This window comes from Cupriavidus sp. 01L45, from assembly GCF_056399885.1.
The window spans coordinates 57,672-115,142 of sequence record NZ_JBFTSG010000006.1 but is presented as its reverse complement, the minus strand read 5'-3'; the positions used below and the strand labels follow the sequence as shown (position 1 = coordinate 115,142).

At 67.3% G+C, this 57,471-nt stretch carries 51 protein-coding genes (1 of these 51 cut by a window edge); 25 read left to right on the top strand and 26 right to left on the bottom strand.

Annotated elements, in window-relative coordinates:
- The first annotated feature begins 169 nt into the window (after window positions 1–169).
- Window positions 170–805, top strand: coding sequence for a GNAT family N-acetyltransferase (locus tag AC1DT6_RS05965; protein ID WP_441637250.1), 636 nt, complete (start codon window positions 170–172; stop codon window positions 803–805).
- A gap of 48 nt (window positions 806–853) precedes the next feature.
- Here AC1DT6_RS05965 and AC1DT6_RS05960 read toward each other — a convergent pair whose 3' ends face one another.
- The 5 genes from AC1DT6_RS05960 to AC1DT6_RS05940 form a co-directional block, all read right to left on the bottom strand.
- Window positions 854–1,534, bottom strand: coding sequence for an FMN-dependent NADH-azoreductase (locus tag AC1DT6_RS05960; RefSeq protein ID WP_441637252.1), 681 nt, complete (start codon window positions 1,532–1,534; stop codon window positions 854–856).
- A 28-nt stretch (window positions 1,535–1,562) separates the two neighbouring features.
- On the bottom strand, window positions 1,563–2,030 hold the full coding sequence (locus AC1DT6_RS05955; protein WP_441637254.1) for a GNAT family N-acetyltransferase: 468 nt from the start codon (window positions 2,028–2,030) through the stop codon (window positions 1,563–1,565).
- On the bottom strand, window positions 2,027–2,506 hold the full coding sequence (locus AC1DT6_RS05950) for a carboxymuconolactone decarboxylase family protein (protein WP_441637256.1): 480 nt from the start codon (window positions 2,504–2,506) through the stop codon (window positions 2,027–2,029). The genes AC1DT6_RS05955 and AC1DT6_RS05950 overlap by 4 nt, the downstream gene beginning before the upstream one ends.
- 349 nt (window positions 2,507–2,855) lie before the next feature.
- On the bottom strand, window positions 2,856–4,124 hold the full coding sequence (locus AC1DT6_RS05945; RefSeq protein WP_441637258.1) for a M20/M25/M40 family metallo-hydrolase: 1,269 nt from the start codon (window positions 4,122–4,124) through the stop codon (window positions 2,856–2,858).
- Window positions 4,125–4,191: 67 nt separating this feature from the next.
- Entirely contained in the window at window positions 4,192–5,457 is a 1,266-nt protein-coding gene (locus AC1DT6_RS05940) for an allantoate amidohydrolase (protein WP_441637260.1), read from the bottom strand.
- Window positions 5,458–5,932: 475 nt separating this feature from the next.
- Between AC1DT6_RS05940 and AC1DT6_RS05935 the strand changes: the two genes are divergently transcribed.
- The 6 genes from AC1DT6_RS05935 (at window position 5,933) to AC1DT6_RS05910 (ending at window position 12,823) form a co-directional block, all read left to right on the top strand.
- Window positions 5,933–7,294: a C4-dicarboxylate transporter DctA gene (locus AC1DT6_RS05935; protein ID WP_441637264.1), complete on the top strand. Its 1,362-nt coding sequence runs from the start codon at window positions 5,933–5,935 to the stop codon at window positions 7,292–7,294.
- Window positions 7,295–7,337: 43 nt separating this feature from the next.
- Window positions 7,338–8,027 (top strand): GntR family transcriptional regulator, encoded by a 690-nt coding sequence (locus tag AC1DT6_RS05930; RefSeq protein WP_477114555.1) that lies wholly within the window; start codon window positions 7,338–7,340, stop codon window positions 8,025–8,027.
- Between the two features lie 528 nt (window positions 8,028–8,555).
- Complete coding sequence (locus AC1DT6_RS05925) at window positions 8,556–9,377, top strand: SDR family oxidoreductase (RefSeq protein ID WP_441637284.1); 822 nt, start codon at window positions 8,556–8,558, stop codon at window positions 9,375–9,377.
- 92 nt (window positions 9,378–9,469) lie between these two features.
- Window positions 9,470–10,246, top strand: a complete 777-nt coding sequence (locus tag AC1DT6_RS05920) for an enoyl-CoA hydratase-related protein (RefSeq protein WP_045239312.1) — start codon at window positions 9,470–9,472, stop codon at window positions 10,244–10,246.
- An 85-nt stretch (window positions 10,247–10,331) separates the two neighbouring features.
- Entirely contained in the window at window positions 10,332–12,011 is a 1,680-nt protein-coding gene (locus AC1DT6_RS05915) for a long-chain-fatty-acid--CoA ligase (protein WP_441637282.1), read from the top strand.
- On the top strand, window positions 12,008–12,823 hold the full coding sequence (locus AC1DT6_RS05910; RefSeq protein WP_441637280.1) for a crotonase/enoyl-CoA hydratase family protein: 816 nt from the start codon (window positions 12,008–12,010) through the stop codon (window positions 12,821–12,823). Before AC1DT6_RS05915 ends, AC1DT6_RS05910 begins: the two co-directional genes overlap by 4 nt.
- Before the next feature lie 13 nt (window positions 12,824–12,836).
- On the opposite strand, the gene AC1DT6_RS05905 is transcribed toward AC1DT6_RS05910, so the two are convergent.
- The 3 genes from AC1DT6_RS05905 to AC1DT6_RS05895 all read right to left on the bottom strand — a co-directional run bounded on the left by AC1DT6_RS05905 (window position 12,837) and on the right by AC1DT6_RS05895 (window position 15,180).
- Window positions 12,837–13,220, bottom strand: coding sequence for a DUF2784 domain-containing protein (locus AC1DT6_RS05905; RefSeq protein ID WP_441637278.1), 384 nt, complete (start codon window positions 13,218–13,220; stop codon window positions 12,837–12,839).
- On the bottom strand, window positions 13,217–14,134 hold the full coding sequence (locus AC1DT6_RS05900; protein WP_477114554.1) for a LysR family transcriptional regulator: 918 nt from the start codon (window positions 14,132–14,134) through the stop codon (window positions 13,217–13,219). The genes AC1DT6_RS05905 and AC1DT6_RS05900 overlap by 4 nt, the downstream gene beginning before the upstream one ends.
- A gap of 107 nt (window positions 14,135–14,241) precedes the next feature.
- Complete coding sequence (locus tag AC1DT6_RS05895) at window positions 14,242–15,180, bottom strand: LysR family transcriptional regulator (RefSeq protein WP_441637276.1); 939 nt, start codon at window positions 15,178–15,180, stop codon at window positions 14,242–14,244.
- Between the two features lie 341 nt (window positions 15,181–15,521).
- On the opposite strand from AC1DT6_RS05895, the gene AC1DT6_RS05890 reads away from it, so the two are divergent.
- Window positions 15,522–16,832 (top strand): MFS transporter, encoded by a 1,311-nt coding sequence (locus AC1DT6_RS05890; RefSeq protein ID WP_441636838.1) that lies wholly within the window; start codon window positions 15,522–15,524, stop codon window positions 16,830–16,832.
- A 41-nt stretch (window positions 16,833–16,873) separates the two neighbouring features.
- Window positions 16,874–18,085 carry a M20 aminoacylase family protein gene (locus AC1DT6_RS05885; protein ID WP_441636840.1) on the top strand — a complete coding sequence of 404 codons (1,212 nt, stop codon included), beginning with the start codon at window positions 16,874–16,876 and terminating at the stop codon, window positions 18,083–18,085.
- On the opposite strand, the gene AC1DT6_RS05880 is transcribed toward AC1DT6_RS05885, so the two are convergent.
- The gene (locus AC1DT6_RS05880) at window positions 18,070–19,020 is read right to left on the bottom strand and encodes a hypothetical protein (protein WP_441636842.1); all 951 of its coding nucleotides are present in this window, start codon (window positions 19,018–19,020) and stop codon (window positions 18,070–18,072) included. The genes AC1DT6_RS05885 and AC1DT6_RS05880 overlap by 16 nt on opposite strands.
- 358 nt (window positions 19,021–19,378) lie before the next feature.
- On the opposite strand from AC1DT6_RS05880, the gene gcl reads away from it, so the two are divergent.
- From gcl to AC1DT6_RS05840, 8 genes are all read left to right on the top strand, one after another.
- Entirely contained in the window at window positions 19,379–21,154 is a 1,776-nt protein-coding gene (gcl, locus tag AC1DT6_RS05875) for a glyoxylate carboligase (protein ID WP_441636844.1), read from the top strand.
- 130 nt (window positions 21,155–21,284) lie between these two features.
- Window positions 21,285–22,067, top strand: a complete 783-nt coding sequence (gene hyi / locus AC1DT6_RS05870) for a hydroxypyruvate isomerase (protein WP_441636846.1) — start codon at window positions 21,285–21,287, stop codon at window positions 22,065–22,067.
- A 52-nt stretch (window positions 22,068–22,119) separates the two neighbouring features.
- A complete protein-coding gene (gene glxR / locus AC1DT6_RS05865; protein WP_441636848.1) occupies window positions 22,120–23,046 on the top strand; it encodes a 2-hydroxy-3-oxopropionate reductase in 927 nt (308 codons plus the stop codon).
- Between the two features lie 89 nt (window positions 23,047–23,135).
- On the top strand, window positions 23,136–24,449 hold the full coding sequence (locus AC1DT6_RS05860; protein ID WP_477114553.1) for a glycerate kinase type-2 family protein: 1,314 nt from the start codon (window positions 23,136–23,138) through the stop codon (window positions 24,447–24,449).
- A gap of 62 nt (window positions 24,450–24,511) precedes the next feature.
- Window positions 24,512–25,990 (top strand): pyruvate kinase, encoded by a 1,479-nt coding sequence (gene pyk / locus AC1DT6_RS05855; protein ID WP_035873150.1) that lies wholly within the window; start codon window positions 24,512–24,514, stop codon window positions 25,988–25,990.
- Between the two features lie 101 nt (window positions 25,991–26,091).
- A complete protein-coding gene (ypfJ, locus tag AC1DT6_RS05850; protein ID WP_441636852.1) occupies window positions 26,092–26,985 on the top strand; it encodes a KPN_02809 family neutral zinc metallopeptidase in 894 nt (297 codons plus the stop codon).
- Window positions 26,986–27,108: 123 nt separating this feature from the next.
- Complete coding sequence (locus AC1DT6_RS05845; protein WP_477102468.1) at window positions 27,109–27,864, top strand: TetR/AcrR family transcriptional regulator; 756 nt, start codon at window positions 27,109–27,111, stop codon at window positions 27,862–27,864.
- A gap of 143 nt (window positions 27,865–28,007) precedes the next feature.
- On the top strand, window positions 28,008–31,106 hold the full coding sequence (locus tag AC1DT6_RS05840) for an efflux RND transporter permease subunit (protein ID WP_441637174.1): 3,099 nt from the start codon (window positions 28,008–28,010) through the stop codon (window positions 31,104–31,106).
- 234 nt (window positions 31,107–31,340) lie between these two features.
- On the opposite strand, the gene AC1DT6_RS05835 is transcribed toward AC1DT6_RS05840, so the two are convergent.
- The 8 genes from AC1DT6_RS05835 to AC1DT6_RS05800 all read right to left on the bottom strand — a co-directional run bounded on the left by AC1DT6_RS05835 (window position 31,341) and on the right by AC1DT6_RS05800 (window position 37,161).
- A complete protein-coding gene (locus AC1DT6_RS05835; protein WP_441637176.1) occupies window positions 31,341–31,691 on the bottom strand; it encodes a hypothetical protein in 351 nt (116 codons plus the stop codon).
- A gap of 419 nt (window positions 31,692–32,110) precedes the next feature.
- Window positions 32,111–32,530 carry a nucleoside diphosphate kinase regulator gene (gene rnk / locus AC1DT6_RS05830; RefSeq protein WP_441637178.1) on the bottom strand — a complete coding sequence of 140 codons (420 nt, stop codon included), beginning with the start codon at window positions 32,528–32,530 and terminating at the stop codon, window positions 32,111–32,113.
- Window positions 32,531–33,049: 519 nt separating this feature from the next.
- A complete protein-coding gene (locus AC1DT6_RS05825; protein ID WP_045242294.1) occupies window positions 33,050–33,490 on the bottom strand; it encodes a Cd(II)/Pb(II)-responsive transcriptional regulator in 441 nt (146 codons plus the stop codon).
- Between the two features lie 117 nt (window positions 33,491–33,607).
- Entirely contained in the window at window positions 33,608–33,985 is a 378-nt protein-coding gene (gene speD, locus AC1DT6_RS05820; RefSeq protein ID WP_441637180.1) for an adenosylmethionine decarboxylase, read from the bottom strand.
- Between the two features lie 10 nt (window positions 33,986–33,995).
- On the bottom strand, window positions 33,996–34,166 hold the full coding sequence (locus AC1DT6_RS05815) for a hypothetical protein (protein ID WP_441637182.1): 171 nt from the start codon (window positions 34,164–34,166) through the stop codon (window positions 33,996–33,998).
- Window positions 34,167–34,172: 6 nt separating this feature from the next.
- A complete protein-coding gene (locus AC1DT6_RS05810) occupies window positions 34,173–35,684 on the bottom strand; it encodes a DUF4178 domain-containing protein (protein ID WP_477114552.1) in 1,512 nt (503 codons plus the stop codon).
- Window positions 35,685–35,697: 13 nt separating this feature from the next.
- Complete coding sequence (locus AC1DT6_RS05805; protein WP_276290777.1) at window positions 35,698–36,729, bottom strand: SPFH domain-containing protein; 1,032 nt, start codon at window positions 36,727–36,729, stop codon at window positions 35,698–35,700.
- A gap of 45 nt (window positions 36,730–36,774) precedes the next feature.
- Window positions 36,775–37,161: a DUF350 domain-containing protein gene (locus AC1DT6_RS05800; protein WP_441634485.1), complete on the bottom strand. Its 387-nt coding sequence runs from the start codon at window positions 37,159–37,161 to the stop codon at window positions 36,775–36,777.
- Between the two features lie 219 nt (window positions 37,162–37,380).
- Between AC1DT6_RS05800 and AC1DT6_RS05795 the strand changes: the two genes are divergently transcribed.
- The 4 genes from AC1DT6_RS05795 to htpX all read left to right on the top strand — a co-directional run bounded on the left by AC1DT6_RS05795 (window position 37,381) and on the right by htpX (window position 42,200).
- Window positions 37,381–38,892: a polyamine aminopropyltransferase gene (locus AC1DT6_RS05795; RefSeq protein WP_441634487.1), complete on the top strand. Its 1,512-nt coding sequence runs from the start codon at window positions 37,381–37,383 to the stop codon at window positions 38,890–38,892.
- Window positions 38,893–38,919: 27 nt separating this feature from the next.
- Entirely contained in the window at window positions 38,920–40,644 is a 1,725-nt protein-coding gene (locus AC1DT6_RS05790) for an NAD(P)-binding protein (protein ID WP_441634489.1), read from the top strand.
- Between the two features lie 71 nt (window positions 40,645–40,715).
- Complete coding sequence (locus tag AC1DT6_RS05785) at window positions 40,716–41,171, top strand: hypothetical protein (protein WP_477102466.1); 456 nt, start codon at window positions 40,716–40,718, stop codon at window positions 41,169–41,171.
- A 150-nt stretch (window positions 41,172–41,321) separates the two neighbouring features.
- The gene (gene htpX, locus AC1DT6_RS05780) at window positions 41,322–42,200 is read left to right on the top strand and encodes a protease HtpX (RefSeq protein WP_045242287.1); all 879 of its coding nucleotides are present in this window, start codon (window positions 41,322–41,324) and stop codon (window positions 42,198–42,200) included.
- A gap of 53 nt (window positions 42,201–42,253) precedes the next feature.
- Here htpX and AC1DT6_RS05775 read toward each other — a convergent pair whose 3' ends face one another.
- The 3 genes from AC1DT6_RS05775 to AC1DT6_RS05765 all read right to left on the bottom strand — a co-directional run bounded on the left by AC1DT6_RS05775 (window position 42,254) and on the right by AC1DT6_RS05765 (window position 47,973).
- Window positions 42,254–43,288 carry a GlxA family transcriptional regulator gene (locus AC1DT6_RS05775; protein WP_441634494.1) on the bottom strand — a complete coding sequence of 345 codons (1,035 nt, stop codon included), beginning with the start codon at window positions 43,286–43,288 and terminating at the stop codon, window positions 42,254–42,256.
- Window positions 43,289–43,350: 62 nt separating this feature from the next.
- A complete protein-coding gene (locus AC1DT6_RS05770) occupies window positions 43,351–44,568 on the bottom strand; it encodes an MFS transporter (RefSeq protein WP_441634496.1) in 1,218 nt (405 codons plus the stop codon).
- Window positions 44,569–44,691: 123 nt separating this feature from the next.
- Complete coding sequence (locus AC1DT6_RS05765) at window positions 44,692–47,973, bottom strand: bifunctional cytochrome P450/NADPH--P450 reductase (protein WP_477102465.1); 3,282 nt, start codon at window positions 47,971–47,973, stop codon at window positions 44,692–44,694.
- Window positions 47,974–48,210: 237 nt separating this feature from the next.
- On the opposite strand from AC1DT6_RS05765, the gene AC1DT6_RS05760 reads away from it, so the two are divergent.
- Both AC1DT6_RS05760 and AC1DT6_RS05755 read left to right on the top strand, forming a co-directional pair.
- Window positions 48,211–48,894: a TetR family transcriptional regulator gene (locus tag AC1DT6_RS05760; RefSeq protein ID WP_441634500.1), complete on the top strand. Its 684-nt coding sequence runs from the start codon at window positions 48,211–48,213 to the stop codon at window positions 48,892–48,894.
- A gap of 48 nt (window positions 48,895–48,942) precedes the next feature.
- Window positions 48,943–49,869 carry an alpha/beta hydrolase fold domain-containing protein gene (locus tag AC1DT6_RS05755; RefSeq protein ID WP_477114551.1) on the top strand — a complete coding sequence of 309 codons (927 nt, stop codon included), beginning with the start codon at window positions 48,943–48,945 and terminating at the stop codon, window positions 49,867–49,869.
- Between the two features lie 72 nt (window positions 49,870–49,941).
- Here the strand turns inward: AC1DT6_RS05755 and arfB are convergent, their stop codons facing one another.
- From arfB to AC1DT6_RS05730, 5 genes are all read right to left on the bottom strand, one after another.
- Window positions 49,942–50,346: an alternative ribosome rescue aminoacyl-tRNA hydrolase ArfB gene (arfB, locus tag AC1DT6_RS05750; RefSeq protein ID WP_441634504.1), complete on the bottom strand. Its 405-nt coding sequence runs from the start codon at window positions 50,344–50,346 to the stop codon at window positions 49,942–49,944.
- 188 nt (window positions 50,347–50,534) lie between these two features.
- The gene (locus AC1DT6_RS05745) at window positions 50,535–51,752 is read right to left on the bottom strand and encodes a hypothetical protein (RefSeq protein WP_477114550.1); all 1,218 of its coding nucleotides are present in this window, start codon (window positions 51,750–51,752) and stop codon (window positions 50,535–50,537) included.
- 56 nt (window positions 51,753–51,808) lie between these two features.
- On the bottom strand, window positions 51,809–53,230 hold the full coding sequence (locus AC1DT6_RS05740; protein WP_441634508.1) for a DUF2252 domain-containing protein: 1,422 nt from the start codon (window positions 53,228–53,230) through the stop codon (window positions 51,809–51,811).
- A gap of 109 nt (window positions 53,231–53,339) precedes the next feature.
- The gene (locus AC1DT6_RS05735) at window positions 53,340–53,564 is read right to left on the bottom strand and encodes a hypothetical protein (protein WP_045242279.1); all 225 of its coding nucleotides are present in this window, start codon (window positions 53,562–53,564) and stop codon (window positions 53,340–53,342) included.
- A 9-nt stretch (window positions 53,565–53,573) separates the two neighbouring features.
- Entirely contained in the window at window positions 53,574–53,963 is a 390-nt protein-coding gene (locus tag AC1DT6_RS05730; protein ID WP_441634510.1) for a hypothetical protein, read from the bottom strand.
- A 533-nt stretch (window positions 53,964–54,496) separates the two neighbouring features.
- Between AC1DT6_RS05730 and AC1DT6_RS05725 the strand changes: the two genes are divergently transcribed.
- Entirely contained in the window at window positions 54,497–55,810 is a 1,314-nt protein-coding gene (locus AC1DT6_RS05725) for a dicarboxylate/amino acid:cation symporter (RefSeq protein WP_477114549.1), read from the top strand.
- 92 nt (window positions 55,811–55,902) lie between these two features.
- The gene (locus tag AC1DT6_RS05720; protein WP_441634526.1) at window positions 55,903–56,775 is read left to right on the top strand and encodes an amino acid ABC transporter substrate-binding protein; all 873 of its coding nucleotides are present in this window, start codon (window positions 55,903–55,905) and stop codon (window positions 56,773–56,775) included.
- Window positions 56,776–57,461: 686 nt separating this feature from the next.
- Here AC1DT6_RS05720 and aspT read toward each other — a convergent pair.
- Window positions 57,462–57,471: the final stretch of an aspartate-alanine antiporter gene (aspT, locus tag AC1DT6_RS05715; protein ID WP_477114548.1), read on the bottom strand. 1,679 nt of this gene lie beyond the right edge of the window; only the last 10 of its 1,689 coding nucleotides appear in the window; its start codon lies beyond the right edge, outside the window; its stop codon occupies window positions 57,462–57,464.

Sequence of the window (57,471 nt, the reverse complement as noted above, 5' to 3'; positions counted from 1 at the left end):
CAGCGAAGCTTCCTTTATAGCATCGGCGCACGGTAAGGTAGCGGCGTCGGGCCGCTCTGGTTGGCTCCGATAAACACCGATAACGCGGCTTCCCTCCACGTTCGGCCATCAACCCGGATCCGATCTGCCTTCCGGCTCACCTGCCCAGACCGCGCGCCGCGCCAGCACCATGAAAGCCCCTCTCGCCACACTCAGCGCTGCTTCCGCCACGCCGTTGGCCGTGGCCAACGCCACCGCTGCCGTCCAGGCCTGCGCCAGCCCTTCGATCCGCGACGCCACCGCCGCGGACATCCCCGCCATCCAGGCGATCTATGCCCACCATGTGCGCCACGGACGCGCTTCGTTCGAGGAAGTCGAGCCGGGCGTGGACGATATGCGGCTGCGCCACGCGGAGGTGAAACGCCAGGGGCTGCCCTACCTGGTGGCCGAGCGCGGCGGCGAAGTGCTGGGCTATGCCTATGCTTCCGCCTACCGGACACGCAGCGCCTACCGTTTCGCCATCGAGGATTCGGTCTACATCGACGAGCGCTTCCGTGGCCAGGGCCTGGGGCTGGCGTTGCTTGCCGCGCTGGTATCGCGCTGCGAAAGCGGCCCGTGGCGGCAGATGGTGGCAGTGGTGGCCTGCACCGCCAGCGGCGAGGGCGCGGGCTCGCTGGCATTGCACGAGCGGGTGGGTTTCCGCACCATCGGCCGGCTGCAGTCGGTTGGCTTCAAGCATGGCCAGTGGATCGATACGGTGCTGATGCAGCGCTCGCTGGGCGATGGCGATGAGACGCTGCCGGTGGAGCGCGCGGCCAGACGGTAGGCACGGCACCGGCTATGCGCCGGAGGATACTCGGGCCGCAGACGCGGCTCAGCCGGTTCGGGGCGCTCGCCGATCGCTGCCGTCCGGACGGGCCGCTCCGCCACCGGCGCCATTCAGCTGCTGCGCGAGGTGTCCGGCCCACGCATCGACGCGCGCCATGCCGCGTGCGACGTGTTCGCCGCCGCGTCGCATCTGGTCCAGCCGCAGCGCTTCGAAACGGGTCAGGCCGATGCAGGCCAGCACGTACTGCAGGTAAGGCGTGAGGAAATCGCGCTGGGCCGCGGGGCCTTCATCGAGCGGCCCGCCACAGGTAATGAGCAGCCATACCGGCCGGTCGGCGAGCAGCCCGGCCTTGCCAGCCGGCGTGCTACGAAACGTGCGGTTGATCCGCACCACATGATCGATCCACGCCTTGAGCGCGGATGGCACGGTGAAGTTGTGCATCGGCGTGGAGATCAACACGAACTCGGCGGCCTCCAGTTCCGCGATCAGCGTCTCCGAGTGCGCGAGCGCCGCAAGCTCGGCGGCGCCGCGGTCCTCCGCCGGCATCAGGCTGGCCTCGACGAGCGCCGCCGGCGGATGCGGCGGCGGTTCGCTGCCAAGGTCGCGCTCGCTTACCGTCAGCGCGGGATGGCACTGCCTGATTTGCGCCAGCACCCGCGAGGCGGCCTGCCGGCTCAGCGAGGACTCGCCGCGTGCGCTGGCGCTGATATGCAGGAGCTTGGTCATGGTTCTCCGGTCACCGGGATTGGCCGTGTCAGGCAAGCGCGATATTGAAGCGCAACGCGGAGGCCAGCAGGCCGTTGCGGTAATAGAAGCGGTGACCGAGCACATTGGTCAGCGGCGTATCCAGCACCAGCTTGGCGCAGCCCAGCGCGCGCGCCTCGTCCTTGAGCCGGTTCATCAGCAGGTGGCCGTACCCGCCGCTGCGCGCGGACTCGTCGGTGACGAGGTCGTCCACGTAGAAATGCACGCCGTGCACGAGGTTGTCCTGCAAGCGGAAGCCGGCCAAGGCCACCGGCCGCCCGCCCTGCCACAGCGCTAGCAGGCGATAGCCTGCCGCCACCTGGCGGCGCCAGCGTGCCACAAATTCTTCGGGCGACGCAAGGTGCGGGCGGAGTTGATGCATCAGCGGGAAACACGCCAGCACCCCGGCTTCATTGTCCACGTAGCGGATCGGCTCGCGATCGCCAGCCTGCGTGGCGTCTTGCGCGGGGGCGTTCATGCGGCGCTCCGGGGCTGCGCCGGTGCCGGCGGCGAGAAGCGCAAGCCCACCGCGATCCGGTTCCAGGCGTTGATGTTGGCGATGGCCGCGCTCAGGTGAGCGAGTTCGCCCGCGGGGAATTGCCCGGCCACCTGGACGTAGACAGCGTCGGAAGCACTTTCCGCGCTCAGCTTCGTCAACGCTTCCGTCCAGGCCAGCGCGGCCTGCTCGCGGGCGCTGAAGATCCCGGCATCGCGCCATGCCGCCACCAGGTCCAGCTTGCGCTGGTCAGCGCCCAGCCCCCGCGCCGCATTGAGGTGGAATTGCACGCAGAACGCACAGCCGTTGATCTGCGAGGCGCGCAGCTTGATGAGTTCGGTCAGGGACTTGTCCAGGCCGGCGTCGTCCACGGCCTTGGACAAGGCGCGCAGGGCGGCGGCTACGGCAGGGGCGGTGTTGGTGAAATCGGTGTACTCCATGCGGGCGTGGGTCGGCATGCGCATCTCTCCTTGGGACGTTGCGAGGATTCAATGTATATCAGAGCACGAACATAATATAAGAGCACTGATATCAAGCGCAAGTGGTCGGCACGGCGGGTGATGCGGAGGTTTTGCTGGGGAATGCGGAGGCGTTACCGGCTCAAGCGGATGGCAGGAGCGGAGGGAGAAGAAAGTCGCGGCCGATCTTCTGAATTAGCAATGCCGCTAATGAATTTAAAATTGATTGTACAGGGCAAAGTTATTCTTCTTGAGAATAATTTGCCTGCAAAGGGTTGCGGGGATGCGGCATGGCAAGCGCCTGCCCGCATCCCCGACCCCTCCCGCGGGCGGGAGGGGAAGCCAGCCATCAGCCAATCAGGTCCGACAGCGCCAGCGCCACCACCTTGGTGGCACGGTTCAGGTCGTTCAGCCGCAGGTTCTCATCCGAGTTGTGGCCGCGCGCTTCCATCAGCGTGCGCGGGCCGGCGCCGTACAGCACGGTGGGGATACCGTACTTGGTGTAGTGGCGCGCATCGGTGTAAAGCGGCACGCCCTGCACCGGGATCTCCACGCCGAACACTTCCTCGGCACGGCCCTTGAGGGCGCCGATCAGTTTCTCCACGCCCGGCAGTTCCGACAGCGGCTCGGCCAGGATGATGCGCTCGACCTTGACCTCGATGCCCGGACGGTCCCTGGCGGCCTTCTCGACCACGGCGCGGAGTTCGCCTTCGGCGTCAAAGCCGATTTCCTCGGGGATCATGCGGCGGTCGACGCGGAAGGTCACCAGGTCGGGCACCACGTTGGTGTTGATGCCGCCCTTGATCAGGCCGACGTTCAGCGTGGCGGTGTCGATACCCAGCGTCTTCGACTTGCGCGTGGCGAGTTCGGCGCGCAGGCCATAGATGGCTTGCAGGATGTGGGTGGCAGCCTCGATGGCGTCCACGCCGGTGTGCGGCATTGCAGCGTGGCCCTGCTTGCCCTTCACCGTGACTTCCACGTGCAGGCAGCCGTTGTGGGCCGAGGTGATGCCGTAGGAGAAGCCCGCCGAGATGGCGTAGTCGGGCTTGCTCAGGCCCTGGTCGAGCAGGAACTTGGGACCGATGTCGCCGCCGGTTTCCTCGTCGTAGGTGAACTGCAGTTCCAGCGTGCCGTTGAGCTTGGCGCCTTGCTTCTCGGCTTCCATCAGCGCCAGCACGGCGTAGGTGTAAGTGGCGAAGTCCGACTTGGACACGGCCACGCCACGGCCGTACATGACCGGGCCGTGCTCGCTGTCGGCGATCTCGCCGCCGTACGGGTCTTTGGTCCAGCCCAGGCCGGGGGGCACCACGTCGCCGTGCGCGTTCATGGCGATGGTGGGACCGCCCTTGCCGAAGGTCTTGCGCACCAGCAGGTTGGTGGCGCTGATCATGCCGGCGGCCTTGACCAGTTCGTCAGGCACCTTGTGCGCTTCCACCTTGAAGCCCAGGCCTTCGAGCAGCACCTTGGCGCGCTTGCCGTGCGCATCGCAGTCGCCCGGCGGGTTGTCGGACGGCACCTTGACCAGTTCGGCCAGGAAGGCTTCCTGCGCGGGGCGCTGGGCGTCGATGAAGTTGGTGAGCGTGGTCTGCAGCGGGTTCACGTTGTCTCGTGCGGTCATGTTTTATCTCTGAATCAAAATCTGAAGGTTTCTCAGGATCGGGGACGCTGGCGCCTGGCCGCGCCGCTTATTGCTGCCGTGCGGAAGACTTGTCGAAATGCTCGACAAAATCGCTGAACACGGCGGCAGCACTGGCGGCGTCTTCAGCAGTCATGATCTCGGTGGGGTGGTGGCTGATGCCGCCGTTGCCGCAGCGCACAAACAGCATCGCCACGTCGGCGATGGCGGCGATGGCCATGGCGTCATGCCCGGCGCCCGAGGGCAGGTGCCGCACCGGCAGTCCCTGGCGGGCAATGGCATCCGCCCATTGCGTCTGCAGCCAGGGCGCGCACGGCACGCTCACGGCTTCATGGGTCTTGCGGACCGTCACACGCACATTGCGGCGGGCGCACACGCGTTCGATCTCCGCCAGCACGTCGTTGACGGCAGCCTGGCGCACGGCGTCTTCGCCGGCGCGGATGTCGATGGAGATCACCGCGCGGCCTGGCACCACATTGGCGGCGCCGTTGGGCACGTTGAACTGGCCGATGGTGCCCACCAGGCCCGGCAGGCCACCGCAGCGGCGCTCGATATACAGGCCGATCTCCGCGCCGGCCATGGCCGCATCGCGGCGCATGTCCATCGGCACGGTGCCGGCGTGGCCGGCCAGCCCTTCGAATTCGACGATGAAACGGGTGGCGCCGGAGATCGCGGTCACCACGCCCAGCGGCAACCCTTCATTAAGCAGTACCGGGCCTTGCTCGATATGGACTTCCACGAAGGCCAGCACCTGCTCGCGCCGATGCGCGGCGGCAGGCAGGCCGGCAGGGTCGAAACCGGCCGCGCGCATCACTTCGCGCATGGTCTTGCCGGAGTCGTCCACATTGTCGAGCACGTTGGTGTCGAAGGTGCCGGCGATGGCGCGGCTGCCCAGCAGCGTGGCCTTGAAGCGCACGCCCTCCTCCTCGGCAAAGCCAACCACTTCGATGGCGAACGGAAAACGCTTGCCCTGGCGGTTCCACTCGGCCACGCAGGCGACCGGCAGGATCACGCCGAGGTTGCCGTCGTAGCGGCCGCCGTCGCGCACGGTGTCGAAGTGCGAACCGGTAAGCAGCGCCGGTGCGCCGGGCGCCGTGCCTTCATAGCGGCCGATCACGTTGCCGGCGGCATCGCGGCGCACCGTCATGCCGGCTTCGCGCATCCACTCGGCCAGCTGCGCGGCGGCGCCGTGGTGGGCCTCGGTGAGATAAGTGCGGGTGAGCATGCCGGGCTGCTCGGTATGGACGGCCAGGGTATCTGCCCAGGCCATGATGCGCGCCGCGGTTTCGGTAGCGGGCGTGAGGGTTGCTGCCATGCGTGTCTCCTGCTGGAAGTGCGCGAATGCGATGGCGCCGGATCATGCAAGCGCCGCGCCAGCGGTGCCTTGGTTGCCGGGCCGGCGTCGCCGGACCGTCCCGGTGCGCCTTGACTCTCGTCCGAGAGCTCTATTCTGTGCGATTCATGGTAGCACAGTGAATTCAAAAATTGCATACAAAAATGATATGCACTATATTGGCTTCCACGTTCCGACAATTCGCTGCGGACAATCCGATCCGGACAGCGAGTTGCGTGGATTCCGCTCCAACAGGAGGGCCAATCCACGAAGCGCCGCAGCCCTCACCCGGCCACGCGCCCGGCACGTCAGACCGGCCGTCCCGCCACGCGGGCAACCGGCAATTCCTGCAGCAATGACAGGACGCGCCAGCCAAAGTCTAGGACGCGTCCGCATGGAGACAACGATGCACCCAGCAGTCCAGCCGCGGTCCGCTTCCGCCCGCCCGCAGTCCGCTATTACCCGTTTCACCCGCTCCCTGTTTGGCCAGGTGCTGATCGCCCTGGTGCTGGGCACTGCACTCGGCCTGTTCTTCCCCGAGTTCGCCGCCAAGCTCAAGCCGCTTGGCGACGCCTTTATCAAGCTGATCAAGATGCTGATCGGGCCAATCGTCTTCTGCGTGGTGGTGGCCGGCATCTGCGGCGCCGGCGAACTGAAGAAGGTGGGCCGGGTCGGCATCAAGGCGGTGCTGTATTTCGAGGTGGTCACCACCATCGCGCTGGCGCTGGGCATCGCGCTGGCTTATATCTTCCATCCCGGCACCGGTATGAACGTGAACCCGGCCTCGCTCGACGCATCGGCGATGTCGGCCTACGTGGACTCCGCCGAAAAGGTCAAGAGCGCCGGCATGGTGGACTTCCTGCTCAAGCTGATTCCGAGCACGGTGATGGGCGCGTTCGCCAGCGGCGACGTGCTGCAGGTGCTGCTGGTGTCGATCCTGTTCGGCTGCGCGCTGTCGCTGGTGGGCGAGCGCGGCCGGCCGCTGGTGTCGATGATCGACACCTTCTCGCACACCTTGTTCAAGATGATGGGCTTCATCATCAAGCTGGCGCCGCTGGGCGTGCTGGGCGCGGTGGCCTTTACCGTGGGCAAGTATGGCATCGGCTCGCTCAAGCAACTCGGCTACCTGGTAGTGGTGTTCTACGGCGCGGTGATGTTGTTCGTGCTGGTGGTGCTGGGCACGGTGATGCGCCTGTGCGGCTTCTCGGTGATCAAGCTGATCCGCTACCTGCGCGCCGAACTGCTGGTGGTGCTGGGCACCGCGTCGTCGGACAGCGTGCTGCCGCAGATCATGAAGAAGCTCGAATTCATGGGCATCAAGAAATCGGTGGTGGGGCTGGTGATCCCCACCGGATACTCCTTTAACCTCGACGCCTTCTCCATCTACCTGACGCTGGCCGCGGTCTTCATCGCCCAGGCCACCAATACGCCGCTGGCGCTGGGCGACCTGCTGGGCATTCTGGCGGTGGCGCTGGTCACGTCCAAGGGCGCGCACGGCATTCCCGGCTCGGCCATCGTGATCCTGGCGGCCACGCTGTCGGCGCACCCGGCGATTCCCGCCATCGGCCTGGTGCTGGTGTTGTCGGTGGACTGGTTCATCGGCATCGCCCGCGCCGTGGGCAACCTGATCGGCAACTGCGTGGCGACCGTGGTGGTAGCCGCCTGGGAGAAGGACATCGACCGGGCTCGCGCCCACGACGTGCTCAACGGCAAGATCGACGCCACCGACCTCGACGCGGGCCTTGCGCCGGCGCCGCACGAAGGCGCCCTGGCCACCCCCGGGGCATCCCCGCTGCCCGGCGCGGCCGCGGGGCGCTAGAATCTCGGCATTCCTCACTGAGACGCAGCGCAAGTGCGCAACCATGCCCGAGCATATCGATCCTGCCATGACCGCCGAAGCGATCGCCGAAGACATTGTCGCGGCCATCGTTTCGCACCGCCTGCCGCCCGGCACCAAGCTGCGCGAGGAGGCCCTGGCGAGCGTCTACCGCGTCAGCCGCACCAAGGTGCGCGCCGCGCTGCTGATGCTGTCCAAGGACAAGCTCATCCAGATCGTGCCGGACAAAGGCGCCTTCGTGGCCAAGCCCAGCGCCGAGGAGGCGCGCGAAGTGTTCGCGGTGCGCCGCATCCTGGAGGCCGCGCKGGCGCGCGCCACTAATTCACGCGCCAGCGCGGCCGACTATAAGCGCATCGACCGGCACCTCGCCGCCGAGAAAAAGGCGCTGGGCGGCGTCGATGCCCAGTTGCGCACCCGCCTGCTGAGCGATTTCCACATCATGCTGGCGGAAGTGGTTGGCAATGGCGTACTGACCGGCATGCTGCAGGAACTGTCGATGCGCAGTGCCGTGATCACCATGCTCTACCAGTCCCGCCGCGATGCCGCCTGCTCTTCCGATGAACATCGCGAGTTTATCGAGGCGGCTCGCGCCGGCGACACCGAACGCGCCGTGACGCTGATGGTGGAGCACCTGGGCCACGTCGAGGCAGCACTGCATTTCGACCAGGTGCCGGCCGCCCACGGCAAGGACCTGGTGACGGCGCTGCTGGCCTGAGGCCATCCCGAGGCCATCGTTTGCCGCGCCCGTGGCAAGCGCTTGACCTGGGTCAAGGCGGGCACCGCGCCTTTGCACCATCATGGACCCCGTCATGAAGATGCGGGGGCGCGCTTCATGACATATGGCCCGTCCCTTGCGACGGCAGCCCGCACGCCGGCCTGGGTGCGGGCTTTTTCTTTTGCGCGGCGCTTTTCCGCGCGCCTGCCCGCCTGCCGCCCCCGCCCTGCTCCCACCCACCTTGTTGCGTGCCACGCGCGCCTTCATTGCCACATCCGTACGTGATCGAATCGCGGCATCGGAGTAGGATGTCGGAGGCCCAAGTCAGAGGCCGCTTAAAAGACAGGAAGACAGGAGACAGACATGACCCGTTCCATGCCGCTTTCCGCAGTCCCGGCCCGGCCGCTCCACGCCGCCGGGCGCACTTCGCCCTCGTCCGGCCCGCGCGGCCGCGACTGACCTTCCAGCCCGACTCGCTTGCCGGGCCATCCGCTTTCATCATCCAACCCAACCCAGGGAGGGAAACCCATGTCCAACGCGTTCCGAGACGACGTCCTGGCCGGCAAGGTCGTGTTTATCGCCGGCGCCTCGTCCGGCATCAACCTGGGCATCGCCCAGCACTTCGCGAAAGCCGGCGCGCGGCTGGCGCTGGTCAGCCGCGACCCCGAGCGCATCGCGGCGGCGGCGGCCACCATCAACGATGCCGGCGGCAGCGCGCTCGGCATGGCGGCCGATGTGCGCGACTACGCCGCGGTGGAAGCGGCGCTGGCACGCGCGCGCGATGAACTCGGGCCGATCGATATCGTGATTTCGGGCGCGGCCGGCAACTTTGTCGCGCCGGCGCTGGGCATGTCGGCCAACGGCTTCAAGACCGTGGTGGATATCGACCTGATCGGCACCTTCAATGTCTTCCGCGCCTGCTTTGCCTTCCTCAACGCCCCCGGCGCTTCGCTGATCGCCATCACCGCGCCGCAGGCGGTCAACGCCATGATGTTCCAGGCCCATGTGTGCGCCGCCAAGGCCGGCATCAATATGCTGGTGAAATGCCTGGCGATGGAATGGGGCCCGGCGGGCGTGCGCGTCAACGGCATCTCGCCCGGCCCCATCGCCGGGACCGAAGGCATGGCGCGGCTCGCGCCCACGCCGGAGATGGAGGCGCGCTTCAAGGCGCGCCTGGCGCTGCGCGACTACGGCGACAAGAGCGATATCGCCAACACCGCGCTGTTCCTGTCCACCGACAACGCGCGCTATATCACGGGCACCATCGTGGACTGCGACGGCGGCAGCAAGCTGGGCGACGCTTCGGCCGATGCGCTGCAACCGCCCAAGGCGCCCGGCAAGGCTGCCTGAACCCGCGCGCCGGTCCGCAGCGGCACCGGCGCATTAGCGCATTAGCGCATCAAGACACCTGCATCAAGACACATCAATCAAGGAGACAACCAATGACATCGCCCGTGCTCTATCACGCCGCCGAAGGCGTGGCCACCATCACCCTGAACCGCCCCGACGTGCTCAACGCGCTCAATGCGGAGCTGATGGCAGAGCTGCGCGCCGCGGTCGAGCGTGCCGCGCAGGACGAAGCTGTACGCGCGGTCGTGCTCACCGCCAATGGCCGTGGCTTTTGCGCAGGCGCGGATCTCGCCGGGCGCCAGGCCGAACTCAAGGACTCCGGCACGCTGCTGCGCGAGCGCTATCACCCGATCATCCTGGCGCTGCGCAATATGCCCAAGCCTGTCATCACCTCGGTCAACGGCGTGGCGGCCGGCGCCGGCATGAGCCTGGCGCTGGCCGGCGACGTGGTACTGGCCGGCCGCTCCGCGTCGTTCCTGCAGGCGTTCTCGAAGATCGGCCTGGTGCCCGATGCGGGAAGCACCTACTTCCTGCCGCGCTACGCGGGCGAGATGCGCGCGCGCGCGCTGGCCATCCTGGCCGAGAAGATCGACGCCGAGGAAGCCCACCGCATCGGCCTGGTGTGGAAGGTGCATGAAGACGAAGCCCTGCCCGCCGAGACCGCGAAGCTGGCGGCCCACCTCGCGCAGATGCCTACCTTTGCCTATGGCCTGATCAAGGAAGCACTTAACGCCAGCCTGGAGAGCGACCTGCCCACGCAGCTCGAACGCGAAGCCACGATGCAATCGCGCGCGTCGAAGAGCGAGGACTTCAAGGAGGGCGTGGCGGCGTTCCTGGAGAAGCGCAAGCCGGCATTCAAGGGGCGCTGAAACTCTCGCACGCCGGACGGTGATGCCACCGCCGTTATGTTGACTACGCATCGCACCACAATGCCGAAACCAGGAGACGCGCATCATGCTAGGCCTCATGCAAGACCGTCCGTTGCTGATTTCTTCCCTGATCGAGTACGCCGCGCTGTACCACCCGCTGCAGGAGATCGTGTCGCGCACGATCGAGGGCGGCACGGTGCGCACCGACTATGCCGAGGTACACAACCGCGCCAGGCGCATCGCCAGCTCGCTCGCCGGACTCGGCGTCGCACAGGGCGATCGCGTCGGCACGTTGGCGTGGAATACGCACCGTCACCTGGAGCTGTACTTTGGGGTATCCGGCGCGGGCGTGGTGCTGCATACCGTCAACCCGCGCCTGTTCCCCGAGCAGATCGACTACATCATCAACCACGCTGAAGACCGCGTGCTCTTCTTCGATCCGTGCTTCGCGCCGCTGGTGATGCAGCTTGCGCCGCGCCTGACGTCGGTCACGCACTACGTGGCGATGACCGACCGCGCCGGCACCGACGCGCTCGGCCTTGCCGGCAGACTGCCGAGCCTGCTGTGCTATGAAGACCTGATCGACGCCGGCAACGAGAATTACGCATGGCCGCAGTTCGACGAGCGCACCGCGTCGTCCCTTTGCTATACCTCGGGCACCACCGGCAACCCCAAGGGCGTGCTGTATTCGCACCGCTCCACCGTGCTGCACAGCCTCAAGGCCTGTGCTTCCGACACCTTCGGCGTAGGCGTGGACAGCGCCATCCTGCTGGTTGTGCCGCTGTTCCATGCCAACGCCTGGGGCATGCCCTACGCCTGTGCCATGACCGGGGCCAAGATGGTGCTGCCTGCCCAGCATCTGGACGGCGAAAGCGTCTACCGCATGCTGCGCGACGAGCGCGTGACCTTCTCCACCGCGGTGCCCACCGTGTGGCTGATGCTGTTCCAGTATCTCGACGCGCACCCGGAGATCGACCCGCGCTCGCTCGGGCTGAAGCTCGCCGGCGTGGGCGGCTCGGCCGCGCCCGCAGCGATGATCGAGCGCTTCGAGCAGCAGTTCGGCGCGCGCTTCATCCAGGGCTGGGGCATGACGGAAACCAGCCCGATCGGCGTGATCAGCACCCTGCTGCCCAAGCACCGGGAACTCGGCGCGCAGGAGCAGTTGAAGGTCAAGCTCAAGCAGGGCCGCGCGCTGTGGGGCGTGGACCTGCGCATCGAGGACGACCAGGGCAACGCACTGCCGCACGACGGCCACGCTTTCGGCCGGCTGAAGGTGCGCGGGCCGTGGATCGCCTCGGCCTACTTCAAGGCCGAAAATGACGCGCTCGATGCCGATGGCTGGTTCGACACCGGCGACGTTGCCAATATCGATGCCGACGGCTATGTGCAACTGGTGGACCGCGCCAAGGACGTGATCAAGTCCGGCGGCGAATGGATTTCTTCCATCGATCTGGAGAACGCCACCATGGGTCATCCCGCCGTGGCCGAGGCGGCGGTGGTTGGCGTGCCGCATCCCAAGTGGCAGGAGCGGCCGCTGCTGGTGGTGGTGCGCCGCCCCGGCACCGAAGTCAGTGCCGCCGAACTGCTCGATTTCCTCGCCGCCAGGGTAGCGAAGTGGTGGGTGCCCGACGATGTCGCCTTTGTCGATTCCCTGCCCCACACGGCCACCGGCAAGCTGCTCAAGGTGAAGCTGCGGGAGCAATTCAAAGACTATGTCCTGCCCACGGCGCAGGAACCCATTCAAGCAAGGAGTAACGCAACATGAGCACCAGCAGCGAACGCATCATCCTGACCATCGAAGACGGCGTGGCCGAGGTCAGGCTCAACCGCCCCGACAAGATGAACGCGCTCGATCCCGCCATGTTCGACGCGCTGATCGAAACCGGCCAGCGGCTCGCGCGCGAGCCCGGCCTGCGCGCGGTGGTGCTGTCCGGCGAAGGCCGTGCCTTTTGCGCGGGTCTCGATATGCAAAGCATGGCCGGACTGGGTGGCGGCAGCGACGCCGTCGCCGCCGGCCGTCTTGCGGCGCGCACCCATGGCATCTCCAACCGGCCGCAGTTCGCGTGCATGGTGTGGCGCGAATTGCCGGTACCCGTGATTGCCGCGGTCCACGGCGTCGCGTTCGGCGGCGGCCTGCAGGTGGCGCTCGGCGCTGACTTGCGTTACGTCGGCGCGGACACGCGCATGTCGGTGATGGAAATCAAGTGGGGCCTGGTGCCCGACATGGCCGGCATGCTGCTGATGCGCGGACTGGTACGCCCGGACCGCCTGCGCGAACTGATCTATAGCGGACGCATCGTCAACGCAGAAGAAGCCTGCGCGCTGGGCCTTGCCACGGCCGTGGTGGACGATCCGCGCGCGACGGCGCTGGCCACGGCGCGCGACATCGCCAACCGCAGCCCGGACGCGATCCGCGCCGCCAAGCGCCTGATGCAGGTGAGCGAAGACGGCGATGGCGCCGCCATCCTGCTGGCCGAATCGGTGGAACAGGACCGCCTCATCGGCGGCGCCAACCAGCGGGAGGCGGTGAGCGCCAATATGGAGAAGCGGGCGCCGGTGTTCAAGACCGCGCCGTAGTCGCCGCGCGGGCTCACGCGCGAGCGTTGGCGCGCCGGCGCCGCACGCGGCGGTAGAGCGCGAAGTAGACAGCCATGTTCAGCGCAAGCACCAGGGCGCCGAGCACGATCTGGATTTCGCGCGTGAGACCGTCGGGGTAGATCAGTTGCAGAACGTAGTGCTGGATGAAGTCGCCCCCGTAGGCTTGCAGGCCGGCGCGCTGGCGCAGCGCGTTTTCCAGCGGCGTGAGCGGGCAGATCCACCCGCTCCACTCCACCACCACGCCCCATGCCGCCGCCGGCAAGTGCAGCCATGCCAGGCGCGGCCAGCGCAGCACCAGCACGCCGCCCAGCATCGCGAAGACGATAAAGGCAAGGTGCAGCAGGACGACCGCGTCCGCCAGCCACGCCGCCATCATCGCCCCTGCCGCCCCGTCCAGTAGCCCGGCACCGCGAACGCCGCCTTCAGGTGCTCGATAAAGAAACGGATCTTGGCCGGCACCGGACGCTGCTGCGGGTACACCGCAAGGATGTCGTAGTCGGGCAGCGCGTACTCGTCCAACACGGTGATCAGTTCGCCGCTCTCCAGTTGCGAGAGGATTTCCCACGTGGAACGCCAGCCCAGTCCCAGTCCCTCTCCGGTCCAGCGGTGCAGCAGTTCGCCGTCGTTGCAATMGAGGTTCCCGTTCACGCGCACCGTCACGGTCTTGCCGTCCTGCTGGAAATACCAGCCGCGCTGCTGGCCGCCCTGCAGGTTGAACGCCAGGCAGTTGTGCTGGGCCAGGTCGTCCAGCGTCTGCGGCACGCCGTAGCGCGCGAAGTAGGCGGGCGTGCCGCACACCACGCGCTTGTTGGTGGCCAGCTTGATGGCGACGAAATTCGGATCGATGGCGCCGCCGATGCGGATGCCCACGTCGTAACCCTCGCGCACCAGGTCCACCACGCGATCGGTCAGGTTGAAGGAGATCTGCACCTCCGGATTCGCCGCCAGGAACGCCGGCGCGTGCGGCGCCACGTGCTTGCGACCGAACGCCGCCGGGGCCGACACGATCAGGTGCCCGGTTGCCTTGTGCTTGCCTTCCGCGATCAGCATCTCGGCACGGTCGAGATCGGCCAGCGCCTTTTTGCACTGCTCCATGAAGGCCGCGCCCTGCTCCGTCACCACGATGCGCCGCGTCGAGCGGTGCAGCAGCTTCACGCCGATGCGCGCCTCCAGCGCATTGATGCGGCGCCCGATCATCACCGGCGTCACGCCCTGCGTCAGGGCGGCGGCGGCCATGCTGCCGTGCTCGACGACCGCGATAAAGGCTTCGATTTGCTTTAGCTTGTCCATGCTGTGTGTCTCCTGAGCGTCATTGTGGCGCATGGGAGGCCGCCACGCATGCGCGCGGTGCTATGGGCGCAATTCGCCGGGGCGCATGGGACCTGCGGCAACCGCGCTCAGGGGCGCCCGCGCACCGCCGGCCGCCCCCGCGGCATCCCTTGCGCCCGATGCCGTACCTCCTTGCTGAACTCCGCGCACGCATGCGTCATCAGGTCTTCGGACCGGTACACCAGGAACACCCGGAACTCCGGCAGTTCGTCGCTGATCGGCAGGCGCACCAGCGACGCGGGATCCAGCCGCAGCGGCCCGGTGCCGTCGAACACGAAGTCCGACCACATGCTGATCAGGTCGGTGCGCGTGGCGAGTTGCAGGCCGAGCAGGTTGGAAGCGCTCTGCACGATGCGCTTGGGCATGTCCAGCCGATGYAGGCGCATCAGGCTGGCCAGCGGGCTGCCGGGGTCGTCGAGCGGGTCGAGGACGAGCCAGTCGGCGTCGAGCAGCGGCCGCAGCCGGCGTACCCGCCGCAGCGGATGGCCGGCACGCACCGCCAGCGACATGCCGGTGGAGAACAGCGGCTCCCACTGGAAGGCGCCGGTGCCGGGGCCGCTGTTGGTGGAGATCAGGCCAAGGTCGAGCCGGCCTTCGCGCAGGCCTTCGAGGATCTGCTGCGGGCGCAGCTCGAAGCCGCGCAGCGCGACATTGGGAAAGCGTTTGCGGAAGGCGGCCATGGCATCGGGCAGCGGCCCGCTGGAGGCCACGGCGGTCAGGCCGATATTGAGCTGCGCGTCGGCGTGGCCGCGGATCGCTTCGATGTCTTCCAGCGCGTGGCGCAGCTCCTGCTCGACCAGGCTGGCGCGCTTGACCAGCGCCACGCCGTAGGCGGTCAGGCTGACGCCGCGCACGGAACGCGACATCAGCGTGACGCCGAGTTCGCGTTCCAGTTCGGCGATGGCCTTGGACAGCGCCGGCTGCGACACATGCAGGCTGCGCGAGGCTTCGTGGATGCTGCCGTGCTGGGCTACCGCCAGCAGGATGCGCAGTTGCTGCAGCTTCATCTTTCCCTTTCCCTGTTTTCCTGTTTTTTTTCGGTGCCCCGCGCCGGTGCGCCACGCCCCGCGGCCGTGCGCGTGGGGCGCTCCAGGCACGCGCGCGCGTACCCGGCGCTGCGCCGCGATGCCGCGTGGCACAAGGCTTCTCCGTACTTCTACCGATAGCGGCGCAACCCTGGTTATGACGGCGATGCCATTTGGTTATCAGGATGAAAATATATGATTTTTGGCTTGCCGTGTTTGCCTGAATACTTCATCGCCAGGGATTCCACATTCCCTACGCTGGACGCAGGCAACCGCCGGCCTCCACGGCCCGATCCCCCAACCCAGTTCGTGGAGACACCGACATGAACGATGCCACCCTGCCTGGCGCGCCTTCTCTGGCGCCTGCCCAGGCAATATCCGCCAGCCCGGCCCGCCAGAGCCAGTTCCGCCTGATCGCCGCCTGCTCGATCGGCAATGCGCTGGAAATGTACGACTTCACCGTCTACAGCTTCTTCGCCCTGCTGATCGGCAAGCTGTTCTTTCCGTCCGGCAGCGCCTACGGCTCGCTGCTGCTGGCGGTGGCGACGTTCGGCATCGGCTTCGTGATGCGGCCGCTGGGCGGCTTCGTGATCGGCAACTACGCGGACCGCCACGGACGCAAGGCCGCCATGACGCTGACCATCGGCCTGATGGTACTCGGCACGCTGTGCCTTGCCTTCGCCCCGACCTACGCTTTCGCCGGGCTGTTCGGCCCGCTGATGATCGTGGCCGGCCGCCTGCTGCAGGGCTTTTCGCTGGGCGGCGAGATCGGCGCTTCCACCGCCATGCTGATGGAATCCGGCGGCGTCAAGGGCCGCGGCTTTCGCGTCAGCTGGCAACTTGGCAGCCAGGGCATCGCGGCGACGCTGGGCGCGCTCACGGCCGCCATTCTTTATGGCGTGCTGCCGCAGGCGTCGCTGGAGAGCTGGGGCTGGCGCGTGCCCTTCGTGCTGGGCCTGCTGATCGCGCCGGTGGGGCTGTATATCCGTGCGCACCTGGACGAGACGCACACGGCCCAGCCGCACGCCCCAAGCCCGCTCGGCACGCTGTTCCGCGAGCATGGCGGCACCGTGGTCAAGGGCATCCTGACCATCATCGGCGGCACGGTCGCCACCTATCTGGTGGTGTATTTCATGCCCACCTACATGATCCGGGAACTGCATCTGCCGCCGTCGCTGTCGCTGCTCTCGGGCTGCGTGACGGGTGTGGTGTGCCTGGTGATGTCGCTGCTGGCCGGCACCCTGGCCGACCGCCTGCCGCGCCGCAAGCCGCTGGTGCTGGGCTCGATGGTCTTTACGCTGGTGTGCCTCTATCCGGCGTTCTGGCTGATGACCCATTACCCGAGCGTGCCGCTGGTGCTGTCGCTGTCCGCGCTGCTGACCGCCAGCGTCTACCTGGGCTCCACGCCGATGCTGCTGATGATGATGGAACTCCTGCCGGCCAAGGTGCGCGCCAGCGGCCTGTCGGTGATCTATGCGGTGGGCGTGACGGTGTTTGGCGGCTCCTGCCAGTTCATCGTCACCTGGATGCTGGCCAAGACTGGCAACCCGATGGCGCCGGCCTTCTACATGATGGCCTGCGGCGCGGTGACCATCCTCGCGGTGCTGACGATCCGCGAAACCCGAGAAGACTAAAGCCTTTCCTCCCCTGCCGCTTCGTAGCCAAGGAATACAGAATGACCCGCGAACCCACCCTGACTCCCTTCCAGTTGCTGCCGCACCTGCTGCCGCAGATCCAGATCGACGCCGACACCTTTATCGGCATCCGCCGCCAGATCCACGCCCGGCCCGAACTCGGCTTCGAGGTGGGCGCCACCAGCAAGCTCGTTGCCACCTTGCTGGAAAGCTGGGGCTACGAGGTGCATACCGGCATCGGCAAGAGCGGCGTTGTCGGGCAGCTCAAGGTGGGCAACGGCAAGCGCCGCCTGGGCATCCGCGCCGACATGGACGCGCTGCCGATCGTCGAGGCCACGGGCCTGCCTTATGCCAGCAAGAACCAGGGCAAGATGCACGCCTGCGGCCACGACGGCCACACCGCCATCCTGCTGGCCGCCGCCAAGGCGCTGGCCGACAGCCGCGACTTCGATGGCACGCTCAACCTGATCTTCCAGCCCGACGAGGAAAACCTGTGCGGCGCGCGCGCCATGATCGAGGACGGCTTGTTCGAGCGCTTCCCGTGCGATGCGGTCTTCGCCCTGCACAATATGCCCGGCGTGCCGGCCGGCAGCTTCCGGGTGCTGCCGGGCCCGGTGAGCCTGTCGTCCGACGTGGCGGACGTGACCATCAAGGGCGTGGGCGGGCACGGCGCCATGCCCCACCGCGCGCGGGATCCGATCGCCGCGTCGGCGGCCATTGTCACCGCGCTGCAGACCGTGGTGGCGCGCAACGTGGCGCCGGACGATACCGCGGTGCTGTCGGTGGGCTTTATCCGCGGCGGCGCGACCCATAACGTGATTCCGGAATCGGTCACGCTGGGCCTGAACGTGCGCGCCGCGCGCCCGGAAACGCGCGCGCTGGTGGAGCAGCGCATCCGCGAGATCGTCAGCCTCACCGCGCAGGCGCATGGCGTGGAAGCGCTCATCGACTACCGCCAGCTGACGCCGCCGATGGTCAACACGGAGAGCGAAACCAAGCTGGCGCAGCAGGTTTGCAGCGACCTTGTCGGCGCCGACAAGGTCGTGACGCAAGCGCCCAAGGGCCTGAATGGCAGCGAGGACTTCGCGTGGATGCTGAACGAGGTGCCGGGCTGCTACCTGATCCTCGGCAACGGCGAAGGCGAGTTCGGCGGTTGCATGGTGCATAACCCCGGCTACGACTTCAACGACCAGGTGCTGCCGCTGGGCGCGGCCTGCTGGGTCCGCCTGGCGCAGACTTACCTGACCGCGTGAGATAGCGTGGGCGGACCCGCTGCTGCGCTGTCCGCCTCCGCCTCCACCGCCTCCACCGCCTCGATCGCCTCCCGCTGTTCCGCGGACGAAGCCGAGCCTGGATCCCCTGGTGTCCACGCGTCGCGGACCTCCGGTGGAACAGGCGCCGGCGACGGTACCGCGGGGGCTGGCGCTGTAACGGGTACGGTTGCCGCCGTGGCAGCCGCCGGCGCACCGGCGCCCTGCACGGGCGCCCGCCCCAGCTGCGAACTGATCTCGGCCGCTTCGGCCAGCACGTAGGCAAGCCGCCGCAGCGGCCGGCTGACCTGCAGTTGCAGGAAAAGCGTCAGCGCCGCGCCGGGCACGAAGGCTATGCCGTACAGCGACAGCAGCGGCAACAGGCTGCCGCCCTTGTGCGGCAGTTCGACCAGCCCGGTGACCAGCGCCAGCGCGAACGGGCTCACCGCCAGCAGCAGCCCGATCGTCTTCGTTATCCCTTCCCACATCCGCAATTGCGCATGCACGCGCCGGGCCCGCGCGCGCAGCCCCTGGGCCGGTATCCGCGCCAGTGCGCGCAGCAGCGCGCTCTCCGCCTCATCGTGCCGGTCGACCTGGTCGGCCAGCTGGCCCAGCGGATCGCGCAACCTGCGCGCGAGCGCGGGCAGGTGCGTCAGCAGCAGCGCCGCCAGTCCCGCCACGCTGCCCCCCAGCAGGCAATAGACCAGCCGCGCCTGCCACGGCGCCGGCGTCTGCCTGATCTGATACCTGGTGTACAGCACCGCGCCGGTCGCCAGCAGCGCGGCCAGCGAACAAGCCCAGAACAGCCCCAGCAGGCCGCGCTGCAGCCGCTCCAGGTTCATGGCGGCCGCGGGCGAACCGGCGGTATCGGATACGGCGGGCGGCTTCCGCTTGAGCGCGTCGAGCAGCTCTCGGGTGGGAGGGAGCCTGGTCAGCATGGCGATTCGGTTGGCAATGGAGGGTTCCACGCGGTGCGAGAGCACTGGCGCGATACCCGCACATTGTCGCCATTTGGCGTGCCAAACGGGGGGGCGCCGGGGGCGTGGGCAGGCCTTTTACCGCAAATTCCCACGTATCGTTGCCGTCACACAACGTATGGCAATGGCGCGGGCCCGGCACCGTCCGGCAATGGTGGTTTCAGTGCCCCGCGGCCGCATTCGATATCACAGGTATCGAATCAACTGATCTCCCTTCCCTTTATCCCAACCCGCTTGCGGGAATAGCATGGGCTCCAACAGTGATTCGCAGCAATTCACAGCTTTTCACAAAACATCGCATCAACGATTGGAGACAGACATGCCGAAGATGAGAGCAGTCGACGCGGCCATTGCCGTGCTGGAAAAAGAAGGTATCACCACCGCGTTCGGCGTGCCCGGCGCCGCCATCAACCCGTTCTACTCGGCCATGCGCCGTGCCGGCACCATCGACCATTTCCTGGCCCGCCACGTGGAAGGCGCCTCGCATATGGCCGAGGGCTACACCCGCGCGGAGGCCGGCAATATCGGCGTGTGTATCGGCACCTCGGGTCCCGCCGGCACCGACATGATCACCGGCCTGTACTCGGCCTGGGCTGACTCCATTCCCATTCTCTGCATCACCGGCCAGGCGCCGCGCGCCCGCTTGTACAAGGAGGACTTCCAGGCCGTCGATATCGAATCGATCGCCAAGCCGGTGACCAAGTGGGCCGTGACCGTGCGCGAGCCGGCGCTGGTGCCGCAAGTGTTCCAGCAAGCCTTCCACCTGATGCGCTCGGGCCGTCCGGGTCCGGTGCTGATCGACCTGCCCTTCGACGTGCAGGTCGCCGAAATCGAGTTCGATCCGGAAACCTACCAGCCGCTCGCCCCGTACAAGCCGGTTGCCTCGCGCCCGCAGATCGAGAAGGCCATCGCCATGCTCAACGCGGCCGAGCGCCCGCTGATCGTGTGCGGCGGCGGCGTGATCAACGCCGATGCGGCCGAGCTGCTGGTGGAATTCGCCGAGCTGGTCAACGTGCCGGTGGTCCCGACGCTGATGGGCTGGGGCGTGCTGGCCGACGACCACCCGCTGCAAGCCGGCATGGTCGGGCTGCAGACTTCGCACCGCTACGGCAACGCCACGATGCTGGCCTCGGACTTCGTGCTCGGCATCGGCAACCGCTGGGCCAACCGCCACACGGGCAGCGTCGAGGTCTACACCAAGGGCCGCAAGTTCGTGCACGTGGATATCGAGCCCACCCAGATCGGCCGCGTGTTCGGCCCGGACCTGGGCATCGTCTCCGACGCCAAGGCCGCGCTGGAACAGTTCGTGGAAGTGGCGCGTGAAATGAAGATGGCCGGCCGCCTGCCGTGCCGCAAGAGCTGGGTGGCGGATGTGCAGAAGCGCCGCCGCACCATGCAGCGCAAGAGCGACTTCGACAACGTGCCGGTCAAGCCGCAGCGCGTGTACCGCGAGATGAACCAGTACTTCCCGCGCGATGTGCGTTACGTGTCCACCATCGGCCTGTCGCAGATCGCCGCCGCGCAGTTCCTCTCCGTCAACGAGCCGCGCCACTGGATCAACTGCGGCCAGGCCGGCCCGCTGGGCTGGACCATTCCCGCCGCGATCGGCGTGAAGGTGGCCTCGCCGCAATCGGATGTGGTGGCCATCTCGGGCGACTACGACTTCCAGTTCATGATCGAAGAGCTGGCTGTGGCCGCGCAGTTCAAGGTGCCGTACATCCACCTGGTGGTGAACAATTCCTACCTCGGGCTGATCCGCCAGGCGCAGCGCAATTTCGAGATGGACTACTGCGTGCAGCTCGCCTTCGACAACGTCAACTCGCCCGAACTCAACGGCTACGGCGTGGACCACGTGAAGGTTGTGGAAGGCCTGGGTTGCAAGGCGATCCGCGTGTTCAAGCCGGAGGACATCGCACCGGCCTTTGCCGAAGCCCGCGACCTGATGGCCGAGTTCTCGGTGCCGGTGGTGGTAGAGGTGATCCTGGAACGCGTGACCAATATCGCGATGGGCACCGAGATCGACAACATCAACGAGTTCGAGCCGATCGAAGACATCGAGGAAGCCATCCTCCGCGAAGAAGTGGAAACGGCGTAAGCATCGCAGGCTGACAAGCGCGGGCCATGAGCCCGCGCGCTTTCTGCAAATCAGTACCGCTGCATCAGCGCGCCCCCAATCACCGCATCCGCGCGAGCGGAACCACAAGACAAGTCACCCGGAGACATCTATGCCAAAACTTGCCGCCAACCTGACCATGCTGTTCAACGAAGTGGCCTTCCTCGACCGCTTCGAAGCCGCCGCGCGCGCGGGCTTCCGCGGCGTGGAGTTCCTCTTTCCGTACGCCTTCCACGCTGACCAGATCGCGGACCGGCTCAACCGCTTCCAGCTCGACCTGGTGCTGCACAACCTGCCGGCCGGCAAGTGGGAAGCGGGCGAACGCGGCATCGCCTGCCACCCGGACCGCGTGGGCGAGTTCCAGGACGGCGTGGGCGAAGCGATCAAGTACGCCAAGGTGCTGGGTGTGCGCCAGCTGAACTGCCTGGTCGGCATCCAGCCGCAGAACATCAAGCGCGAGCAGGCGCAGGAAACGCTGGTGGAAAACCTGCGCTTCGCGTCGCAGGCGCTCGCCGCCGAGCAGATCGATCTGCTGGTCGAGCCGATCAACACCTTCGATATTCCCGGCTTCTTCCTGTCGCGCACGCAGCAGGCGCTGGACCTGATCGAACAGGTCAACGCGCCCAACCTCTACGTGCAGTACGACATCTATCACATGCAGCGCATGGAGGGCGAAATCGCCGCCACGCTGAAAGCGCATCTTCCGAAGATCAAGCACGTGCAGCTGGCCGACAACCCGGGCCGCAACGAGCCGGGCACCGGCGAGCTGAATTATCACTTCCTGTTCAAGTGGCTTGACGAGATCGGCTATGGCGGCTGGGTCGGCTGCGAGTACAAGCCGCGCACGACCACCACCGAAGGCCTGGGCTGGCGCGCGGAACACGGCGTGCAGTAAGCAGAACCAGTAAACCCACAAACATTCAACGATCGCATCAAGGAGACATCACATGGCAAACCAACGCAACGTCGGATTCATCGGCCTGGGCATCATGGGCGCGCCGATGGCGGGCCACCTGCGCGCTGCCGGGCACACGCTGTTCGTGCACGACGTCAACCCGGCGCCGCAGGCACTGGTCGATGCCGGCGTCACCGTCTGCACCAGCGCCGAGGAAGTCGCCAAGCGGGCGGACATCATCGTGATCATGGTGCCGGACACCCCGCACGTGGAAGCCGTGCTGTTTGCCGAAAAGGGCGTGGCCGCCGCGCTCAAGGCTGCCGGCAAGGAAGCTGCGCACGGGAAGATCGTGGTCGACATGAGCTCGATCTCGCCGATCGCCACCAAGGACTTCGCCGCGCGCATCAACAAGCTGGGCGCCGCCTACCTGGACGCGCCGGTTTCAGGCGGCGAAGTGGGCGCCAAGGCGGCATCGCTGACCATCATGGTGGGCGGTCCGCAAGAGTCGTTCGACGAGGTCAAGCCGCTGTTCGACCTGCTGGGCAAGAACGTGACGCTGGTCGGCGGCAACGGCGACGGCCAGACCACCAAGGTGGCCAACCAGATCATCGTGGCGCTGAACATCCAGGCCGTATCCGAAGCGCTGCTGTTCGCCTCCAAGGCAGGCGCCGATCCGGCGCGCGTGCGCCAGGCGCTGATGGGCGGCTTCGCGGCTTCGCGCATCCTGGAAGTGCACGGCGAGCGCATGGTCAAGCGTACCTTCGATCCGGGCTTCCGCATCGAGCTGCACCAGAAGGACCTGAACCTTGCCCTGCAAGGCGCCAAGGCGCTGGGCGTGGCGCTGCCGAACACCGCCACCGCGCAAGAGCTGTTCAACACCTGCGCCGCCAACGGTTGGGCCAAGCAGGACCACTCGGCGCTGTGCCGCGCCATCGAGATCATGTCCAACCATGAGATCGCCAAGGGCGGCGCCAAGTAAGCCAGCAGCACCATCATGGCCTGCCCTGGCAGGCCAGCATCATTCCCCGGCCACGCACGGCCGGGGAAGCAGCACTTCCGGATTCCGTCATGCTAGCCACCGATTCCCACTCCGCCCTGCGGGTGCCCCAGCGCCCGGCCGGTCTTTCCGATCCACGCGCGTTGCTGCGTGACCTGTTCGATACCGCGGTCGCCGCCGTCAGCGCCAGCCATTGCCTGCCGCCGCAACTGCCGYCGCCGCCCAAGGGCCGCACGGTCGTAATCGGTGCGGGCAAGGCGGCCGCCGCGATGGCGCAGGCGGTCGAGACGCACTGGCAAGGTGAACTGTCGGGGCTGGTGGTGACGCGCTATGGACACGGCGCGGCGTGCCGCCGCATCGAGGTCGTGGAAGCCGCGCACCCGGTGCCCGATGAAGCCGGCCAGCGCGCCGCGCAGCGCATGGTGGAACTGGTCAGGGGCCTCACCGCCGACGACCTGGTGCTGTGCCTGATCTCCGGCGGCGGCTCCGCGCTGCTGGCCGCGCCCGCGCCCGGCATCACGCTCGCCGACAAGCAGGCCGTAAGCCGCGCGCTGCTCAAGAGCGGCGCCAACATCGGCGAGATGAATTGCGTGCGCAAGCACCTGTCGGCGCTCAAGGGCGGCCGGCTGGCGTTGCACTGTGCGCCGGCACGCGTCGAGACCCTTTTGATTTCCGATATTCCCGGTGACGATCCCACGCTGATCGCCAGCGGCCCGACGCTGCCCGACGCCACCACCTGCGCCGACGCGCTGGCGGTGATCGCCAAGTACGGCATCGAGGTACCGGCCAATGTGCGCGCGCATCTGGAGAGCGGCGCGGGCGAAACGCCCAAGCCTGGCGACGCGCGTTTCGACGGCCATCGCAGCGCCACGCTTGCCACCGCGCAGCAATCGCTGGCAGCGGCGGCGGCGCGTGCGCGCGAACTTGGCTTCGAGGCGCACATCCTGTCCGACAGCATGGAAGGCGAATCGCGCGACGTGGCGCTGGTGCATGCCGCCATCGCGCGGCAGGTCGCGCAGCACGGCCAGCCGTTCAGGAAGCCCTGCGTGATCCTGTCCGGCGGCGAAACCACGGTGACCGTGCGCGGCAGCGGCCGCGGCGGGCGCAATGCCGAATTCCTGCTGGCGCTCGCCGTCGCGCTGGACGGCCTGCCGGGTGTGCATGCCATTGCCTGCGACACCGACGGCATCGATGGCTCCGAAGACAACGCCGGTGCGTTGCTCGCGCCCGATACGCTGAACCGTGCCGCGGCACGCGGACTGTCTGCGCGCGCGCACCTGGGCAACAACGATGGCTACGGTTTCTTCGCCGGCCTGGACGACCTCATCGTCACCGGCCCGACCCGTACCAACGTGAACGATTTCCGCGCCATCCTGATTGTGTAAGCCACGTGATTGAACAAGGGCGCGCCCTGGGCGCGCCACCCGAGATTGGAAGAGGAGACAAAATGAGACGCCAGCGCAAAGCCAAGATCGTTGCCACGCTCGGACCGGCCAGCACCGATATCGAGGTGATCCGGCAGCTGTTCGAGGCAGGGGCCGATGTGTTCCGCCTCAACTTCAGCCACGGCTCCCACGACGACCACAAGCGCCGCTACGATGCCGTGCGCCAGGTCGAAGCCGAGACCGGCCGCCCCATCGCCGTGCTGGCCGACCTGCAGGGGCCCAAGCTGCGCATCGGCACCTTTGCCGCGGGCAAGGTCGCGGTCAAGGCCGGCGACGTGTTCGTGCTCGACAGCGATCCCGGCCCGGGCGATGCTACCCGCGTGCACCTGCCGCATCCCGAGCTGTTCCGCGTTGCGGCGCCGGGACAGTCGCTGCTGATCGACGACGGCAAGGTGCAGCTGAAGATCGAGTCGGTGGCCAGCGGCAGCATCGTCACGCGCGTGGTGAACCACGGGACGCTTTCCGATCGCAAGGGCGTCAACGTGCCCGACGCGGTGATCCCGATCCCCGCGCTGACCGAGAAGGATCGCAAGGACCTCGACTTCGCGCTGGAACTCGGCGCCGACTGGATCGCGCTGTCCTTCGTGCAGCGTCCGGCCGACATCGTGGAAGCGCGCGAGATCATCGGCACCCGCGCCGGTGTGCTGTCCAAGATCGAGAAGCCCGCCGCGCTGCAACAGCTGGAAGAAATCGTGCGCGTCTCCGATGCGGTGATGGTGGCGCGCGGCGACCTCGGCGTGGAGCTGCCGCCGGAGCGCGTGCCGGGCGTGCAGAAGCGCATCCTGCGCATCTGCCGTCAGCACGGCAAACCCATCGTCATCGCCACGCAGATGCTGGAATCGATGATCGATTCGCCGGTGCCCACGCGCGCCGAAGCCTCCGATGTGGCCAGCGCCATCTATGACGGCGCCGATGCGGTGATGCTGTCGGCGGAATCGGCCAACGGCCGCCACCCGGTACCGGCGGTGGCGATCATGGACCGCATCATCGCCGAGGTGGAGCGCGATCCGCTCTATCGCAACCTGCTGGACGCGCAGCACGAAGCACCGCTGTCCACCCGGCAGGACGCGATCTGCGCCGCGTTGCGCGAAGTCACGCAGATCATCGGCGCGGCCGCCACCGTGACCTACACCTCGTCGGGCTCCACTGCGCTGCGCGCGGCGCGCGAGCGGCCGCACGCGCCCATCGTCAGCATCACGCCGAACCTGGAGATCGCGCGGCGGCTGGCGCTTGCCTGGGGCGTGCATTCCACCGTCAGCCCCGATGTGCAAAGCGTCGACGAGATGGTGAACGCGGCCACCCGCGCCGCGCTGGCCGAAGGCTATGCCGCGCCGGGCGACCAGATCACCATCGCGGCTGGCATGCCGTTCGGCCAGGGCGGCACCACGAACCTGCTGCGGGTGGCCGAGATCGGCGGCACGGAGCCGGGCAAGGCGCTTGCGCTTGGCGCCGGCAGCACGGTGCCGGCGGTTACGGCCTGATACACCACACGCATGCGCCGGCGCCAACGCCGTTGCTATACTGATCGACACACTGTGGCCACTGTCCGGCCGCAGCGATCAACCAGCAATGCGGAGCCACCATGCGTCTCGATGACGAAGCCGAAAGCCAGAATGTAGAAGACCGCCGGGGAGAGGGTTCCGGCGGTTTCGGCGGCTTCGGCGTGGGGCCCAAGACGCTCGGCATCGGCACCATCCTGGTGGCGCTGGCGGCGTCGTATTTCTTCGGCATCGATCCTTCCGTGATCATGCAGGGCGCCTCGGTGCTGCAGGGTTCGCAGCAACAGGCGCCGCAGCAGCAGCATGTGCCCAGCCATCCGCCCGCCAACGACCAGATGACGGTGTTCGTGCGCAAGGTGCTGGGCAACACCGAGCGCACCTGGTCGCATATTTTCGAGACTGACCTCAACCGCCGCTACGCGCCGCCCACGCTGGTGCTGTTCTCCGGCGCCACGCCCACCGCCTGCGGCACCGGCGAGTCGGCCATGGGGCCCTTCTACTGCCCGGGCGACCAGAAGGTCTATATCGACCTGGCCTTCTACGATGAACTGCGCCGCCGCTTCGGCGCCGGCGGCGACTTTGCCCAGGCGTATGTGATCGCCCACGAAATCGGCCACCACGTGCAGAACCTGCTCGGCGTGTCCGGCAAGGTCGACGCCGCGCGCCGCCGCATGGGCGAGGCGCAGGCCAATCAGTTGTCGGTGCGCGTGGAGTTGCAGGCCGATTGCCTGGCCGGCGTGTGGGCCGCCACCGCGGAACGCATGAACCAGCAACTGCTGGAACCCGGCGATATCGAAGAAGGCCTCAAGGCCGCCGCCGCCATCGGCGACGACCGGCTGCAGAAGCAGGCCCAGGGCTATGTCGTCCCCGAAGCGTTCACCCACGGCACCAGCGAGCAGCGCACGCGCTGGCTGCGCCAGGGACTGACTACCGGCGACATCCGCAAGTGCGATACCTTCGCGGCCCGGCAACTCTGAGCCCCGCGCGTCCGCATTGACCGGCCGGAAGCCCGCCCCCCCACCAGGGCGGGGAAAGGAAAAGTGCCTGATCCGTTGTGTAAACATTGTTCACAAAGTGACTGATTGTTTATAATCGCGGCCATGCCCTCCGCCCGCCCGCCGCAACCCAGCCTGCAAGCCCAGCCCGCCGCCGTGCCGTCCGGCAGCACGCCAGCCGTGCCGCTTGCCGCGCGCGCCGGCGTGCCTGTGCGGCCGCCCGCGGCACGTGCGGCTGGTGCCGCGCAGCGCCGCGAGAGCGTGCGCGAGGCCTTCTTCAACGCCGCCCGCGCGCTGTTCGCGGAGGCTGGCTTCGCCGGGGTCACGCTGCGCCGCATCGGCGAGCGCTGCGGTTATAGCGCCGCCGCCATCTACCGGCATTTCGAAGACAAGACCGCACTCCTGTTCGAGGTGTGCGCGCAGGACTGGGTACGGCTGGCGGCCGCGCTGGCCGAGGCCCGGGCCGCCGCCCGCACGGCCGCCGAGGTCCTGCCGGCGGTGCTGGACGCTTACGTGGCGTGGGCCCTGGCCCATCGCCACAGCTATCACCTGATGATGATGATGGGCCTGCCGGCCGACGCCGAACGCGCGATCGACCAGCGCTGGCGCGAGCGTTTCCCCGAGGACCCGGTGGCCGCCGTGCTGCTGGCTTGCGTGCGCGACCAGCAGGCCGCCGCGCTGATCGATGCCGGGCATGACGCCGGCGACGTCACCGACGCGCTGTGGACCGCCGTTCACGGGCTGGCCGCGCTCGACATCACTTTCGAGCACCTGCCGCGCGAGAACCGGCGGCCGCTGGCGCATCGCCAGCGGGTGTTGCTGGCAGCACTGTTGCGTGGTTTCGCGCTGCCTGCCCATTAGGGTCGCCGGACCCCACGGCAACCCTCCCCCCTCCTGCTGTTTCGCCTCACGGCGCTATCCGTACAGTTAGCGCGCCGTCCCACGTTCCATCGCACCGGATCCGCGGCCCGCTGTCGCGCCGGTGCCAGATAACCGAATCTGTCATGGCGTCCTTCTTCCTTCGCCGGCCCGCCTTCGCGTGGGTCATTGCCATCCTCACCATGGTGGCGGGCCTGATTGCCCTCACGCGCATTCCCATCGCCCAGTATCCGGCGGTGGCGCCGCCCACCGTGATCGTCTATGCCGACTATGCCGGCGCTTCGGCACGCACCGTGGAGGACGCCGTGACCGCCGTGCTGGAGCAGCAGATGCATGGCATCCCCGGCCTGCTCTACCTCGATGCCAGCAGCGAGGGCGGCGCCGCCACCATCACGCTGGGTTTCCGCCAGGGCACCGACGCGCAGCTGGCGCAGGTCAATGTGCGCAACCGCGTCATGCAGGCCGAACCGCTGTTGCCGGAAGCGGTGCGCCGCGGCGGCATCTTTGTGGACCAGGCCAGCAGCAGCCCCTTCATGTATGTCTCGCTCGTCTCCGATGGCGGCCAGCTCGACGAAACCGCGCTGGGCGATTTCGCCGCCGGCTCGCTGCTGCCGATGCTGCGCCGCCTGCCCGGCATCGGCAAGGCCGAGCCTTATGGATCCGAGTACGCCTTGCGCATCTGGTTCGATCCGGACAAGCTCAACGCCTACGGCCTCACCGCCGCGGACGTGGAGCAGGGCATCAGGGCGCGCAACGGCGATGTCACGCCCGGCCAGCTTGGCAGCGCGCCGGCGGTGCCGGGCCAGCCCTTCCAGGCGCTGGTGCGCCCGCCCCGGCCGCTGAGCGATCCGGAAGCGTTCGAGCGCATCGTGGTGCGCGGCGGCAGCGACGCCTCGCTGGTGCGGCTGCGCGACGTGGCACGGGTGGAACTGGGCGCCAGCGACTACCGCTACGGCTCGCGCCACGATGGCCAGGTCGCGGCTTCGATCGGCCTCAAGCTGGCCGATGGCGCCAATGTGCTGGCCACTTCGCGCACCGTGCGCGCGGCGCTCGATGAAGCCGCGCGCAGTTTTCCGGCGGGCGTGCGCTATGAGATCTCGTCCGACAGCGCGCAGTTCGTCGAGCGTTCCATCTGGCGCGTGCTGACCACGCTGGGCGAAGCTACGGTGCTGGTCTTCCTGATCCTCTACCTGTTCCTGGGCAACCTGCGCGCCACGCTGATCCCGGTGATCGTGGTGCCGGTGTCGCTGCTTGGCACCGTCGCCTGCCTGTACGCGTTCGGCCTCTCGCTGAACGTGATCACGCTGTTCGGCGTGGTGCTGGCGATCGGCATCCTGGTGGACGACGCCATCGTGGTGGTGGAAAACGTCGAGCGGATCATGCGCGAGGAAGGCGTGGGTGCGATGGAAGCGGCGGCCCGCTCGATGCGCGAGGTGTCGGGCGCGCTGCTGGCGGTCACGCTGGTGCTGTGCGCGGTCTTCGTGCCGATGGCGTTCATGGGCAGCGCGGTCGGCGTGATCTACCGGCATTTCGCCATCACGCTGGCGATCTCCATTGCCTTCTCGCTGTTCTTCGCGCTCTCGCTGGCGCCAGCCATGTGCGCCAGCCTGTTGCGCCATGCGCCGCATCCGGTGCGCGGGCCGCTGGCGTGGTTCGAGCGCGGTTTCACGGCATTTACCGCGCGCTATGCCGGATGGGTGCAGGCGCTGCAGCGCCGCCGCCTGCGCTGGCTGGGCATCTACCTGGCGCTGGCGGTCGCTGGCGGCGTGCTGATATGGCAGATCCCCGCCGGCTTCCTGCCGGACGAGGACACGGGCGAGATTGTGATCGATGTGGAACTGCCGGCAGGCTCCACCCAGGAGGAGACGCGCACAACCGTGGCGGCGCTGGAGAAGTGGCTGCAGGACGGCAAGTATCCGGTGCGCTCCACCTTTGCCGTGCTGGGCTGGAGCAATTCCGGCAGCGGCGAACAGCGCGCCAGCCTGTACCTGGCACTGCAAGACTGGGAGCGGCGCGGTGCCGGGGAGCGCGCTGACGTGCTACTGGCGAGGATGACGGCTGCGCTTGAGGACTGGCCAGGCCGGGGACGCGCGCAGCTCTACGCTTATGGCGGCGCTACCTTGCCCGAACTGGGCAGCACCGGCGGCCTCGACATGCGGCTGGTCGCGCAGCCCGGCACCGGACGCGAGGCGCTCTTCGCCGCCCGCGACAAGCTGCTTGCCGCGGCCAGGGACGAACCCGCGCTCGGCGAGGTCCGTGCCACCACGGCGCAGCCCGCGCCGGCGCTGGACCTGCGCATCGACTACGAGCGCGCGCGCAGCTTCGGCGTGGAGCCCGAGGCCATCCACCATGCGCTTTCCGCCACGCTGGGCTCGCGCTACGTCGACGAAGTGGCGCGCGAAGGCCGTATCCGCCGGGTGATCCTGCAGGCCGACGCGCCTTACCGGATGAACCCCGCCCACTTGTCGCGCGTGCACGTACGCAACGAGCGCGGCGGCATGGTCTCGCTCGGCGCCTTCGCCGAACTGGTGTGGGGCAAGGGTGAAGCCACGCTGGAGCGGTTCAGCGGACTCCCCTCGGTGCGCATCAACGCCGACGTGGTGCCGGGCCACAGCACCGGCACGGCGATGGAGCGGCTCACGGCCATGGTCCGCGAACTGGGCGGCACCTATGACGTGCGCTGGACCGGGCGCGCCTTCGAGCAGCAGCAAAGCGGCGCGCAGGCGCCCTGGCTGTTCGCCTTGTCGTTGCTGTTCATCTTCCTGTGCCTGGTGGCGCTCTATGAAAACTGGACCCTGCCGCTGGCGGTGCTGTTGATCGTGCCCGCCGGCCTGCTTGGCGCGCTGGCGGCGATCTGGCTGCGCGGGATGCCGAACGACGTCTACTTCAAGGTGGGCGGGATCGTGATCATGGGGCTGGCGGCCAAGAACGCCATCCTGGTGGTGGAGTACGCCGAGCAGTTGCGCCGCGGCGGCATGGGGCTGGTCGAAGCTGCCAGCCAGGCCGCCCGGCAGCGGCTGCGTCCGGTGGTGATGACATCGCTGGCCTTTATCCTGGGCGTGGTGCCGCTGGCGATCAGCACGGGAGCGGGTGCGGCGGCGCAGGGCGCGGTCGGCACCGGGGTGCTGGGCGGCATGCTTGGCGCGACCGTGATCGGCGCGCTGGCGGTCCCCTTGCTCTATGTCCTGATCGGGCGCCGGCGTCCCCGGCGCGAGCGGGAATGACGGGCGCGCGCCAGCCTTTGAGGCGTTATGGAATAAGGTGGGATGAACTGCGGGACGGCCGGAGGGATTGAATGTACAGCGGGAGGTACAGCGGGAGCGGCGGGTAAAAATCACCCACCCGGCGGGAGAGAGAAGGAGGAGGAGGTCAGCCGGGCAGGTGGGAGATAAAGCGGGAAAACAGGTGCATAACCGAGGCGGCCACCTAAGTGGCCGCCTGGTAACACGAGGTCTGGATCAGACCTTATAGCCRTACAGCGATCCGTCGCCGGAGCGCGAATTATCCAGCGAGCTGGCAGAGATTTCGCCACTGAAGGCGCGCGCGCCATCGGTGAACGTGTCGAACTTGCCTTGCTTGGCGCCGTCGGTGTACGGGTCGTACTTGCCGGCGCGGGCGCCGTCGGAGAACGTATCGAACTTGCCTTGCTTGGCGCCGTCAACGAACGGATCGAACTTGCCGGTGCGCAACGCATCGGCATAGACGTCGAACTTGCCGACCTTGCTGGTGGCGGGGGCCGCCAGTGCCGCGGCCGATCCGGCCACCAAAAGCACTGCTAACGCGCTGCCCAGGATGCGTTTGGCATTCATTTGGGACTCCTTCAACTGATTGTTTTGTCGCTTTTGTTTTAAGCCGCAGTTACTTGCTGCTCTTTGGCAATCTATGTTGCTATGCGAGCACGGACTGAAGATTAGTGGCTGGGCGCGCAAGGAGAAATACCACTGCGACGAATGGTGCGTTGCGAGTCGTGAAACGCTGGAAGTGCGGACGAACGGCGCGGATTGGCCGCCGGATGGCGCAGCCGGGACGTGGAAACGGCGTGGCGCAAGCGCCTGGCGCGCGGTGCGATAGCCTGCCAGCCCAGGCTGGAGGCCGTCTAGCGCCGGGCAACGGTGCGCGCGGGCGCTCGTGGGACCGGTGTGCGCAACGCTGCCTGCGGCGCGCGAGGACGCCGCGATCGGCGTCCTGAAAGCGCACGTGAGATGCCCTGAATGTGCCTGCTGCGGCCTTAAACGGTGTACTGGCCGTTGGCCTCGGGCTGGAACGACAATTCGACCACCGTGACGCTTTGCTCGCGTCCGTCCGGCAGGCGGTAGCTCACGGTCTGGCCGGCGCGCGCCCCCAGCAGGACGCGGCCGATCGGCGACAGCACCGACAGCCGGCCCTCGTCGAAATCCGCGGTGTCCGGATACACCAGGGTCCAGCGGCGCGGCGTGGCCTCGCCTTCCAGCACGCACAGCATGCTGGAGTTCATGGTGACGACATCCTTCGGAATGGCATCGGCCGGCACGATGGCGGCGCGCTCCAGGATGCTGTCGAGCATCTCGGCCAGCGGGGCGGCGCCGGCACGCCCGGCAATGCGCTCGAGGCGGGTTACGTCGAGCTCGGTAAGGTAAAGGGTCGGTTGTTGCTTGGACGAAGCCGTCATGATGAATCCTCGCTAAGTGGCGATGCGGCGACCCAGGGCGGCTGGAGCGATCCGTCATGGATCGGCTCCGGGCACTGCTAGGTCATGGAATAAGGGGCCGTCAGGAACGGCGGGAAAACCGCGAACAGGGAGTGACTCGGCCCGGTTCGGCGCTTGCCTGCGTTGGGGGGAACGTCAGGCTGGGAACCGGGCAGGATCAAGCGGTGCGCTGATCCGGCGGCAGGCAATAGCCTGTGTGGCTTGCGCGCGCGGCGCCTGCGCTACGCGCGCGGACGCGCCGGCCTGCCCGATACGGGCAAGCTCGACAGCGGTCAGCGACAGGCAGCTAAGCGTCATTTACGTGCGGCAACTATTGGATGGAAATTCGGGAAAGCGCGCCACGCGGTGGGATCGATGAGAGCAATGGCTCACTCAAATGTCTCGTCGCGGGACCGTGCCGCCGCGCTTTTCACCAGCTTGGTGCGCGGCAAGTTGAGGAATCGTAGCATAGCCGGCACCGTTCAGCACCGGGGCGCAACCCTAGCCTTGATCCACGGCATGCGGATGGCATTCGCAGGCGGCGCCGGCCGCGGCCTGCTGCAGGTTCTGCAGGATGCCGCACTCGCTGGCCGGATGGGGCTGGTCGCAGGTGTGGCGCAGCGCCCGCAATTGGCCCTCCAGGGCCTCGAGCGCAACGCGCTGCGCATGGATCTGCTCGATCTGGCGATCCAGCAGGGCGTTGATGTCGTCGCAGGCGAGTGTCGGATCCCGCTCGAAGTCGCGCAGGCGCCGGACGTCGGACAGGCTCATGCCCAGCGAGCGGCAGTGGCGCACGAAATTGAGCTGCAGCAGATGGCTGTCGCCATAGCGGCGATAGCCGTTGTCCTCGCGCTGGGGTGCGTCAAGCAGCCCTTCGCGCTCGTAGTAGCGGATGGTTTCCACGTCGCAACTGCTGTGTTTTGCCAATTCACCGATACGCATGCCGACTCCAGATCACTCCTGCACCCAAGCAAAATCCCCGTAGTAATTACAGGGTCGTATGCAGTGTAGACCACGGGGGCGGGTCTTGCCAGCTCTCTGGAAGCTGGACGCAGCGGCTCAGGCCGGGGCCGGTCCTCGTGCCTGGTCGCGCAAGGTGAGCGCACGCGGCGCGAAGGCCGCGCGCACCACTTCCACCGCCAGTTCGGGCCGGGCGGCGCCGCACATGAAGACATCCACGGCGGCAAAGCCGTATTCCGGCCAGGTATGGATGCTGATATGCGATTCTTTGAGCAGCAACACCCCGGTCACGCCAAGGCCCGGCCCGAAATGCCGGAAGCGCGCATCGACCACGGTGGCGCCGGCGGCCTGCGCCGCCTGGTAAAGCACGCGCTCGACCAGGGCGGCATCGGCCAGCAGTTCGCTGGCCACGCCTTGCAGGTCGGCCAGCAGGTGGTGGCCGAGCACGGCCGGACAGGGTAACGCCGGCGCATTCATGCCTGCGCGCTCACTTGTGTCCGCCGCCGGAGGACCAGCCGCTGGAGCCGGAAGAGCCGCCACTCCAGCCGCGCGCACTGCTATAGCCCGAGGAAGAGCCCGAGCGGCCGGTATCGCCGATGTTGAAGAAGGTCGTGCCGAACAGCACGATGATGCCGTAGACGAGGTAAAGCAGACGCACGCTGTCTTAGTCCTTTCCGGCCCAGCGCTGGACCAGCCAGATCGGCGCCCACAGCAGCAGGAAGCCGACGACGATGGTGAACCATCCGCGGTCGGTGACAAGGGCCACCGGCACGTTGAGGATCGCGAGGAGGATGGCGTAGACCTTGGCGCTCTTGCGGCAAAAAGCGAGGTCATCGGTGCTGCCCGCGCGCGTGCCGGGCGAGGCCCGGGCCGCCTCGGCCAGCCCGGGGCTGGACTTGAACCACAGCGCGACCTGGGAGCGCGGCACGGTGGTGGACAAGGTCCAGACGATCTCTGTATCGGAAGTCTCGCGCGTGAGCCGGCGCGCGGGCTTGCCGAACTCGGTCAGGCGCGTAGTGTCGCCCACCTTGACGTGCCAGTTGAAGGTGCCGGCCGCGTACAGCACCTCGCTCTGGTAGTCGTAGCCCTGCTGGAAGGTCTGGCCCTGGTAGCTCGCGGCGGTACCGGACACCATGCGCGGCCAGGTGTCGAGCACCTCGACCCGGTCCCAGCCGCTGTCCTGTTCGACCAGCCACATCAGGCCGCGCTGCTCGTTGAACAGCAGGTACTCGACCCAGGTGGAGGCTTCGTCCTCGTCGTTGTCGGTGCATTGCATCAGCCCCAGCACCGTGTAGGGCTTGCCGTCGATGCTGCCGGTATCGCCCGGCGCCAGGCTGGTCCGCAGCGCATCCAGCTCGCGCTGCTTCTCCAGCACCAGCGCGGTCGAGGTGGTGCAATCGATCTCGCTGTGGCAACTCGGGCAGACCACGAAGCTGGCCACGCCCGCGCGGTAGGCGATGGCGCCGCCACAGCCCGGGCAGGCCAGCGGCACGGCCTTGCCCCGATAGCGGTCGGCGGTGCCGGCGATCTGGTCGGTCTCGCGCAGCAGCTGGCACTTGAGCTGGTCGAGCTTGACCGCCTGGCCGGTATAGATGGCCGGCGGATCGCCGTCGGCGTAGTCGAGCGTCAGGAAACGGCCCTCGTCGCGGAAGTCCGCCACCTGCGCGGTCCAGCCCGCGCCGACCGTGAACGGCAGTTCGCCCTGGCCACCGGTGCAGCGCGCGCTGCGCACATCGCTGGCCAGGTAGCGATGCTTGTCGAAGTACAGGGGCGTGCCCGGCGTGAGCTGGTCATGGCGCGGCAGCGTCACGCCGTTGAGCTGGGCGGCGGATTGCTCGGCCGTGACGCGCCGGGTCAGCATGTACTGGCCGGAGGCATCGGCCTGCCAGCCGTCGCTGCCGTCGTCGAACAGCACATACCACTCGTTCCACAGCCCGGCGTCGTAGCGCAGCTGGATGCGGCCGACCAGCGTGAAGCCCTGGCCATCCCACTGGCCCGAGGTATGGAGCTGCAGCGGCGTGTAGTCCTCCAGCACGGCGGACATCTTGCCGATGTCCCTGACCGTGTCGGCGTCCTTGAGCAGCGTGCTGTGGCAGTACTCGCACACCACCATCACGGCGGCCGACGAGCGAAAGGCCGCCGGCGCGCCGCAACTTGGGCAATTGATTTCTTGCATGCGTCCGCTACGCTCAGCCGACCAGCTTCTTCAGGATCTCGGCCTTGGCGGTATCGAAGTCGGCCTGGGAGATCAGGCTCTTGTCGAGCAGGTCCTTGAGCTTCTGCAGCCGCGCGGCGGGATCGTCCGCGGGTGCCGCAGCCGGAACCGCAGCCGCCGCAGCGGGCGCGGCGGGCTGTACGCCAGCGGCGGCGCCAAGCCCGCCCGCCATTGCCTGGCCCATCACCGCGCCGGCCGCCAGGCTGGCGCCCAGCCCGGCCACGCCGCCTTCGTTCTGCGCGGCCAGCGGGATCGAGGTGGCGACCTGGTACTGCGTGTACTTCGCCATATCGCCCATCATGCCCATCGAGATGCGGGTGTCGATGGCCTTCTGCAGTTCCTCCGGCAGCGACACATTGGTCACCGCGAAATTATCCAGCGCCACGCCATAGCGCTCGAACTCCGGCGCCAGCTTGTCGCGGATGGTCTGCGACATCAGCGCCTGGTTGGCGGCCATGTCGAGGAACGGCACCGAGGCGCCGCCCAGCGTGGACGTCATGGTGGCGATCAGCAGGTTGCGCAGCTGCTCTTCCACCTCGTCGCGGGTGTACTCCGCGCGCGTGCCGCTGATCTCCGTGTAGAACCTGGCAGCATCGGCGATCTTGTACGAGTACAGGCCGAAGGCACGCAGCCGCACCATGCCGAAATCGGCGTCGCGGATGGTGATGGGCTGGGCGGTGCCCCACTTGCGGCCGATCTGCAGGCGGGTGCTGAAGAAGTAGACGTCCGACTTGAAGGGCGACTCGAACAGCTTGTCCCAGTTCTTCAGGTAGGTCAGCACCGGCAGCGTCTGCGTGGTGAGCTTGTGCATGCCGGGCCCGAACACGTCGGCGATCTTGCCTTCGTTGACGAACACCGCCATCTGCGACTCGCGCACGGTCAGGCTGCCGCCGTACTGGATTTCCATATCCTCCATCGGGTAGCGCCAGGCGAGTACGCCGTCGCTGTCCTCGGTCCATTGGAGGATGTCGATAAACTGCTTCTTGATGAACGATCCGATGCTCATGGCGATCCCCAAAGTTCTCAGCAAATTCCCAGCAAATCCGGCCAGTCAGGACAGGCACGCGGCGTTGATCGCCCCGACCGTCACCGAGATGGCGCCCATCAGCCCGCCCATGCCGATATTGTTCGACTCGATCGCGGTGTCCATGTCGGGCAGCGCGCGCGTCAGCCCGGCGTAGGCCAGCGCCTGGACCAGCATCGCGCCCACCGACCACACCAGGAACATCAGGAAGGTGTCGTTGTGCTGGATGCTGGACGACAGCGTAAAGCAAAAACCGATCATCGCTCCCGACAGCGACAGCGCCGCCGCGAGGTTGCCCTGGCGGATCAGCGCGAACTCGCGAAAGGGCGTGATCCTGGTGTAGACTCCGACGAACACTGCCAGCAGGGCAAGGCCAGCCAGCAAGTGCAGCACGTAGGCGTAGATGGCTTGCATCGTTGTTATTCTCCGGCGGGTTCCACGACTGTGTTCCGGTTCAACTTTTGGCAGTATCTTGCCGGCTACGCTGCCGCGCCGGCGCTCAAGTATATCGTTGTCCATTTCCAGCAATGACAACAATTTACAGCGTGCCAGGCCGATCCTGTATCGCGGCTCGCCTGCTCCCCTCCCTCCCCTGCCCATCCGATCCCGACCGCCGACCCGACTGATTACCTGATGCGCGACCGTACCCTTGTTCTTTCGGTGTTGATCGTGGCGTCCTGCGGGCTCGGCTACGAGCTGATCGCCGGCGCCCTGTCCAGCTACCTGCTGGGCGATTCCATCCTCCAGTTCTCTTCCATCATCGGCTGCTACCTGTTCGCCATGGGCGTAGGCTCCTGGCTGTCGCGCTATGTGAAGGACGAAGACGTGCTGGCGCGCTTCATCGATATCGAGATCCTGATCGGACTGCTCGGCGGCATCTCCGCCGCGCTGCTGTTCGTGGTGTTCGCGTGGCTGTCGGCACCCTTTCGCACCGCGCTCTACGCCATGGTGTTCGTGCTCGGCGTGCTGGTGGGCATGGAGATCCCGCTGGTCATGCGCGTGCTCAACACACGCCGCACCGCTTTCAGCGAACTGGTCAGCCGCGTGCTTACCTTCGACTACCTCGGGGCGCTGGCGGTCTCGCTGGTGTTCCCGCTGGTGCTGGCGCCGCGCCTGGGCCTGTCGCGCACCGGCTTCCTGTTCGGCATGCTCAATGCCGGCGTGGCGCTGGCCACCATCCACATCTTCCGCGACGAACTCAAGCCGGTCATGTCGCGCATGCTGCGTGCCTCGCTGGTGCTGGTGCTGCTGGCCGGCGGCTTCCTGGCTTCCGGGCGGCTCACGCACTGGGCGGAGCGCGGCATGTTCGGCGACGAGATCATCCACAGCGAAAGCACGCCGTACCAGCGCCTGGTGATCACGCGCTGGAAGGATGACCTGCGCCTCTATATCAACGGCAACCTGCAATTCTCCTCGCGCGACGAGCATCGCTACCACGAGGCTTTGGTGCATCCGGTGCTGCAAGCGCTGCCCTGGGCGCGCCGCGTGCTGGTGATCGGCGGCGGCGACGGGCTGGCGGTACGCGAGATCCTCAAGCACAGGAATATCGAGCACGTCACGCTGGTCGACCTCGACCCGGCCATGACCACGCTGTTCTCGCGCAGCGAACCGCTGGTGGCGCTGAACCAGGGCTCGCTCAAGGATGCGCGCGTGCAGGTGGTCAATGCCGATGCCGCGCAATGGATGGAACAGCACAACGAGATGTTCGACGCCATCATCGTCGACCTGCCCGACCCGTCCAACTTCGGGCTCGGCAAGCTGTACTCGGTGCCGATGTACAAGCTGATGTCGCACCATCTCGCCGAGAAGGGCTATGCGGTGGTGCAGTCCACGTCGCCCTACTTCGCGCCGCGCTCGTTCTGGGATATCGACGCCACGCTGCGCGAAGCGGGCCTGCATACCTGGCCTTACCACGCCTACGTGCCGTCCTTCGGCGAGTGGGGCTTCATCCTGGCGGCCAAGCGCGCCGACTACACGCCGCCGACGCGCTACAGCGTGCCGCTCAGGTTCCTCGACGCCGACAGCACCGCGCTGATGTTCCGCTTCCCCGCCGACATGGCGCCGCGCGAGGCGCGCGCGAACCGGCTCAACGAGCAGACGCTGGTGCATGATTTCGAGCAGGACTGGCGCAATGTCATTCGCTGATTGCCGTTGCCTGCACGGGGAGCCCGAATGGACCGCCGCCGCTTCCTGATCGCCGGCGCCGGCACGGCCGGCCTGGGCTTGCTCTCCGGCTGCGACCGGCTGGGCGACGATGCCAGCCGCTTCCTGGCGGGCGTCGGCCTGCGCGAGCCCGCGCCCGTCGTGTTGCGCCCCGGCATGGCCGAAGGCCATGCGCTGCGCGATGCCGCCAGCTGGCCGTCGGCCGTACCCGCGCAGGACGAGATCGTGACCGACGTTGCCATCCTCGGCGGCGGCGTGGCCGGGCTCAGCGCGGCGTGGCAGCTGGCGCGCGGCGGGCTGAAGGATTTCGTGCTGGTGGACGGGCCGGAGTTCGGCGGCAATGCGGCGGGCGGCAATTTCGGCGCCGACCTGGCCTTCCCGCGCGGCGCGCACTACCTGCCGCTGCCCTCGCCCGAATCGACGCATATCCGCGAGATGCTGGCGGATACCGGCGTGATCCGGCGCGACCCCTTCGCCGCGCGGCCGGAGTTCGACGAGCGCGCGCTGGTGCATGCGCCCGACGAGCGCCTGCTCTTCGACGGCAAATGGCACGACGGCCTGCTGCCCAGCGATGCCGTGCCGGACGAGGAGGCCGCGCAGCACGCACGCTTCCTGGCCCGCGTCGAGCAGCTCAAGGCCGCGCGCGGCAGCGATGGACGCAAGGCCTTCGCCATTCCGCTGGCGCTGGCCTCGCAGGATCCGGCCTGGACCGCGCTGGACCGGCAAAGCATGCGGCAATGGATGCTGGCCGAAGGCTATACGTCGCCCACCCTGCATACGTATGTGGACTACTGCTGCCGCGACGACTACGGCGCGGGCCACGAACTGATCTCCGCCTGGGCCGGCCTGTATTACTTCGCCAGCCGCGCGGGCCATGCGAGCGATGCCGCCGACGGCGCCGTGCTGACCTGGCCCGACGGGCTGCATGCGCTGGTGACGCGGCTCTCGGCGCGGATCGATGCGCACCGCGGCGCGGGGCAACAGGCCAGCGCGCAGCCCTGGCGCCGCCCCGGCATGGCCTTGCAGGTACGGGAGCAAGGCCGGGAGGTCTCGGTACTGTGCGCCTGGTGGCCGGACGGCGTGGGCGCCCGGCCGCCGCGCCTCTACCGCATCCGTGCGCGCCGCGTGATCTGCGCCATGCCGCTGCATGTGGCCGCCCGTGTGGCGCCGCTGCGTGAATTCGGATTCGACCCGGCGCGCCACCTGCCGCCCAGCGCGTCGTGGATGGTGTCGAGCTTCCGCCTGCGCGGCTTCCCGCCGGAGGCAGCCGGCGTACCGCTGGCCTGGGACAACGTGGTGCACGGCGGGCGCGGGCTGGGCTATGTGGTGAGCACCCATCAGCTGATCCGGCAAGCGATGCCGGCGGCCACGGTGTTCACCGCCTACTGCCCGCTCGACGCTGCCGCCGACCCGGGCGCGGCACCGCGCCCGCTCGCCGACACCCGCCGCTGGCTGGCGGAGGCCAGCCCCGCCGAACTGATGGACTATGCCACCACCGACCTGCGCACGGCTTACGGGCGCGCCTTCTGGCGCCACGCCGACGCGGTGGAGATCACCGTGCGCGGGCATGCCATGGCCTCGCCGCGCACCGGCTTTCTCGGCAACGCAGGCGCAGCGGCGCTGCGCGCTGCCGATGGGCGCGTCCTGTTCGCCCACGCCGACCTGTCCGGCGTTTCAGTGTTCGAGGAAGCGGCCTGGTGGGGAACCCGCGCCGCGCAAAAAATCCTCGGCTAAGTGTCCGGATGTGATGCTTGCGGTACTACATGTGGCAATGCCGCATCCTGTAGAATTCTCGCCACGGATTCGTGTCGAATCCCCATATCGAGCGATCCCAAACCAATCTATTTGTGCGCGCCATCCGCTTCCTGCTGCTGCTTCTGATGCTTGCCGTCATGCCCTTCCAGAGCTGGGCAGGCGCGGGCGTGTGCGCGGTCGGCAACGCGGCGTCGCATGGCTGGGCGCAGCCGGATTCGTGCGGCGCGGCGGCGCAGGCGGCACAAGATGCCGCATACGCCGCTGTAGATAACCGGGATCGCGCCGACGCGGCCGCTGCCAGCATCGCGGCGGATCCCGACGAAGCCCCGGGCTCCGCTGATCTTGGCGATCCTTCGCAGCCCGGCGCCGACCTGGCCGAATCCCTGTTGCCGGCCTCGCCCCTGCGCTTTGTCGCCGGGCTCGCCGGTAGCGGCGCGCCCACACACCGCGCCGGCGCATTGCCCGACCCCGACCTTCCTCTCCAGCAGCGCCCACCCAGCGCCTGATGCTCTCCCCGCGCGCAAGCTGGTCTTGCGCGCACTCGTTGTTCGCCCTTGCGATTTTTCCGTTGGCCGTGAGCACCCGGCGTGCCCGCGATGACCGCAATGCGCGCGCCTGGTTTCCCCACTGTATCGATCACTTCCTCACATCAAAACATGAAACGCGTCCTCCTATTCCTGGCGACCAACCTCGCCGTCATGCTTGTCCTCAGCTTCACCGCCAGCCTGCTGGGCGTGAACCGCTTCCTGACCAGCAACGGGCTCAACCTCGGCATGCTGCTGGTCTTTGCCGCGCTGATGGGCTTCGGTGGCTCCTTTATTTCGCTGCTGATGTCCAAGACCATCGCCAAGTGGTCCACCGGCGCGCAGGTCATCACCCACCCCGGCAACAGCACCGAACTATGGCTGGTGCAGACCGTGCAGAAACTGGCCGACCGCGCCGGCCTGCCGATGCCGGAAGTCGCCATCTATGAAGGCGAGGCCAACGCCTTCGCCACCGGCGCCACCAAGAAGAACTCGCTGGTGGCGGTCTCCACCGGCCTGCTGCAGACCATGTCGCATGACGAAGTGGAAGCCGTGCTGGCGCATGAGGTGGCCCACATCGCCAACGGCGACATGGTCACGCTCACGCTGATCCAGGGCGTGGTCAACACCTTCGTGATCTTCCTGGCGCGCGTGGTGGGCTACTTCGTGGATTCGATGCTGCGCAAGAACGATGAGGAATCGAGCGGCCCCGGCATCGGCTACATGATCACGGTGGTGGTGTGCGAGATCGTGTTCGGCATCCTGGCCAGCATCATCGTGGCTACCTTCTCGCGCCACCGCGAATACCGTGCCGATGCCGGCGCGGCCAGGCTGATGGGCAGCCCGACGCCGATGGTGGCGGCGCTGCGCCGCCTGGGCGGACTGGAGCCGGACGGCCTGCCGCAGAACATGCAGGCCATGGGGATCGCCGGCGGCAAGTCATGGCTGTCGCTGTTCTCCAGCCACCCGCCGATCGAGGAGCGGATTGCTGCGTTGCAGGCCAAGGGCTAAGCGCCTTTCGTCCGCCCCCTCTGCCACTTGGTGGGAGAGGGGGGAAGCCACCGCTACGCAACCTCCCCCCGCTCCGCCGGCCTGGTCCTGAACGCCGCCCGGTACCGCTCCGGCGTGGTCTGCACATGCCGCTGGAACGCCTGCCGCATGACGTCGGCATTGGCAAAGCCGGTGGCATGGGCGATGCCTTCCAGCCGCCGCCCGTCCTCTTCCAGCATGCGCCGCACCGCCTCCACCCGCAGCCGCTCGACGTAGCGCGCCGGTGTCTCGCCGACCTGCCGCGCGAACACGCGCGCGAAGTTGCGCGGGCTCATCGCCACGCGCTCCGCCAGCACGGGCACCGACAGGTCGCGCGCCAGGTGCTCCGCCATCCAGCCCTGCAATTCACGTAATTCCGGACTCTGCGCGCTCTGCGCCTGCAGCAAGGTGGAGAACTGCGCCTGGCTGCCGGGCCGGCGCAGGAACAGCACCAGCTCGCGCGCGACAGCCAGCGATGCGGCGTGGCCTAGATCGTCCTCCACCAGCGCCAGCGCCAGGTCCATGCCCGCGGTGACGCCGGCCGATGTGTACAACTGGCCGGCGCGAATCCAGATCGGGTCCGGGTCCACCTGCACCAGCGGATGGCGCTGCGCCAGGCGCGCGGCGTGGCGCCAGTGGGTGGTGGCGCGATGGCTGTCGAGCAGGCCGGTGCGCGCCAGCACGAAAGCGCCGGTGCAGACCGCGCCCAGGCGGCGCACGCGCGGCGCCTGCTCGCGGATCCAGCCGATCAGCCGCTCGTCCTCGGCCGCCGCCGCATGGCCCGAGCCGCCGGCGATCAGCAAGGTATCGATTGGGCCTGACAGCATCTCGCCGATGCGGTGATACGGCGCATCCGCCAGCAGCCGGATGCCGCTCTCGGTGCACACCAGGCCGTCGTCGCGCACGCTGGCGATGCGGATCTCGTAGGCGGGCGAGCGCCGTCCGTCGAGCCGGTTGGCATGGCCGAACACGGCGCTGGGGCCGGTGACGTCAAGCTCCTGCGCGGGGTCCGGCGCGACCAGCACCACGATGCGCGGCGGGTCGGATGGCAAGGGAGGGCTGGATGGCATGGATGATGGTCTCGACGAGAGTGTGTATGCGTGCCAGCCGCCGATCATACTGGCGCCGGCCGTCACCCCGCCAGCGCCGCCGCGCGTGGCGCTTGCCGTTGCCAGCCCAGCGTGACCAGCAGCGCCACCCCCAACGCGGGCAGCACCGCCAGGTTGACCGCCTGCCAGCCATGGCGGTATAGCACCTGGCCGGCGGCAAGCGTGGCCAGCGCGGTCAGCGCGGCGGCCGAGAATTCGGCCAGCGCCTGGGTACGCGCGCGCTCCGCGGGCCGGTAGCTCTCCGCCAGCAAGGTGGTGCCGCCGACAAACATGAAATTCCAGCCAACGCCCAGGCACAGCAATGCGACGTAGAAGGCCGGCAGTGCTGTCGACGCCAGGGCCACCAGCGAACCCATCGCAGCGAGCGCGATGCCGCACATCAGCATCGGCCCGCGGCCAAAGCGCTGCAGCAGCCAGCCGGAGAAGAAGGATGGCGCGTACATCCCGACGAGGTGCCACTCGATGATCTGCGCGCCCTGCTTGATGGTGTGGCTGCACGCCACCGCGGCGATCGGCGTGGCGGTCATCACGAACATCATCACCGCATTGCCGATGCCGTTGTTGGCGAAGGCCGCGAGGAAGACCGGCTGGCGCGCGATCTCGGCCAGCGGGCGCGCGGGGAGTGCCGTGTCGCCGTGCCCGGCGGCTACCGCGGCGGCGGCTTGGGCGGGCGGCTCCCGGTAGCCGAAAACCAGCAGCAGAACCGTGGCGAGACCGAACACCGACACCACCGCGTAGGAGCCCGCGAAGGGCTGCGCCACCATCAGGTTGCTGCTCCACGCCGCGATGGCGGGGCCGCACACGGCCGCCACCACGCCGCCGGTCAGCACCGTGGAGATCGCGCGCGGCTTGTCGGCAGGCGCGGCGGCATCGGCGGCGGCCAGCCGGTAGAAGCGCGCGAAGGCCTGGAACACGCCGACCAGCGCGGTACCCACGCAGAAGGCGGCGAAGTCATGGTGCGCGATCGCCCACACGGACACCAGCCCGCCGGCGCAGCACGCCAGCCCGCCGAGGCTGAATGCCGCGCGGCGGCCCAGCCGCTCGATCAGGAAGGCGGCGGCGATGGCGGTGAGGGCCGATGCGACGGTGATCAGCGCAAACGGCAGCGTGGCAAGCGCCTTGTCAGGCGCGAGCGTGTAGCCGACCAGCCCGGTCAGCGTCAGATCGACGGACAGGGCCGAGGTAAACAGGGCCTGGCAGATTGCCAGGACCCGGGCCTGGGACATCGCGGGACGTGCCATCGGGCGCTCCGGTGTAAGGGCGGTGGGGATGACACCGAGCGTAAGGAATATGGCGCCGTGGCGGCTGACAATGATCCGCAGATTTCTGCCAACCAGCGCGAAGGCGAGACGGCACCTGGCCGGCTAGTTGAACACGTCCTGCCGGTACTGCCCCTGCGCCACCATCGCCGCAAGCCGGTCGGACGCCGCGGCCTTGCTCATGCCGCCCTGCTGCGCGGCGATCTCGATCAGCGTGCGGCGCACCGCCGGCGCCATCAGCCGGCCATCGCCGCACACGTAGATCGTGGCGCCGTCCTGCAGCATCGCCCACACGGTTTCGCGATCGCGCCATAGCAGATGCTGCACATAGCGCTGGTCCGGCGCGCCGGCGGTGGAATAGGCGGCATGCGCCTGCACCACGCCCCCGGCCTGCCAGCGCGCCACATCGTCGCGGTAGAGCCAGTCGTGCTCCGGATGGCGGCAGCCGTAGTAGAGACGGCTGGCTGCCACCGCCTGGCCAGCTGCCATTTGCGCCGCGCGCTCTTCCAGGAATCCGCGGAACGGCGCGATGCCGGTGCCTGGCCCGACCAGGATCATCGGCCGCGCCGGATCGGGATCGGGCGCGAAGGCCGGATTGGGCGTACGGATCGCCGCCGCCACCACGGCGCCCGGCGCGAGTCCCTGCAGCCAGGTGGATGCCACGCCGCGGAACAGGCCGCGGCCCGACAATGCCGCCGACAACACCATGCCGACGGTGATCGTCGCCACGTCGGGCGATACCGCCGGCGACGAGGCGATAGAGTAGAAGCGCGGGCGCATCGGCACCGTGCAGGCCAGCAAGCCCGGCAGCGTCAGCGCGATCGCGGGATGGCTCACCAGCACGTCCACCAGCCCCAGCCGCTGCGCGGCGACGCGCGCGGCGTAGCCGTCTTCCGCATGGTCCGACCCGAGCCGTTCCAGCGCCGCGCGCGTGAACGGGCAGCGCGTGTATTGCACCAGCGTGCGCAGCGTCTGGCGCGACACCACGTCCTGCAGTTCGATGAAATGTGTCAGCAGCGCGCGCAAGGGCAGCGCCTCCTCCAGCGGCAGGCCGCGCGCGGCGGATGCATGCGCGGCGGACAGCGTCACCATGGCCTCCGGATCGAGATCGAGCCGCTCGCACAGGTCGCGTACGGTGGCCGGATGGTTCTGCGGATAGACCGCGAGATGATCGCCGGTGGCATAGCTCGCGCCTTCGGGCAGGCGCAGCCGGATATCGCGCGTGGAAGTGCGCGGCGCTTCCTGCGCAAAGTCCCACAGGCCGGCAGGATCGTTCACCAGTTCGGTGTTGGCCAGCACCGTGAAGGCCTGCGTCGACGGCGGCAGCGTGCCGGCGCGGATCGTGGCGATATCGCGCAGGCGCACTTCGATGTGGCTCGCGCCCGCCGCATCGGGCGCCGCGCCCTGCTCCACACGCAGCGCCTGCAGCGATTGCCACAGCCCGGCGAGCCACGACTCCGCCGCCTGGTCGAAATCGCCGTTGCCGTCGGCTTCACCGCGCGCGAGCAATGGCGTGGCGCCGGCAGCGCCGAAGAAGTCGTGCAGGCGTTTGGGGAATGCCTGATAGGTGGCCCACTGCGAATTGCCGCAGCCGAGCACGGCAAAGCGCAGGTCTCCGGCGCGATAGTTATCCACAGCCGCGCCGTCGAGCATGGCCTCGAAGCGCCGCGCCGAATCGGGCGCGCGGCCATTGTAGGTGGCCGCCACGATCACCGCCAGGCCTTCGGCGGGCAGCGCGCCAATCGCGTCATCCAGGTCGCGCAGCGTGGCATGGAAGCCGGCCGCCAGCGCACCGGCGTGGATCTGCTCGGCCAGTTCGCGCGCGGTGCCCAGGCTCGACCCGCACAGTACGGCAAGGGCCTGGCCATTGCCCCGCACCGCCGGGCGTTGCGACTGGACGCTGGCCGCGCCGGCCGCCGCGGCGGCGGCGATGCGCTCATGCGGTCGGCGCCTGCGCGCCCTCAACGTGAACGCATCCGGCTTCAGGGTCAGCGTTTCCTTGATGCGGAACTGGTAGTCGTGCGGATCGCTGAACTGGAAGTTGCGCAGCATCAGCGCCAGCGCCAGCTTGGCCTCGGTGAGCGCGAACTGGCGCCCGATGCAGGCGCGCTCGCCATTGCCGAACGGCTTGTAGGCGTGCGGATGGAGCCTGGCTTCGTGCTCCGGCAGGAAGCGGTCGATGTCGAAGCGTTCGGGATCGGCCCACACCTTGGGGTCGCGGTGCAGCGCGGTGAGCACCACCGAAACGCGGCGGTTCTTGTGGATCAGGTAGCGCCCCCCGATCACGGTGTCCTCGAACGGCGCCACCGCAAAAGCGGGCGCGGTGGGCCACAGGCGCAGTGTTTCCTTGAGCACGCGGTCGATCACCTGGAGCCTGGCAAGGTCGGCATAGACCGGCGGTGCATCTCCCGGCAGCACGGCATCCACTTCGGCATAGGCCTGCGCCAGCACGCCGGGATTACGCAGCAGTTCGTACAGCGCGAAGGTCAGCAAGCCGCTGGTGGTCTCGTGCCCTGCGATCAGGAAGGTGATGACCTGATTGCGGATATTCACATCGTCCAGGCGCTGGTCGGTGTCGGGATCGCGCGCGTCCAGCATCAGGTTGAGCAGGTCGTGCGCCGGCGGCTGGCCGGCATCCTTCCCGGCCGCGGCGCGGCGTTGCCTCACCACCTCGTCCACCAGCTCGCGCATGTAGCGGATGTCCTCGGCGAACTTGCGGTGCGCCGCGTGCATGAACTTGTCCTGCAGCGCGAAGCGGGTCAGCTTGCCCATGGCCTCTTCCAGCGCGCCGACCATCGCATCGATAAAGGGGTGGAGCTGCTCGCGCGAGAATGAATCGAAGTCATAGCCGAAACCCGACAGCGCGATGGTGTCCAGCGTGAGCCGGGTCATGTCGTCGGCGATCGCGATGTCGGTGTCGGCGCCCTGGCGGTCCCATTTGTCGACCAGGCGGTTGGCCACGCGCAGCATCACGTCGAAGTAGCCTTTCATCGCGCGCTGGCTGAACGCCGGCATCAGGATGCGGTGGGCGCGTCCCCAGTTCTCTTCCTCCCCGTGCGCGGTGAACAGGCCGTCGCCTGCCAGGTCGCGCAGGTAGGACAGCGGCGGCCCGACGATCTTGCGAAAGCGCTGCCCGTCCGACAGCTCGCCCGCCAGCGCGGCATCGCTGACGAACGCCACGCGGCGCCCGGCGAAATCAAGTTCGAAGATGCCACCGAAATGGCGGCTGCGTGCCAGCAGATGCTGCGCGACCTTGCCGGGCGTGACTTGCAGCAGGTTGCCGACCAGCGGCCAGCCGGCGTCGCACGGAATCGGCGCGAGGGCGGACACGGCCGGCGCGGCGGACAGGGTTGCGGCGGGCACGGCGGGAGCGGAGTCGCGCTGCATGGTCGGTTCACCTGGTGGTAGTCGGCGAGCGGATCGCCAGGATTGGGCCAAGGGGCACGCGGCCGCCTTGTGTCTCTTGTTCGTTATTTTCTTGCGGGGTGCATCGCTGCCCCCGCAAGTCGGCGTAGACATTCGTCTACTTTTGCAGCAAAGTAGACGAATGTAGACCGAGTGTCAATTCCAAACCGAAGCATGACCACGCCGGGGTATCCCGGCATTAACTTTTTGGCTGTGACCATGGAAGACGTTGCCGGCGGCAAACGCAAACTGATCGACGCGGCGCTGCGCCTGGCCGCGGCCAGGCGCAGCTTCGCCGGCCTGGGCCTGCGCGAACTGGCGCGCGAGGCGGGGCTCAACCCCAACACGTTCTATCGCCACTTCCGCGATATGGAAGACCTGGCGCTGACCGCGGTGGCCGAGGTCAGCAACGAGTTGCGGCCCATGCTGCGCGCGGTGCGCTGGGCCGTGGCGCGCGACAATCCCGGCGAAGTCGCCACGCGTGCCTGCGACGCATTCTTCGCCTACGCCGACGCCCACCCCGACGCCTTCTTTGTCGGTGTGTGCGGCAGCACCGGCCCCCAACCCGCGCTGCGCGACGCGGTGCGCCAGTTGCTGGCGGACATCGCCGCCGAAATGGCGGAAGACATCGAGCGGCTGGCGTTGTGCCCCGGGCTGTCCCGCCCGGTCATCGACGACCTGTGCGGCTACGTGGTGTCCTACCTGTTCCACTTGTCGACGGATTATCTCGAAGACAGCGCCAAGGGCCGGCGCCAGCGCATCCAGCAATCCAGGCAGTTGATCGGCTGGCTGCTGCGCGGCGCCGCCGAACAGCAGCGGGCGCAAGAGCGCGAGCAAAGCCAGGCACAACCGGCACCCGCCCCGGCGCGCAAACGCAAGCCGCCGGAGCGCCGGCCGCACTGAACGCCGCAAGCCTCCACACCGAGTCCTGACCACCGAGCGAGGAGCCCGATGAGCCTGCAGAACCTGTTGCTGTCTTACGGATTGAGAAAGCGCCTGAAGCGCGGCGCGCCGCCGGCGCAGATCGACGTGGCCGGCACCCGCCGCGCGATGGCGCAGTTCGGGCAGAACGCGCGCGTGCCGGCGGGCTGGCGCATCGAACGCTCCGAGGCGGCCGCGTTGCCGGGCGAATGGACGCGCCGCGATGGCGCCGCCGCGCACGCCGATGTCCCCACGCTGTTCTACCTGCACGGCGGCGRCTACTACTTCTGCACGCCGCAGACGCACCGTCCGCTGACGCTGGCACTGGCGCGCGGGACCGGCATGCCGGTGTTCTCGCTGGACTACCGGCTGGCGCCCGAGCATCCCTTCCCCGCCGCGCTGGACGATGCCGTCGATGCCTACTCGGCGCTGCTCGCACTCGGTATTGCGCCACGCAACATCGTGATTGCCGGCGATTCCGCCGGCGGCGGGCTGGCGCTGGCGACGTTGCTCGCGCTACAGGCGCGCGGCACGGCGCTGCCCGCGGGGGCGCTGCTCTTCTCGCCGTGGACGGACCTGGCGGCTACCGGCGAAACCTTGCGCAGCAACGAGCGCCACGACGTCATGTTCCACGGTGAGTCGATCGCCCGCGCTGCGCGCCTGTACCTGGGCGACACCGCCGCCACCGACCCGCTGGTCTCGCCCCTCTACGCCGACCCGGCCGCGCTGGCGGCGCTGCCGCCGCTCTATGTGCAGGCCAGCGACAAGGAAGTGCTGCTCGACGATTCGCGCCGGCTGGTGGAACGCGCCAGGGCGGCCGGCGGCGCGGCCGAGCTGCACGTCTGGCACGGCGTGCCGCATGTCTGGCAGCTCTACCATCCCTTCCTGCCGGAAGCGCGGCGCGCACTGGCGGACGCGGCCGCGTTCGCGAACCGCGTCACGAAGCGCCACCAATAAGGGGGCGGCGGGATACGCGGGCGCGGGGACGGGTACGCGCGGCGAATGCGCGATGTGACGTGGCGTTGGCGCTCAGTCCACGACTTTGCCGCGCTGTGCCTTGACCTGGCTGCGCTGGCTCTTGCCTTCCAGGCGCCGCATCTTGGACCCGTAGGTTGGCCGCGTGGGACGGCGCGCGCGCGGCGGCGTGGCCACGCTGCGCACCAGGTCGTGCAAACGCTGCACGGCTTCCTCGCGGTTCATCTCCAGGCTGCGGTGCTGTTGCGCCTTGATCACCACCACGCCGTCGCGCGTGATGCGGTGATCGTGAAGCTGCAGCAGCCGCGCCTTGTGCCCCTCTTCCAGAGACGATGCGCGAACATCGAAACGCAGGTGAACCGCGTTGGAGACCTTGTTGATGTTCTGCCCGCCGGCGCCTTGCGCGCGGATCGCGGTGATTTCGTATTCGGTGTGGGGGATGAGGATATCGGGCAGCATGCGACGGATGATATCAAGGACCCGGCCCCGTGCGTTGGCTCGCCGGATGTACCAGCAGCAGGCTTGTCATCGCCTTGAGCACGCAGCCGATGCCGGCCGGTTTTTCCAGGCGCGGTTGAGCGGGAATAACAGACCATCGCACGCTACCGCTCCCAGGAGGGTGGCAATGCCGGACGGGGAACGGTCGCCTAGAACAACAGGCCGAACATCATCTTGAGCAGCGCTTCCAACGGCATCATGGTCAGCGCCAGCGGCAGGACCGGCAAAAGGGTGGCCACGGCGACCTGCATGACGGATTCTCGCGTAATCGGGGCAATGCGCATCGTCCGCACAACGTCGAAGCTGTTGCCCAGATCCGCGAGGGACTGGATATCGCCGCTACCCACAAGCGATTCATCGGGAGCGGCTCCTCCGCGTAGCCACTTGGCATCGAACTCGCGTACGTAGCGCTCCGCCAGCGTGCCGTATTCACGCAGGCCCGTGCGCTTCGCCTCCGCCAGCTGAGGCGAAAACACCAGCAACGGGCCAAGTACAAGGCACAGCAGGAAAATGACCATGACCGCGATCTGTACCTTGTACTCAGGCAGCGTGGCCCCGAGATAGAAGATGCGGTTGGCGAGTTGCCCAGCCAGCAGCACGCCGTGCGCCATGGCAAGCAGCGCGAAGGCATGGACCGCCTGGGCGAGAAATCCCAGGCCGCCGACGCGGTCCGGATGCATGGGAATCAGGATCAACTTGATGCGTGACACCTGCCAGAGAAAACGGATCCAGACAAGGAGCCTGAAGTACCMGCGACACAACAGGAACTGGAAGACAGGCAGGCTCACGTAGCCATACCACATGCCGGCAAGCGAGAGTCTCGAGCCTTCGGCGGACGATGTCACGTACCATGTGGCGGCGTCGAGCGCCGTGTAGTGCCGCCAGATGACGAGGATGCCGACGCCATACACGATGCCGATCAGGAGCAACTCGGTGAGCACGGAATTCCGCAGCCGGAACGCCGACGCGATAGCCGCCTCGAATCGCATCGAGGCGTTTTCGGGAATCAGCTTGCGCTCTATGAACAGCCTCGCCACCGGCCGCATGCGAAGGTGCACCACCAGCTCTGAAGCGATCAACAGCGGCATCACCAGCAGGAAGCGCGCATGCGCTTCGATGTCCAGCAGAAAAGGCAAGGTCACTCGGCCGCCCAGCAGCTGTCCCTCAGCCGCTGACAGCACCAGGAGCGGTAGCCAGGCGAACAAGGACATGACGATGATGCGCTGGTGCACCAGCTGCAACGCGTCATCGGCCAGGTGTGCCTTACGCAGAAGCTGGAAGAGTGGCCCGCCCAGGACGAGCGAGAAGTCTTGCGTAGTCAGGGGCGAATCCCGGGCGGCGCCGGGCTCCGAGACGCGAGCGTTCATTGTTGGCCTCTCCACGCCGAGAGCAGTTCCCCGGAAATCCCCGGCAGCGTTCCTGCCTAGTCTTCGACCATCACCGTGATCCGGCCCTCTCTGATTGCACTGAGGAACGCCCGATAGTCGCTTCGGTTCTGGGAGGCATACTCGGTCGCAAATTCGCCCACAGCGTCGTCGAAGGATTGCCCGGAACCCATGTATCCGGCGATCACCGCGGCATCGCCGGAGCGGGCATGCGCGCGAGCCAGGGCATGCGCGCACATCCGCGCGTATTGCCGCAACAACCCTGTATCCCAGTCCTCGATAACCGCGGACAACTTCATGTCGCGAAGCTGGCGGACATAGAATTCGCGGCCGTTCACGCCTCGGGTCCATCCAAGGAACACATCGCTGGCCGACTGCATGAGGCGCTGTCCCACGATGACGCGCTGGCCATGATTGGCGTGCAGGCTCTTGCCCGCATAGGGCTCGAGCACGGAGGCCTTCGCCTCCTTCACTTGCAGGAACAGCGGGTCATTGTCCGCCGCCATGAACAGTCCCACTGCGCACATCGTGCCAACGCTTCCCACGCCGACGACCTTGAGGGCCAGGTCGACGTAGTGGAAGCGGTCGAACAATGTCCGGACATGCTCGGGCAAGCTCTCCCGATACGAGGCAATGGCTTCCGTGTACCCTGCCCCGAGACCGGGAGCCTGTTCTTCCGTCGGATGGAAAATCAGGGGGGGTTCATCCTTGATCCTGGGCTTGACCCCTTCCTCCGAGACGAGCTTCGGATACAGATGGTCAGGCACCGTCTTGCGCCGCTCCGATTCGAGCCGCTCCTCCAAGCGCTTGCGAGTCGCCGCCACGACAGCCGGATTGCCCGTCCGGTCTTCATACTTTTGCAGGTCGATCCTGTTGTACCAGACGTCGAGCGCCCGCATCCCGGCGAAATTGTCCATCCGCTCGCGGTATTCGCGCACGAGATCCGTGGCCACGCGTCCCGCGTCGCTGCGGGGCAGCTCCAGATGTTGCGCCGCCACGACCACGCTGGCTGCAAGCCGCTTCAGGTCCCACTCGAAAGGGGCCGGCAGTGTCTCGTCGAGATCGTTGACGTCGAAAATCACGTTGCGCTCGGGCGTCGCGAAGCCGCCGAAGTTCATCAGGTGCGCATCGCCGCACGCCTGCACCCGGATCCCGCTCGTCGGGGTGCTGGCAAGGTCGGCTGCCATCAGTACGGCCGCGCCGCGATAGAACGCGAATGGCGAAGCCGCCATGCGCCCGAAGCGGATCGGGGTCAGGCTCAGGATGCGGCCCTCATTGGATTCGATCAGGAGTTCAATCGGGTCGCGGCGATCCTTGGGCGCCGTCCATCCAGCATGCGATGCGCGCGGCACCGTGTCGCGCAGTGCCCGCCCTTCGGTGGCGCGATCATCGGCCGACAAGTAACGCGTCCCGGTTTGAGGTGCGGCACTCTCGCTCTTTCCCTTCCTATTCTTGGACATGTGGCACTCCCCATTTTCAGGTTTGCGCCAGCCGCTCCGTGCTCAAGCCAGGGCCGGAGGATGAGGCAAGTCTCCATGCCCGGTCTTGCAGCGAAGCGGCGGACGCGCCTTACTGCTGCTTGCCTCCCTTGATGTTGCCCGCGACACCGCCAGCGACAGCGCCTACCGCGGCACCGGTCCAGGCGCTCCCGCCCGCGATGGCGGCGATGCCTGCGCCGGCCAACGCGCCCACGCCCGCGCCCGACATCGTCCCTTGTTGTTGCGGCGTCATGTTCGTGCACCCGACAATGCCGACTAGGGCAAGCGTTGCACCGATCAGTCCGAGTGATTTCATGCGTTTCACCTACTTGTTGCGCTGAAGTCCGGGAACGACCATTTCGAACCAGATCGTTTCGATAACCGGCCGCTGAAGCCGATCGGAATGCGTGGCGTACCACCGATCCAGTCCTTCCCGCACCGTTTCGAGTGTCTGGCCCTGCAGCCCCTTCGCCAGGCGAGGAATGACGCTTTGCGTGTCTGGTGGTGAATTGCCCACCTGAGCGCGATACGCGATATCAACCTGGATGACATTGGCGATGCCAATGAGGTAAGCCTTCTTCGCCTGCTCCGATGACTCGATCCAATGCTTGCCGGTGATCAGCGGGATTTCGTCGCCACGGGCAGGGCCCGATGCGATCACCAGCGTCGTGCACACCGCTGCCATCACAGTGCGGAAATTCAGATGCATGATCATCCTGTTCTCCTCAGGAATCCGCAAATCAAAGGTACCGTGGTGGTGGCATTCAATACCCGCTAAACACGCACAAGCCATCGCTTCGCGCGGCCCTGGCTGTACGCCGACAAGGCCAATGGCACTCCGCAATCCCGCGAAGGCATTTCAGACTGCCTTGATCGGGAATCCACCGGATTTCGATATCTCTGTGAAAGATTAGGAGACAGACGGGGGGGCGGGTTGATCCAGGTCAACGGGATGGCAGCGCCGGCCGCCCGCCGGACGGCATGCAGGCGCCTCAGGACATCTGCCGCGCCAGTTTTGTGATCTGGCACATGATCTCTGGCTTGCACATCATCGGTGCGAGCGCCTATCGTTACTTACGTGCAGACCACCGCATTTCGAGTAGCTGGAACCGAATTTCGGACCATTTCCCGCCGCTGAAGAGTTGCATCAAGCACGTGGTCAGTGCCGAGTCAGCCAGGTCGAAATGCGGGGCGAGCGGCCAGCGCCTGCCATGCACAAGATCGCTCTGCAACCGCCAGGGGCCGGCCATGGGAAAACATCTCCATATCACCACCTACATCSTCATCGCGATGGTACTTGGCGGCGTGGTCGGCTACGCCTGCAATATTGCCTTCCCGGATCCCAAGGCCGCGAAGGACGTTGCCGGCTATTTCTCGATCATCACCGATGTCTTCCTGCGACTAATCAAGATGATCATCGCCCCGCTGGTCTTCTCCACGCTGGTGATGGGCATCGCCCATATGGGGGATGCCAGCACTGTGGGGCGCGTCGGCGTCAAGGCGATGGGTTGGTTCATCACCGCATCGCTCGTCTCGCTGACCCTCGGCCTGATCATGGCAACGATGCTGCAACCGGGCCACAACCTCGGACTGCCGTTGCCCGAGGTTGGCACCGCCACCAGCCTCAAAACCAATGCCTTCACACTGAAGGACTTCGTCATCCACCTGGTTCCCCGCTCGGCGGCGGAGGCCATGGCAAACAACGAAATCCTGCAGATCCTGGTCTTCTCGATCTTCTTCGGGACCGCGCTGTCGACGCTTGGCGAAAAGGGCAAGCGCATGGCCGGCGTCATCGAGGATCTGGTCCAGGTGATGCTGAAGATCACGAGTGCGGTGATGTGGCTGGCGCCGGCGGCCGTGTTTGCCGCCATCGCGTCGACGATCACCACGCAAGGCCTGGCGATCCTCGTGACGTTTGCCAAGTTCATGGGCGGCTTCTACTTGTCATTGCTGGTGCTGTGGTCACTGCTCGTCCTGGCGGGGATCGCGTTCCTGGGCAAGCGGGCCCTGGTGCTGGTCCGCCTGATTCGCGAGCCGTTCCTGCTGGCATTCTCGACCGCAAGCTCGGAAGCCGCCTATCCCAAGCTGCTGGAAGCCCTCGACAAATTCGGTGTCGACCGCAAGATCTCGAGTTTTGTGCTGCCAATGGGCTACTCCTTCAACCTGGACGGTTCGATGATGTACTGCACGTTCGCCGTACTGTTCATCTCGCAGGCCTATGACATCCACCTGCCCTTGGGCACCCAGATCACCATGCTTTTGCTGCTGATGCTGACCTCGAAAGGCATGGCCGGCGTGCCGCGCGCATCGCTGGTGGTCATCGCGGCCACGCTGAACCAGTTCAGTCTGCCAGAGGCCGGCCTGCTGCTGATCATGGGGGTGGACCAATTCCTGGACATGGGCCGCTCGGCCACCAACGCGGTGGGAAATTCGATTGCGGCAGCCGTGGTGGCCAAATGGGAAGGTCAGTTGTCGAGCGGACCCACGCTGGACGAGGGAGGCGAAAGCGATACCGCCGACGGGGCGGTGCCCTTGCACAAGCCAGACGCCGCGCAAGCATAGGCGGCGCGGCGCGCGACACCCAGGACCGACGCATGCACTCCCAACAAGCACGCCGGCGAGCCCGGCCCGTCCATATGGTGCTGCGGATCTCGATGGCCATGTGCCTGGCGGCAGCCGCCGCCTCCATCGGGGCGCAGGAGCCTTTCGCGCTGTCCGGAACTTTGAAGAAGGCAAGGGAAACGGGTGCTCTCATCATCGGCTACCGGGAATCCTCATTGCCGTTTTCCTACCTGAACCAGATCGGCAGGCCGATCGGGTATTCAATCGACATCTGCGCGTCGATCGTCGAGGCCGCGGGGGAAGAGGTCGGCCGCGACCTGACGATCAAGTGGGTGCCGGTGACGTCCGAGAGCCGCTTCGATGCGATTGTTTCCGGCAAGATCGATCTCGAGTGCGGCTCCACGACACGCAACGCCGAGCGGCAGCAGCGCGTCGCGTTCTCGCCCGTGATCTTCCTGGCGGGGACCAAACTGATGGTGCCGCACGGTTCGCCGATCAAGTCGTTCCGCGACCTGAAGGGCAAGACGGTGGTTGCTACGGCTGGCACGACCAACGTGGACGCCATCGAGCAATTGTCCACGCGCTTCAATCTCGGCCTGAAGATCATCCGCGCTCGCGACCATGCCGACGCTTTCGAGGTCCTGCGGCATCGCGGCGCCGACGCCTATGCGGGCGACGATATTCTGCTGTATGGCTTCCTGGCCAAGTACGGCACGCGCAGCCAGTAYGACGTTACCCGCGAGTTTCTCTCCTACGACCCCTACGGCATCATGCTGCGCAAGGGCGACCCGGAATTCGCCGCCGTCGTCGACAAGGCCGTGCGCAAGCTGAGCACGTCTGGCGAACTCGACCGCCTGTACAAGCAGTGGTTCCTGAACCGGTTGCCGACCGGTGAGCGGCTGGGCATTCCAATGAGCGAACAACTGGAGGAGATCATCAAGGCGGCGCCAGAGCCGACGGAATAGCAATGCGGTGAGGGCCAGGATTCCCGGCCGGATCGATCGATTGCACTCGTGCCCAAGCGAGGCGCGCGGAAACAGCCGATCGCACAGGGCCTTGGCGGTTCGTTTGGCGCGCTAGCACAGAACTGGAGACGATGATCGATGAGGTTCAGCGTGCGACTACCACAATCATTCCTATGCATGCTGAACCGACAACGTAGGCCCGCTGCGCGGGGTTAACGGTGCGTAGCTGTCCATATTCGCCGGTTGCCGGACCGCAATCTGACCCCTGCCAGCAACTTCATCACCACGTAGAACTACGGACCGTGAGACGATGGGCAGCGCCCCCCGTGCCAATATGACGTGCGGACCCGGAACAGCCCGATGATGCTATGAAATGGACGGGTCGTGACGCATGGCCCCGTCTTTGTCGAAGTGCTTCTGTGACTCTCTTCTCCGCCAGCAGCAGAATATAGTTCGGAACTTTTGCATCGATCAAAAGTGCGCCCCAGGCAATCCCGGAATTCCCGTTGAATAACTTCCTTCGGCATATTGTGGCCCTTGGCGATTCGTTCAATTGCCTCGGCCACGGACGAAGGGCGCGCGAGGCAACCGTCTCCAGGACCAAGGACGCCTGTTGGCGGATATCCCAGTGCAACTCCGTTTGACTGAGGCATGATTAGCTTTCAACGGCATCAGTGCCATCTGCCTCACGACAGG

Coding starts and splice junctions, on each gene's coding strand:
- AC1DT6_RS05965 (WP_441637250.1), top strand. CDS start 170: ATGAAAGCCCCTCTCGCCACACTCAGCGCTGCTTCCGCCACGCCGTTG.
- AC1DT6_RS05960 (WP_441637252.1), bottom strand. CDS start 1,534: ATGACCAAGCTCCTGCATATCAGCGCCAGCGCACGCGGCGAGTCCTCG.
- AC1DT6_RS05955 (WP_441637254.1), bottom strand. CDS start 2,030: ATGAACGCCCCCGCGCAAGACGCCACGCAGGCTGGCGATCGCGAGCCG.
- AC1DT6_RS05950 (WP_441637256.1), bottom strand. CDS start 2,506: ATGCCGACCCACGCCCGCATGGAGTACACCGATTTCACCAACACCGCC.
- AC1DT6_RS05945 (WP_441637258.1), bottom strand. CDS start 4,124: ATGACCGCACGAGACAACGTGAACCCGCTGCAGACCACGCTCACCAAC.
- AC1DT6_RS05940 (WP_441637260.1), bottom strand. CDS start 5,457: ATGGCAGCAACCCTCACGCCCGCTACCGAAACCGCGGCGCGCATCATG.
- AC1DT6_RS05925 (WP_441637284.1), top strand. CDS start 8,556: ATGTCCAACGCGTTCCGAGACGACGTCCTGGCCGGCAAGGTCGTGTTT.
- AC1DT6_RS05920 (WP_045239312.1), top strand. CDS start 9,470: ATGACATCGCCCGTGCTCTATCACGCCGCCGAAGGCGTGGCCACCATC.
- AC1DT6_RS05915 (WP_441637282.1), top strand. CDS start 10,332: ATGCTAGGCCTCATGCAAGACCGTCCGTTGCTGATTTCTTCCCTGATC.
- AC1DT6_RS05910 (WP_441637280.1), top strand. CDS start 12,008: ATGAGCACCAGCAGCGAACGCATCATCCTGACCATCGAAGACGGCGTG.
- AC1DT6_RS05905 (WP_441637278.1), bottom strand. CDS start 13,220: ATGATGGCGGCGTGGCTGGCGGACGCGGTCGTCCTGCTGCACCTTGCC.
- AC1DT6_RS05890 (WP_441636838.1), top strand. CDS start 15,522: ATGAACGATGCCACCCTGCCTGGCGCGCCTTCTCTGGCGCCTGCCCAG.
- AC1DT6_RS05885 (WP_441636840.1), top strand. CDS start 16,874: ATGACCCGCGAACCCACCCTGACTCCCTTCCAGTTGCTGCCGCACCTG.
- AC1DT6_RS05880 (WP_441636842.1), bottom strand. CDS start 19,020: ATGCTGACCAGGCTCCCTCCCACCCGAGAGCTGCTCGACGCGCTCAAG.
- gcl (WP_441636844.1), top strand. CDS start 19,379: ATGCCGAAGATGAGAGCAGTCGACGCGGCCATTGCCGTGCTGGAAAAA.
- hyi (WP_441636846.1), top strand. CDS start 21,285: ATGCCAAAACTTGCCGCCAACCTGACCATGCTGTTCAACGAAGTGGCC.
- glxR (WP_441636848.1), top strand. CDS start 22,120: ATGGCAAACCAACGCAACGTCGGATTCATCGGCCTGGGCATCATGGGC.
- pyk (WP_035873150.1), top strand. CDS start 24,512: ATGAGACGCCAGCGCAAAGCCAAGATCGTTGCCACGCTCGGACCGGCC.
- ypfJ (WP_441636852.1), top strand. CDS start 26,092: ATGCGTCTCGATGACGAAGCCGAAAGCCAGAATGTAGAAGACCGCCGG.
- AC1DT6_RS05845 (WP_477102468.1), top strand. CDS start 27,109: ATGCCCTCCGCCCGCCCGCCGCAACCCAGCCTGCAAGCCCAGCCCGCC.
- AC1DT6_RS05840 (WP_441637174.1), top strand. CDS start 28,008: ATGGCGTCCTTCTTCCTTCGCCGGCCCGCCTTCGCGTGGGTCATTGCC.
- rnk (WP_441637178.1), bottom strand. CDS start 32,530: ATGACGGCTTCGTCCAAGCAACAACCGACCCTTTACCTTACCGAGCTC.
- AC1DT6_RS05825 (WP_045242294.1), bottom strand. CDS start 33,490: ATGCGTATCGGTGAATTGGCAAAACACAGCAGTTGCGACGTGGAAACC.
- speD (WP_441637180.1), bottom strand. CDS start 33,985: ATGAATGCGCCGGCGTTACCCTGTCCGGCCGTGCTCGGCCACCACCTG.
- AC1DT6_RS05810 (WP_477114552.1), bottom strand. CDS start 35,684: ATGCAAGAAATCAATTGCCCAAGTTGCGGCGCGCCGGCGGCCTTTCGC.
- AC1DT6_RS05805 (WP_276290777.1), bottom strand. CDS start 36,729: ATGAGCATCGGATCGTTCATCAAGAAGCAGTTTATCGACATCCTCCAA.
- AC1DT6_RS05800 (WP_441634485.1), bottom strand. CDS start 37,161: ATGCAAGCCATCTACGCCTACGTGCTGCACTTGCTGGCTGGCCTTGCC.
- AC1DT6_RS05795 (WP_441634487.1), top strand. CDS start 37,381: ATGCGCGACCGTACCCTTGTTCTTTCGGTGTTGATCGTGGCGTCCTGC.
- AC1DT6_RS05790 (WP_441634489.1), top strand. CDS start 38,920: ATGGACCGCCGCCGCTTCCTGATCGCCGGCGCCGGCACGGCCGGCCTG.
- htpX (WP_045242287.1), top strand. CDS start 41,322: ATGAAACGCGTCCTCCTATTCCTGGCGACCAACCTCGCCGTCATGCTT.
- AC1DT6_RS05775 (WP_441634494.1), bottom strand. CDS start 43,288: ATGCCATCCAGCCCTCCCTTGCCATCCGACCCGCCGCGCATCGTGGTG.
- AC1DT6_RS05770 (WP_441634496.1), bottom strand. CDS start 44,568: ATGGCACGTCCCGCGATGTCCCAGGCCCGGGTCCTGGCAATCTGCCAG.
- AC1DT6_RS05765 (WP_477102465.1), bottom strand. CDS start 47,973: ATGCAGCGCGACTCCGCTCCCGCCGTGCCCGCCGCAACCCTGTCCGCC.
- AC1DT6_RS05760 (WP_441634500.1), top strand. CDS start 48,211: ATGGAAGACGTTGCCGGCGGCAAACGCAAACTGATCGACGCGGCGCTG.
- arfB (WP_441634504.1), bottom strand. CDS start 50,346: ATGCTGCCCGATATCCTCATCCCCCACACCGAATACGAAATCACCGCG.
- AC1DT6_RS05740 (WP_441634508.1), bottom strand. CDS start 53,230: ATGTCCAAGAATAGGAAGGGAAAGAGCGAGAGTGCCGCACCTCAAACC.
- AC1DT6_RS05735 (WP_045242279.1), bottom strand. CDS start 53,564: ATGAAATCACTCGGACTGATCGGTGCAACGCTTGCCCTAGTCGGCATT.
- AC1DT6_RS05730 (WP_441634510.1), bottom strand. CDS start 53,963: ATGATCATGCATCTGAATTTCCGCACTGTGATGGCAGCGGTGTGCACG.